Source organism: Deinococcus radiotolerans, assembly GCF_014647435.1.
Lineage (GTDB): Bacteria > Deinococcota > Deinococci > Deinococcales > Deinococcaceae > Deinococcus > Deinococcus radiotolerans.
Map to the genome: position 1 here is coordinate 1 of NZ_BMPE01000029.1, position 40,984 is coordinate 40,984.

The window sequence follows — 40,984 nt, forward strand, 5'->3', positions numbered from 1 at the left end:
TACCTCTGCAATTTGCCGCCGGAGACGTCATTTGACCATTTGGTTCGGGTGACCAAACAACGGTGTGCGTGTGAGCTGGGCCACCGGGAGCTCAAGCAGGAAGTGGGGCTGGATCATGTTGAGGGGCGGACTTGGCAGGGCCTGCACCACCATGCGGTGCTGTGTCTTGTGGCTTTGCTGTTCTTGCAATGGCTGCGACTGGCCCAATTGGACGGCTTTTTTGGTGACTCTGTGCCAGCCATCAGAAGGGAGATCGCCGGGGAGACTCCCCGGCGATTCCAACGTCCGCGTTTGTATTGCTCGTGCTGCACGGCCTTATTCAGTGGACCCTGAATTTCCCCGAAGTACAGCTAGCATGGCCTGGGTGACGCGGCGTTGAGGGCCACGGTTGACGTGGAATGAGAAATCCGGAGTGTCTCTCGGACACTGGCCGGACTGAAGACCCGCCGTTCCCAGGGAAGGGCTGCGGCCTTCCAGCTGTGGTTCAGGCGTGCTGCCGTGCGTCTGGTGGGACGGGAATGACGGGCCCCTCCGTTTTTTAGGGAAAGACATCCGGCTTGAGCGACCAGAGGCACCCGCGGCACGCCCCGGGGCCGTAAACCTATCCAGCGTATCGCCTGCAGACCCTGTCGGTGGAACTTGGTGCAGCTTGACCTTGAGCTCTGGAGTGGGGCGATACCGGCGCTACGCCCTGGGGTTCCCGCCTGGCCCTCGGGTCCGGAGGGTCAGGGGAGCCAGTGGCCGCAGCGTCTCAACGTGGCCGCGGTGCGGGGGAGCGTATCGTCAAGGGGCGCGGCCACCTGCTCCGCCTGGTCGCTGGTGATGTCGTCGAGTTGCCCGCCGAGGGCGGCGCTGATGGCCGCGTCGAGGTCCAGGCCGATGTCCAGGTTGCTGAGGATCTCGGTCAGGAGCGCGGTGCCGATCGGCTGATGGGCGCGCAGGCCGCCAGGCTGGCCGGGTCGCCCGATGACGCGGTAGATGGGGTCGAGCGCTGCGGCGTGTGCGGGGAAGCGCCGGGTGAGGAAGTCGGGCTCGTGCGTGGGCGCCGGGACGGGCAGGAGCGTGAAGCGGCGGCGCAGGGCGGCACTCAGGCGGTGCAGGCGGTCCTGATCAGCGTCGTTCATGGTGCCGATCAGGATGAAGTCGGCCGGGAGGTGGAGATCCGCGGGCGCGCCGTCCGCCTGGGACACGAGGGGCAGGTGGGCGCGGTACGCGGGGTCGAGCAGCGTGAGCAGCTGGCCGAACGCCTCGTCCTGTGGGGCGCGGTTGAATTCATCAATGATCAGCGCGTGGGGGCGTCCCGTGTCGGCCAGTGACTGGCGGTGCCGCTCAGCCGCGCGGGTGACCACGCCGGGCGTGAAGGCGTAGCGCAGGGTGTCGCCTGGCTGAACGCGCAGGCCACCCAGGACGTCACTGGCGGTCCAGCGGGCGTCCGCGGTGGTGAGGGTGTAGTTGCCCGGGCCGCAGAGGGCCTCGGCGAGGCTGGTGGCGAGGAGGGTCTTGCCGACGCCCGGGGGGCCGGTCAGCAGCAGGGGCCGGGCGCGTTCCAGGGTGCGCCGGGCGACCATCAGGACGTCGGGGTCCACGGCGACCTGCTCGGGGAGGGCCAGCCAGGGGTCCGGCTGCGCCGGGCGCTGCGGCGGGGCGCTGACGGCGGCCTCCGGCGCGGGTGGGTCCACCGCTGCCGTGGGGTCTGCGTGGGTCTGGGCCGCTGGTTCAGCAGCGGGCGGGGCGGGCTGGACGGGCGGGGCTGCCGGTGATGGGGGCGGCGTGGGCCCAGCCACCTGGGTGGACGCAGTGGGCCTGGCTGGGGGGGGCGGCTGCGTGATGCGCCGCAGGTCGTGGCTGCTGGCGGCGCTGGGCGCCGTGGGCGGGTGGCCGTCGAGGACGCCATACGGGCCGGGGGACGGCACGCTCAGGGCGTACTGCACGGCGCCCTGAAGGTCGGAGGCGGCCAGGGTCGGGGCGGGCGGGAGGCCTTCGGCGTAGGCGGCGCGCCGGGTGACCGTGATGTGTTCCGCGCCGGTGACCTCCAGCTCATGGACGGTCACGGTGCGGACCCGCTGCAGGCGGTGGTCCCGCAGGCGCGTGACGACCTCCGCGGTGATGGCGCGGACGGTTTCGCCCCCGGGAATGACCCGGTACGCGCGGATGTCCGTGAACTGCGGCGCGAATGCCAGGCGGAGTTCCTGCCGGCAGGCGGTGACGATGGGACGCGGGACGGCCGTGTAGAGGGGGAGGGGATCGCCGCTGAGGTCACTCAGCAGGCTGATCTGCCGGAGCTTCACGTCCCCGCGGGGCGCTTCGGCGGTCAGGTCGCAGGCGAGGAGGTTGAGTTGCGCGGCGCGCCGCGCGGCGTCGTGCGTGGCGGCGTCCGGCCACGCGAAGTCCGGCTGGACCGTGAGGGTGCGGTCCGCACGGCCGGGTGTGGGCAGGGGGATGGGCGCGGCGTGGAGGTTCCCGTGGGCGTCGCAGGTCCAGTCGCCCGGGCCGCCCTGAGCGGCGCGTTCAAGGTCGCGCCGGGTGGCCTCCGGGAGGTGATCGAGGGTGTCGGCGGGAATGCGGAACTGCGCGAACACATGGGTCAGGGTCATGGGGTTCCTTGGAGGTGCTGCAGCAGGGCGGCGGTGAACTCGGCGCGGGGCGTCAGTGGGTGGGCGTTGAGGCGCAGGAGGTGGGCGCGGCCGCCGGGGAGGGCGGTGCGCTGGTATGACGTGCCGCCTGGGTCCGGCCAGGCGACGATGCCGAGTGGGGCGTGCGTGGCGCCCATGTACGTGAGGAGTTGCGTGTTGAGTTCACGTTGCTGCGGCGTGCCGAGGCGGGACAGGTCGCGGTACTTGACGTCGAGGACCGCGGCGCGCCTGCCGGTTTCGATCAGCAGGTCCGGCGTGAACTGCTGGTGCGCGGCTCCGACGCCGCGGAAGCCGAGCTTGGGGTTGAGGGTCACCTGGACGTCAGGGCCGCGGAACACGCCGGTCCAGCGGCCCTGACTGTCGGGCGTGAAGGTGCCGTGGACGGCGCCGGTGGCGCGCAGGACCTGCACCTGCACCCACCGTTCGTAGAGGTCCGGCATCACGGCCGCGCCGGAGGGCCGTCCGGTGGCGCGCAGGACCGTCGTGTGGAGTCGCTGTGTGGCCGCCGCTGCGGCCGTGGACACGCCGTCGCGGCTGGCGCGGGCGGGACCGTCCGGCAGGGTCGCCAGGGCGCGCTGGGCGGCCGCCATGACCGGGGCGTGCCCGGCCTGCTGCGCCGCGCGGTGCAGGGTGGTCCACAGGGCCCGCAGGGCGGCGGCGCCGGGCGGCGGTTCGCCGGCGGTCAGGTCACGGGCGACGTGATCGCCGGGGGAGCCGCGCGCCCAGAGGTCGAACGTCGCGGGCCAGTCGACGCGGTCCGGGACGGCGCCGCCGCGCACGACGCGGGCGCGGGACGGTCCGGCAGTCCGGGGTTGCCGTGACCAGCGGCGCGTGAGCTGGGCGGCGTCCTGCGCGGCGCGCTCGAGGTCCGCGCGGCCGGGCAGGACGTGCAGGCCGTCGGTGGACACGTGGAGCGCCTGCGGGAACGTGAGGGTGTGATCCAGGTCGCGCAGGTCGTCGGCTATGCACGCCAGGGCCGCGAAGGCCCGGCCCGGGTCCGGGTGGAGTTTGCGGGGGTACGCGAACGTGACCGTGGTCTGCCCGGCGGCGTCCGTGAACGCCAGCCGGCCCACCCAGTCGTGCAGGTGCACGGCGAGGTGGCCGCCGACGCTGTCCACGATGTGCGGCGTGTGGTTGACGTTCGCGCTGTAGGGCACCCGGACGCCGTTGACGCGCAGCTCCGGGCCGGCGGGCACGTGGATGATGGTGCCTTCCGGCACGACGTGATCCGCAGGATCCGGAGCGTGCAGGGCAGCGGCGGTCATGAGCGGAGCCTACGGGTGGGGCGCGTCAGATGATGACGCGCTTGACAGGCGCGCCCCGGGCCCGGTACCGTTCGACTTCCCGCTTCATCACGGTCTCCCCCGCCCCGTCCCGAGTGCCCTCGTCCGACCCGGAGGTCTCTACCTGTGTCCCCTGAACGCATGACGATCACCCGCGCCCTGAGCGAACTCAAGCTCCTCGAGAAACGCGCCAATAAACTCATGGACGAGACGACCTTCGTGACGTTCACCGTGGGTGGCGCCCCGCCCCGTGAGGCCCGCAGCGCGGCTGAATTCAGCGACCGGGTGCTGGCCCGGCGGCAGAGTATCGCGGACCTGCTGCGCCGCCGCTCCGCGATCAAGGCGGCGGTCGTGGCCAGCAACGCCCACACCACCGTGGACGTCGCCGGGCAGGGGTACACGGTCGCGGCGGCCATCGAACGCAAGGCCAGCGTCGCCTTCGATCAGCGCCTGATCGCGCGGCTGCGCAGTGACCTCGCAGGCGCCCAGCGGCAGGTCGAGGTCACGAACGAACGTGCCGAGGACCGCCTCGACCAGCAGGCGCAGGCGCTACTGGGAAAGGAAGGCTCACGCGGCGCGGAGTACGAGGCGCTGCACCGCTCGTTCATGGACCGCAACGCCGTGCGGCTGCTTGATCCGCTGGACGCCCAGGCGGACATCGACCGGCTGTCGGATCAGGTGGACGCGTTCCTGGCGGAGGTCGATCAGGCGCTGAGTGTCAGCAACGCCGTGACGGTGATCGAGGTGCCCTGAGGCGCGCGGGGCTGGCCGTTCGAACGCGCGCGCCGTGACCGCCCCGGCCACAGGGTCATGTGGCCAGATTCTGACTTCCGCGCTGGATGTCGCCTGCGCGGCCCCCCGCATAACTCACCTGCGGGGGCGCCGCTGAAGACTCAAGTCTGACGTTTCAGGTCGCAGGATTCACGTTCCTCAAGCCTCTTTCCCTGAACGCTCAACGTTCACCGCTCAAGGCTCGATCAAATCCTGGACGCAGGGCACTTCCGGACCCGGTCACTCCGGCGCGCGGCCCCCAGGCTGAACGGTCAGCCCAGCAACGCACCTCCCCCACCGTGATGGCTGGGGGAGGTGTCTGCTGTGGGTTACTTGCTGCGGCGGGTGTTGTACGACTGGCTGCGGGCGCGTTTCTGGGCGAGCTGGGTGTTCTGCGCGAAGTCCTCATCGAGGGCGGTCAGGGCACTGATCTCGCCCTGAAGGCCGTGGAGGCCGAGGGTCTGCAGGCGGTGGGCCTCGCGGCTGAGGCGTTCGCGGGACATGATGGGCGAGCCGGCAACGGCGTCCGCGACGGCCTCCTCCCGGACGCGGGCGGCGCGCAGGCGTTCGGTCAGGAGGCGCACGCCGGGGTCCTCGGCGGGGGCGGGTGCACCGGCGGGCTGCACGGGCAGGTTCAGCTGGGCGCGCTGGACGTGCCGCTGCCCGGCCCGGTCGGTCCAGGCGAGCCGGATGCGGGTGACGCCCAGGTCGCCCACCTCGCGCTGCGCGGGGACGTGCACGGTGAAGATCAGGTCCGTGGGGCGGCCCTGGATCAGGTTGGGCAGTTTCGCGCGGCCAGTGTCGGTGCGGGGCAGGTCGTTCAGGAGTTCGTGGCGGCGGCTGCCGAGGGCCGGGTTGGGTTCGATGCCCAGCGAGACGGTGTGCCCACTGGTGCGGCTCAGGCCTTGGAGTTCCTGCTCGAAGTAGCGGGGCAGGTCGGCGGGGTTCTCGATGTGCTCGAAGTTGCCGTCCCCGGCGTCGGCGAGGGCCTGCATGAGGTGATCGTCGTAGTGTTCGCCGAGGCCGATGGTGCTGGTGCTGACGCCCAGCGCCGTGAGGCCGCGGACGTGGTTGGCGATGACGGCCGGGTCGGTCTCGCCGTGGTTCGCGCCGCCGTCGCTCAGGAGCAGCACGCGGTTGAGGGCGGCTGGGTCGAGGTGCTGGGCGCAGAGGGTGGCCCCTTCGAGCCAGCCGGCGTGCAGGGCGGTGGACCCGCCGCAGGTGATGGTGTCCACGAGGGCGCACAGCGCCTCAGGATTCGTGACGGCCTGCGGGGGGATCACGGTGGTGACGCGGTCGTCGAAGGTCACGAGGCTGACGTGGTCGTGGGGGCGCAGCTGGCGGATGGCGGAATGCGCGGCGAGGCGGGCCATGTGGAGGGGCTGGCCGCTCATGCTGCCGCTGCGGTCGAGGACCAGGGCGAGGTTGAGGCGGGGGGGCGCCTGGGTGTGGGCGGCCTGGGTGGGGGGCGTGATGCGGGCGTGGATGACGAGTTCGGTGTCCTGTCCGGCGGTGAGGGTGGGGATCAGCGGGCGCAGTTCGGTGTGCATGGGGAGCCTCCTGTGGGGCGTGCGGGGCGGCGGTGGGTGGACACCTCACTGTACATCAACAATTTTAATTGTCAACAATTGGGAGTGTTGATGTCGCGTGATGCTCTGTCCAGACCCCCAGCATCAGGGCACTCCGGGACATCCGCAGGCTGACACGGCGCCACGACACCCGCTGACGCAACCTCCACAGGCTACGCAGGGTCCCCGGGGGCCCACCAACCCAACGCGTCCCTCGTCATCCACGACGCGGATCGCCCGGGTCACCTGTCGGCGACCGAACGCACCTCTCGTGGGCCTGAGTTCACCCACACGCAAGGCGGCGTGCCTTGTCGGCCACCGGGCCTACCGCCTGGGCGCGTCTTCCAGCACCTCGCGCAGTCGCCGCAGCAGGTCGTCCCAGCGCGCCTCCCCGCGTGGCACGCGGAACTCACTGGACACCTGCACCTCCAGCCCCGGCTCCAGCGTCACGCGCCGCCACACCTCCCCCGCCGGCGCGGGGTCCTGCGGGCGCCTCGCCTGGCGGACCGGACCCGGAGCGGGCGCAGCGGCCGCCACCTCCGCTTTCCCCGTTCGGCGCAGCCCGTCCAGGTACGCCAGAGCTGGACTGCGCTGCGGCGCGCTCACCCGCATGTTCCCCATCAGGAGCGGCCCGGGCCCCGCGGCGAGCGATGCGGGCATCGGCGCCGGCGGCACCAGGGGCTCTTCCCCGGTGACGCCCATGCGAGCCAGGTCCGCGAGGTCCTGCTCGCTGCGGCCGGTCAACGCGCCGGCCAGCGCCTTGCCGCTCAGGCCGTCGGCCATCAGGCGCCGCAGGGCCAGCAGGCCCAGCAGATGCACGCGGCCGTAGCGGGCCTCGCGCCCCTCCCGGGTGGGCGCGGGCAGCAGGCCGACGGTCGTGTAATGCCGCACCAGACGCGGGTTCACCTCGTCTTTCAGGCGGGCGGCGCGGTCTTCGGGCAGCAGCTGCGCCAGCAGCCGGTTCGCTTCCGCCACCAGCGCGTCGATGCCTCCACTCCACCGCTCATCCAGTCCCAGCACCCCCCCAGCCTACCCTGACAAGCCCCGTTGACAGCAAAACCATCAGGAGACGACCCCGGCGCGCCAGCGCCTGACGCGAACGGGCCCCTCCAGCACGCGTCAGAACGTGGCACGCCCGCGCCGGACAGTGCGCCTACCCCGCCCGGCACCTGCCGACCCGCGAGGTTCCCGGCGTCACGCCGCCCCCTCTGTGTCCTTCAGAGCGACCCGCCTCACTGGCGGGCGGAAGGCGACGCATACCCCCGCGCCGGGACGTGGAGGGCCCATGCCCCTGACCCTGATCACCCTGCTCCTCACCACCCTCCTGTGCAGCGCCTCTGTGACGCGCCCCCCCGGCGCCCCGGACGCCGCGCGCGTCGCCCCAGCGGTCCTCTGCCCCGTCACCGGTCCCCTGCTGGCCGGAGATGAACCCGACCCGGGGGGCGGTGGCGGCTGACTGAGCTCGCGGACCGGCCCGCCTGGCTTCAGGCGGGCCGGTTCACCTGACCTGCAGGCCAGGTGGTCCCCCGCGCAGGGACGCCGGACTCACCAGGGAAGCGGGCGCGGTGGCCTAGCATGCGCGTGTGCCGACCCGCGCAGCGCAACGTGACGACGCCCTCGACGACTCCATCACCGCCCTGATCGAAACGGCGCAGTGGACCGCCGCCCGGCGCACCATCGGGGAGGCCCTGCGCACCGCCCGGACGGGTGACCGCTACACGCAGCTGCTGCGCTGGTTCGAGGCGCTGCCGCCCGCCGACCCGGACGATCTTGAAGCGGCGCGCCTGCACCTGCGGCTGCACGTGAACGTCCCGCTGCAACCGGAGCTGGAACGCGTCGCGCTGATATACACGCAGCGGCCGGCGACGGCGCCGAGTGGGCACGCCATGCTCGCCTGGCGCCTGGCGATCGGGGCCAAGCGGTACGAAGGCGCCCTGACCCACGCGGCACTCGCCCTGCGCGACGTGGCCCGCCTGACCGACTACGAGCAGGCGCTCACGCTGCGGGCGCGCGCTCACGCCCGGCACCGCCTGAACCAGCCCGGCTGGGAGGACGACTACCGCGCCGCGATCCGCCTCAGTGACGGGCGCGCCCGCACGCTGACCACCGTGGAGTACAGCGTGGGCCAGCTGTTCACCGAGCGGCACGCCCACGCCATCGAACTGCTGGCCACGGCGGCCCTCGAGGCGCGCGGGGACGACCTGGAAGGCTGGGTGCTCAGCACCAAGGGCTACGCGCACCTGCATCACGCGGAGCTCGACGAGGCGCAGGACAGTTTCGAGGCGTGCGTGCGCCTCGCGCCGGTGTTCCGGGGTTCGGGCCGCAACGGGCTGGCGGCCGTGCTGCGCGCGCGCGGCGACTGGAACCGCGCGGAGGCGCTGTACACGCAGGCCCTGACCCGCGCGCAGCGGGAAGGGAACCTCCACCACCTGCAGCAGGCCCGCCGGGGCCTGGGCCACACCGCCCGCCTGCGGGGCCAGAACCTGCGTGCCATCGAGTGGCTCACGCAGGCCGCCGTGACCATCCCCGCCGAGCAGGTCAGCGGGCAGAGCTGGGTGAACGTGGACCTGGCCGCCGCGCACGTCAGCCTGCCCCGGCTGGACGCGGCGCACGTTGAAGGCCTGCTGAGCCGTACGGGGCCGCTGGGCAGCGAGGACGGGGCCCGCGCCGAGATCGTCCGCGCCGAGCTCGCCCGGCGGCAGGGTGATCATGACCTCGCCGCGCGGCTGCTGCGGCCCCTGAACCCCCGCATGCTCTGGATGCGGGAGGAAGCGGCCGCGCTCCCGGAGTTGTTCACGCTGCTCGGCCCGGACGCCCCGCGCCCGCTCCCCCGCGAGGACACCCTGCAGGTGGTGGTCACCGCGGCCGGCTACCCGGACGTGCGGGTCAACGGGCGTCCGGTCACGCTGCCGGACCTGGCCCTGGTGGCGCTGGTCGCGCTGCTGGACGCGGGCGGCACCCTCGACGCTGAGTCCCTGGCGGACGCCGTCCGGGAGGACGCCCCCCGCACGGGCCGGCAGCGGGCGCAGCGGGCCTCCCGGGCGGTGCAGCAGCTGCGCGCCGGCCTGGGCTGGCCGGGCAGCGTGACGCACGTCCGCGGCCGCTACCGCCTCGATCCCGGCACGGCGTGGTCGTACGACGTGCTGAACCTCAGGCGGGCCGGTGCGCCCGTTCCGGCGTTCCTGCGGGGCGTGCACGCCTTTGCGTGGGTCACGGAGCGGGAACAGGAACTGCTGCTGGGTGAACCCGACTGACGCGTCCTCTCCGGGTCGACCTGCGGCGGCAGGCGCCCGGGCGGGCACCACGCCACACGGCTGGGGTCACGCCGCAGGGGGCGCCGGGCGGTCAAAGCGGGCCAGGGCGTCACGCATCTCGGCCAGCCAGGCGCCCCGCACCTCGGGTGGAGACAGCACTTCCGCCCGGGCGCCCCAGGAGAGCAGGAACGGCATGAGTTCGCGCGGCAGCCCGCTCTCGTCCACGCCAGCGCAGAATTCGATATCCACGAATCCGTCCCCGCGGATCAGGGTCGCCTGCGGGAACCCCCCCTCGAGCACCCGGTACGCGGCGTCCGGGTCGAACCGGACGGTGACGGTCACGCCCTGATCGGTGCCGATGACGCCCCACGCGTCGGACAGGTACGCCTGCGGGTCGAAGGTGGGGTCCGGTTCGTACTGCTCGGCGAGGAGGTGCAGGTTGGTCATCCGGGACAGCTTGTAGGGTTCCACGCGGCCACTGGCGCGGTTGAGGCCAATCACGAACGGCGCGAGGTTCGCCCGGCTCACCTCCACGAAGTACACGCACAGTTCCAGTCCGGTGCGCAGGATGCCGTTGCCCTCGCGGTGATCGAAACGCAGCACGCGTCCGTCCAGCCACGCCGCGCCGATGACTTCCATCTGCCGGTCCGTGAACATGGTGCCGCCCCCGCCGCGCAGGCTGGCGTTGAGGGTGTGCCGCACCCGTTCCGGTAACGCCAGGGACAGCGTGGTGAGCGCCTTCCGGTAGTGGCCGCCCAGCGCGGGGGAGTGGTGATGGGCCAGGCGCAGCGCCGTGTAGGCCGCGAGCACCTCAGTGGGGCGCAGCAGGGTGCCGTTGCGGGGAATGACGTAGTGCCCGGGGGGCTGTTCGTGCACGGGATGACCCATGCGGCGCAGGGCGTCGAGGTCGCGCTGCACGCTGCGCTGCCCGACGCCGAAGGTCGCGGCCAGTTGCGCGGTGGTCTGGGGCCGGGCCTGGAGTTCGGCCAGGAGGGCCGTCAGGCGGTGGGATTTGTGCCAGCTGCGCGGCGTGGTGTCACGGCGCCCAGGGCGGCTCTCTCTTGGGGTCGATCCGGCGTGATCGTGGGAGGACATGCGCGCACCGTACGAACCTGTTGACACCTCACTGAATTCAAAAAGTAAAAGAGTTCGCATGTTAAATGAAATGTGAGTCTGCATGACTCACACAGGTGCTGATCTCAGTTCGCCAGAGAGATGCGCTGTGGAGGGGCGCCGTCGGCTGGGTCGGCTCGGATGATCACCGGAATGGGGGGCTTGTGCTCCGGCCCTGGTCCTCGCGTCCAGGTGCCGGGTTCTGCGACCGGCCGGACCGCCCAGGCTGAACGTCAGGCCCGGCCTCGGGTGAGGGCGGCGGGCCGTCGGTTCCGCTGCCGTACAGCGCCACGGTGAACGCGTAGCCCGCCACCTGCCACGCCCAGACGCTCAGCCCGAAGAACAGCGCCACGAGCAGCAGGATCAGAAGCAGGTCCACGGGCGCTGCAGGCCACCCGGTCGGGGCCACGGGCCACGGCTGACGGCGCGCCAGCGCCCAGCACGCCCCGCCGAGCGCAGGAACACCCAGCGACAGCAGGACCGCGCTGCCGGTCACGCACCACGCCCACACCTAGGCGCGCAGTCGGCGCCGCACCACCGGCCACAGCCGCCACGGCGCCGTCAACACCGTGCGGTCACCCTCGCAGCCCAGGCGGGTCATGCCAGCCGGAACCAATAAAATTGCGGCGAGCAGGAGCGCCAGGGCGGTCCCCCAGCACCCGGAGGCCAGACCGCGCACGCCGGCATGCCAGGCCCCCCAGCCCAGCAGCGCCGCCGCTGCACCCGGACTCAGGCTGAGGGTGATCACGCCCCACACCGTCAACCCCAGGCGCCAGACCCGGCGGGACCACCGGAACGGCGCGAACATGGGCGTGTCGCCGCGGTACAGCCGCGTCGCGACCTCCCACCGGTACCCGAGGTTCATGACCCATCCCGGCAGGAGCGTCACGAGGGCCAGGGCGCCCAGGGCCACGCCCCTGCGGCCCTCCCGCGTCGCCACGGGGAACGACCACGCCCTCCACCAGTGCAGCGTGGCAGGCAGGCTCAGCGGCGGACGGTCAGGCGGCATCAGGTCAGCTTACCCACCGGCGCCTGGCCGTGTTCCCTCAGGTCAGCGCGCCGAGTGGCCGGGCACTTCCTGCTGAACGGCCTGCCAGGCCAGTGTGATGAGGGACCGGGCCGGCGCCGCAGCCGTGAACGGGCGGGGCTCACCGCATTCAGGCGTCAGGTGCTTCAGGCGCCTGAGCAGCTGACACCACCCGGACAGAGGCGTGTCGATGGCCTGTCACCTGCCTCTCTCCCCCAAGGGTGCCGCCACGGAGAAGCAGCACACGGTTGAGCGCGGCGGGGTTGAGCTGCTGCGCGCATGAGCCAGCCGGTGTGCGGAGGGCCGTCAGGCTGGCACAGGTGATGGTGCCAACGAGCACGCGGAGGCGCAAGAGCCTTGAGCATCGCTGACCGCCTGTGGGGATGGTGGGGACGCAACTGTCGACCGTGACCAGGCTGACGCGGACGTGGGGGCCTACAGGGCTGGCTCTTCTCGCAGGGGAGGCGGGCCGCACAGTTGACGGGTTGGCAGTTGGGGCTCGGGTGTGGACCGACGGGTCGGCGCGGGCCGCACGGGGCTCATTCGCTGCCCCTCCGTGGTCGGCCGCTCATTCGACGGCTGAATCCTCACTCACTGGAGGGGCGCACTTCATGTCGTGCTGCGCAGCGCCAAGGAAGAAAAGTGTAAGACCGTGGGATCACCATCCGCGTGGCACCACACGGTTCCCGTGAGGCCAGGTATGCAAATAACCGTGTCAGCGCGCTGAATCGCTGGTACCGCGCCTCTCGCGGGTCGGGTGGGCGGGAGGTGCGACGCGGGGGCGGTGGGCGGAGCGTCACTAGGTGTCGTGGTCCTGTGCGAGGGTGTCGGCAACATGAAAGGCACTTGAGGCTGTCCGGGACGCGCCGCCGCGGCGAGGTACAGACCACTTTCATGCCACTGTTCTTACATTGAGCGAAGTTAAATAATTCTCACTCCGGGATTGCGGCAACGACTGAATGTCGAATGGTCCATACTACCGCCATGGCAGGATCTTGCCCCAAATCTCATGTTCTACTGCGGTGTTTCTCATGATGTTGAACCGTACAGCTGTCCTGATCGCCGCCCTCCTGCTCAGCGCGTCCGCCGAAGATGTCGGCAAAGCCGAACTCGACCGCAGCAGTCTCAACGCCTCTGCACAACGCCTCGAGCAGGTGGTCACTGAAGCCGTCACCACCGCCGGAGGCGACCTCGACCGGATGCAGGCCCACTGGGTCATTGCCTATAGCACCGGGCACTACAAGTCCGACCCCCTCGGCGCCCAGGCCGCCCGTGAGCTCGCCACACAGTTCGTGGAGCGCGTCGCGGTCCGCGGCGACCGGGTCACGGCGCGCGCCTGGGAGATGGACCTCTGGGAGTACCGCAACCCCAGCGGCCTGACCCAGGTGATCGGCAACGACACCCAGGGCGACCTGGGCCGCATCACGAACCTGTGGCCCACCACGCCCGCGGTGGGCAGCGTGGGCGGGCACGACACCGAGCGGACCGCCACCACCCTCACCACCGAATTCGCCAAGCAGGCCGACACGGTCCTGATCCTGCTGACCAACACGGCCGCCAGCGTCGGCGCGCCGGGTGCGCGGCTGCTGGGCACCAACGCCCCCGAATACCAGCAGGTGCTCAGCAACTGGACCCGCGTCGGCGGCACGCAGGACGGCGCCACCCTGAACCTCCCGTACGTGGTGCGCGCGCCCTCAGGGGACATCCAGGGGCAGATGCAGGCTGTGGTGTTCCTGCCCAAGACGTTCACGGCGGCGGCCCTGACCGGCGGGACGCGCACCGAGCAGCACAGCGGCGCCCAGGCCAAGGCCACCCCGACCGGAGGGGGGGCCGGCGTCAATCCGGCGGCCGTGCTGGCCGGACTGCTGGTGCTGGGCGGCGCGGCGTTCGGCGCCTGGAAACTGCTGGGTTCAGGCGGAGGATCAGGCGGACGCGGCGGCGTCCGGGTCGGCGACACCACGTTCAGCGTGCGCGACATGCCCGCCGGGCGGCCCTTTTGCATCATCGCAGGCCCCGGGTACGCGGCCGAGGACGACACGCCCGTGGTACCCGTAGCGGGCTTACCGGCCGCGAGAATCGCGGAGATCACCCGCGCCGGCAAAGACTACCGGGTCCGCAGCGTCAATGACGACATCCGCCTCAGCAGCGCGGGTGGACGCGTCGTCGCGGCCGATACGGCGACCGTCACGCTGCGCCCGGAAACGCCAGACGCGACCCTGGAGTTCACGGGAGAGGTGCGCGGGCCTGGCGGCGTACCGAAAGACATTACGCGCAGCGTGAGCATGACGCTGGATGGAGACTTATGAATCTAGGTGGAGTATTTGGGAGCGTGTGGCCGCTGTACTCGCAGGTGAATTTCTGGGTCACGCTCCTGCTCACGATGCTGGTGTGGTACGGCGTGGCGGTGGGGCTGGCGCACGCGCTGTTCGGCGCGGGACGGCGCACCCCGGTGGACGCCGCCAAGCAGGGCATGAGCCTGTCGCTGCTGCTGCTGTTCGTCGCCCTGGCGTGCGGCGCGTACTTCCTGTTCCGCCCGGCGGACCTGGTGTACATGATCTCAATCTGCGTGACGTTCCTGCTGCTCACGCTGATCGTCTCGGCCGTGTTTTCCCGGATGGGAGTGGAGCGATAAATGGCGGACAACATGCGCGTGTTCAAGACACTGGTCGTCGGACTGGGCAGCACCGGCACGGAAATTCTCGAGGCGCTGGCCGACCGTATCGACTGGGAGGTGGGCGGGCTCAGCCGCGCGCCGTGGGTGGAATTTCTCGCGGTGGAGACGGACGTCGCCAAACCCAACCGGTTCAACGGCACGGACGACTTCAAGACGCTCGGCGTGCCCGCTACCTCCTGGCGGGACATGCTGCAGCGGCCTGAGCTGTACGACAGCAGCATCGCGCTGAACGCCTGGGCTGACCTGGAGACCCTGGCGCAACTGCCGGCGCAGAGCATCGATTCCGGCGCCGGGCACATCCGCATGGTGGGCCGCCTCGCGCTGCTGTACCCGCCGAACTACAACGAGATCAAGAATGCCATCTCACAGCGCGTGGCGCGCCTGCGCAACCTGACTGAGGCTCAGGCGAAGTCAGCGCTGAACGCCAACAACGCGGGCCTGGAAGCGAACGTGCAGTTCGCCGTGAACGCCGCCAGTGGCCAGACCGGCGTGCGCGTGATTGTGGTGGGCACGTTGTGTGGCGGCACCTGCAGCGGCACGGCGAGCGACGTGGGCATCCTGCTGCGCACCATCCTCGACGATGAGGAGAAGACGCTGGGCATGTTCACCCTGCCGCACCCGGACCTGGGCATCGCGCAGAAACCGGACGCGGAAATCTGGAAGACCAACGCGTATCACGCGCTGGCCGAACTCAACCAGTACCACCTGCACACGGACAAGGACCGCTACGCCAGCATCAAGTTCCCCGATAAGCCTGAAGGAACGCGGGTGCTGCCAAACGACGCGATGCCGTACGACCTGGTGTACCTGCTGCGTCCCAACAGCACCGAAGGCACTGACCTGGCGCGCCTGTCCAATGCCATTGCCGACCGCATGTTCCTGAACGTGTTCGTGCCCGAAACCGATCCCATGGCGTACATGGTCAATGCGGGTCCCGTGACCGTGCAGCAGGGCCGCGCCTTCGCGTTTTCCACGTTCGGGCTGTCCACCATTGAGTACCCGATGCGCCGCATTCTCGAGGCGCTCAAGTACCGCACGCTGGTGCACGCCGTGGACCGCTGGAAGGACCGCAAGTACGACGGCAACGTGGGTGAGGACCTGGACGCACTCGGCCTGACCGTGCCGGCCCTGACCGAAGCGCTGCTACTTGACGAGTCCGGCGCCAGCGTCCGCGCGAGCCTCGACGCGAAGAAAAACGAAATCATGCGGGCCGCCCGCACCGGCAAGCCTGAACTGGCCCGCCGCGCCCTCGATGAGCTGCGCTCGGCCTTCGGGAAGGAACGCGGCGAAGGCCTGCGCGGCCTGGTGCACGTCACCGTGAACGACAACCGCCGCCGCGCCGCCGAAAGCGTCATGGGGAACGTCCGCGGCGTGATCAGCACCCGCCTGCTCGATTACGACAGTGGACCCAACGTGCTGCTCGAAATCATGCAGGCCGCGCAACCCCGCGTGGGCGAACTCCGCGGGTGGGAACCCGGCGAAGGGAAGACCGGCGGCGCCAACGGCGTCCTCGATCAGATGGACGCCATCCGCACGAACACCCTGCTGGGCCTGTTCTTCCTGAAAGGCAAAGCCGGCAAGCAGGTGCTGCCGGCCCTCAGCCGGGCGCTGGACGACGAACTCAAGGCCCGCGTGAACCAGAAGGTCCGTGAGGCGCTGCAAGACCGCGGCAGCGGACAGCGCGCCGAGGCGGGTACCCTCACGCTGATCGAGGACGAAACGCAGAAGATCGCCCGGCGCCTGATGAGCCTGCGCAAGCGCCTCACGAACCAGGCCGACCGCTGGCGCGAGGCCCGCGCCCGGCTGGAGAACGACACGCCCACCGTGAACGGCCTGTCGCTGTTCGAGCCGTCCCCGAACGGCACGGTGGACAAAGAAGAGGAACTCGCTACCGACGACCGCCGGAAGGAAGCGCACGCCGCGCGCCTGATCCGCACCTGGGAAGCCCTCACCCGCGGCGTGATGCCGGGCGTGAACGACCCCGACTGGCTGCTGGGCCCCTGGTCGATCGGCCAGGAGAACTTCGAACGCACCCAGCTCAACACGCTCGAGCAGATGGCCCTGGAGCCGTTCGAGGCGTCCATGCGCAGCGGCGGCAAAGACGTCGTGCGCCGCCTGTACGACCAGCGCAGCCCCAGCTTCGATCCAAACAGCCAGGCGATGCACGCCGCGACGCAGGCGCAGCTGTTCTTGCAGCTGAACCAGCCGCTCGGCCAGGTGGACCCCATGAGCCCGCTGCCGCGGCGCAAGCTGCTCGTCGGCATGAACCTCACCGACGACTTCCGCCGCTCGGTGCAGCCCTGGGTGAACAAGGAACCGGCCGCCAAGGAGATCGCCGGGGTCGATCCGTACCGCGTGGTGATGCTCGAAGAGTGGTACCGCTTCGCCCTGCGCGGCGCGGATGACGTGCGCACGCTCTCGTTCAGCCAGCCCACCCGCTTCAACACCTACTTCACGCGCAAGCGCAGCGACATCGACTGGACGCCCATCAACGACCAGGAAATCAAGCGCCTCGAGGACGCCGAGCAGCTCGTCTTCCTGTCCTCGCTGCACGGCGTGACCCGCCTGGAAGGGGGCCACCTCGTGATGGACTGGCCGCAGCAGCCCGGCGAGCCCAGTGACGCCGCCCAGCGTGTCCGGAAGCTGCCCGGCCGCTTCGGCAAGGCCGCCCGCAAGCTGGCGTTCGAGAAGCACGACGCGTCCCGGCCCAGCCGCAGCCTCACGAACGCCTCCACGTACCTGAAAAGCGAGATCGACGCCCGGATGAAAACCGTCCTGGGCCGGCACGCCACGCCCAGCGAGGGCCGCAAGGCCTACGTCAACTGGCTGCACGAGGAACTCAAGGCCGGCCACGCCCGCGCCGTGGACGACTGGAACGACTCGGCCGCCAGCGCCGCGCTGATGCGCCACCTCACCGCCGATGACGGCCTGCGCCAGGCCCTGCTGGAGACCTTCCCGCCCGACCCCAATCTGATCGACAGCCTGTACCACGGCAAAGGCGAGCGCCTCCCGCGCGGCCGCTCAGCCCCGGAGGACGGGTACTACTGCAAGGTGTGCGGCGGCCCGGTGGGCGGCACGCCCGACGAAGTCATCAAGAACGGCCTGCTGTGCAGCTATCACCCTGAAGGCGAGAACCACCCCTTCGGCATGCCGTACAGCCCGCTGGGGATCTGAGTATGGACCTGCTGCATGCCCTGCTGAACCTGCGCCCGGAAGGCTGGCTGACCCTCATCGGCCTGATGGTGCCCCTCGTGATCTACTTCGCGGCGGCCCTGACCCGCGCCGCCGCGACCCGCCGCGCAGAACTCGTGCGCCTCGAACTCGTCCGGCAGAAGATCCGCGTGGCCCTCGACAACGAGGACCCACCCGAATCCGACGAGATCGCCGAAGACGCCCTGTCCGCCGTGAAGGACTTCCCCGCGGGCAGCGCGGTGAAGCAGGCGGTCGTGGCGGTCACCCGCGCCCGCGGGCTGGCCACCCCCGACGTGCAGGCGGCGTCGGCGGCGGTCGTGGCGGTCAGTCAGGCGGACCTCGCCAGCGCCCGCAACATCCCGAACCTGCTGATGCTCGCCGGTCTCCTCGGCACCGTCCTGGGGCTGGCCGGGTCGATCAGCACGCTCGTGGAACCGATCAAGACCGCGGCGAAAGCGACGGAGCCGGGCGCGCTGGCCAGCGCGCTGGGCAACACCATGAGCGTCATGCAGGGCGCGTTCGGCGCGAGCCTCTGGGGCATCCTGTTGAGTCTCGGCACCGGCGTGGTGTACACCCTCGCCTCACGCACCCAGGAAGCCTTCCAGGATCAACTGACGGGCTTCGTGCACGCCGAACTGGTGCCCGCCACCTTCCCCAAAGCCATCACCTCCCAGATGGAACGCATGGGCCGGTACCTGCGCGACGCCGGCAACAGCTTCCAGGAAATCCACAAGCGCCTGCAGGACGTCGCCGGGCAGCTCGAAACCGTCCTCGGGCAGGCCGGCGACACGCTCGGGCAGAGCCTCACGCAACTCGCGCAGACCAGCACACAGATCGAAACCGTCTTCGGCAGCATGGACGAATCCGTGCGGCAACTCACGGCCGGGCTGAATCAGGGCGTGAGCGACCTCGTGCAGGCCCAGGAAAGCGCCGCCACGTCCCTGCGCAGCAGCAGCCGCGAACTTCAGGGTCAGCTCAGCGAGCAGGCGACGAGCATCACCCGCCTCCAGGACGCCGTCACCACCCAGACGGCCACGCTGCTCGAACGGGTCACCACCGTCGGCGACGCCCTGAGCCGCGCCGGGGGTCGCTTCGAGCAGGCCGGCGAAGTCTTCCAGACTGAGCAGAGCAACTACGCCGCCCGCCTGGACCGGAACTTCGAGCAGCTGACCCGCACGCTGGCCCGCACGCCGAGCGCCGTCAGCGGAGACTGATCCGTGACGTCCCGCCTCCAGGCCGACACCAACCCCTACATCGCTTTCAGTGACCTGACGCTCAACCTGGTGTTCGTGCTGATCTTTTTCCTGGGTGGCATCCTCGCCGTCGGTCAGGCCGGCTGGGAGCAGGTCCGGTACCGCAACGCGCAGGAGCGCGTCGTGCAGGCCGTGCGCGCCGCGCCCCTCAAAGTGCGGCCCCTGCTGCTCTCGCCCGCTCAGCGCAACGACCCGCCCGGCGCGCAACGCTGGGTCTTCCGCTCCAAAGGCATGTTCCTGGGGGACACCGCTGCACTCAGCCCCGCCGGACAGACTGCGCTCGTGGCCTTCGCGCGGGTGCTGCGCGCCGAACAGGGGCAGTGGAAGCGCGTGCGCATTGAAGGGCATACCCAGACCTCCAAACCCAACATGCCCGAGCGCTGGGACCTTTCCGCCACGCGCGCCAGCGCGGTCGCGTCCGCCTTCTACCTCAAGGGCGGCATCAGCCCCAACCGCCTGGCCATCGCCGCGCGCGGCGGCCAGACCCCCTACGCCAGCGTCAAATTCGACCCCCGCAACGAACGCGTTGAAATCGTTGTCGAGTATGCCCAGAAGAGTGCACCCTGAATGACGTCCCTCACGCCCTTGCAGGAAGCCGCGTCTCCGGACACCACGCCGGAGCGACTGATCCTGCTCGCCACTGGCGCGGACGCGGCCGTCCGGGACGCTGCCCGGGCCAACGCCCGCTGCCCATCCTCCCTGCTGGAACTCGTCCGAATGGCCGAAACGAAGCCGCACAGTCTGCTGGGCGTGCACCTGGAGATGCTGGCGCAGCTCGGCTCTCACGCGCAGGCCATCGCCGCGGCCCACCCCAAACGAACGGCGCGCGTCCTGAGCGTGATCAACGGACACCGTCCGCCTGAGCCGCCCACGCCTGAGGGGGCGCCCCCGTTCGATAGGACAGTCGCCGGTCCTGCGGCGCCGGTCGCGGGAGCCGTCCATGCAGACGACCTGCGTCAGAAGCTCAAGGACCGGCGGGCGCCGCTTACCCTCGACCCAGACGAGCACGCGCTGATCCGAAGTGACCGCCGCCTGCAGCGCCTCGCGGCGCGTCACCCGCAGTTGCCGGTTGACCTTCTCGTGTGGATTGACGCGCGGCAGCCGTACGGTCAGGCGCGCGAGACCCTGCTCACCCGGCTGGCTGAACATCCCCTCGAACCTGAACTGCTCGCCCAGGTGGCGCTTAATGGCGACTGGGAAGAACGTGCCGCGGTGGCCCGCAATGCATTTCTTCCGGACGCAGCTCGGTCCGCTCTGTGTGGCGATGAGGACTGGTGGGTGCGGGCCGCGGCAGCGGAAAATCCCGCCGCTACCCCGGCGGACCTCACGCACCTCGCTCAGGACACTGAGCATGTCACCATCCGTGAGCACGTTGCCGCGCACCCGCACGCACCGGGGGACGTCCTGCTCCGCCTCGCGCAGGACGGTGACCCGGCCGTGCGCCTTCAGGCAGCCCGAAACCCGAGTACGCCTCCCGAAGCGCTCGACGCACTCGCGCAGGACCCCCGGTTCACGGTGCGCGAGGCGGTCGCGGCGCACGCGCTGTGCCCGGGTGACGTGCTGCGCGCACTGGCAGCCGATCCCAACGAGCGCGTGCAATACGTCGCCCAGCTCCGCCTGCGGCCCCTGAACGACGCCGCGGTGGGCGAGGCCCTCGCCACCCGTCGGCGGCACGTGAAACTCGCCCTGAGTGTGTCCGGGACGACCCCAGCCACAGCGATCGGACAACTCGCCCGCGACCGGAACCCCCAGGTCCGCGCGCAAGTGGCCCTGCACCCGCACCTGAGTGACAGCGCACTCAGCGCCCTCGCGCAGGATCCGGCCATGACCGTGCGTCTTGTGGCGCGCGCCGCGGACGGCAACACGGCCGCCGATCAGCTCGCCTTCCTGCCGCGCTTCGACGCGCGGGTCCGGCAGGCCCTGAGCCGTAATCACAGCGCCCCCGCACCTGTGCTGGATGACCTGTCGGAAGACCCCTTGCTGGACGTGCGCCTGAACGTCGTCCTGAACCCCGCGGCGCCGGGCGAAGCGCTGAAACGCCGCCTGGCGGAACAGCCGCTCCGGCCTGACCTGCGCCGGCATCCGCGCTACGAGCATGAGTTGCGCGACACGCTTCAGGCGATGGAGCTCCGGGAAGCGGAGCGGCCTGACGCGACGCCCGAAGCGCTGCATGAGCTCAGTCACAGTGACGGTCCGCGCGTCCGTACGCGCGTGGCGGGTCACTCCCACACGGGTCAGGAGACCCTCCTCACGCTGGCCCGCGACCCGGAACTCACCGTGCGTGAAGCGGTCGTGCAGCGCCGCGAGGAGTTGCCGCTGCCGGTGCAGCGGGCCCTCGCTACAGATTTACAGTGGGACATCCGGGTTCTCCTGGTGAAGCGCAAGGACCTGGACCCGGCCGCCATGCTCGATCTGCTGCTCCGGCCCGACGAAGATGAAGCCCTGCTGGAAGACGTGGCCAGACACCCGCGCGTGAACGAGGAGGTCTTGACCGCGCTCGCGCGTCACGCGAATAGCGGCGCGCGGCGCGCCGCCGCCCAGCACCAACTCACGCCGCCGGCCCTGCTTTACCAATTGGCCTATGATCCCCAGGCTCACGTGCAGCGCAGCCTTCTGAAGAACCGGGCGTGCCCTCCGCAAGTTCTGATCCTTCTGAGCCGCCAGGCTACCATGCGTCTCGACATCGTCCATCACGTCAATACGAACGAAGTGGTCTTGGAACACCTGGCGTACGACGCGGCCTACGACCGCTATTTGCGCGCGGAACGCTGGCTGAAACTCACGCCGTTCAAAGAAGCGGCGCTCGTCCAACGCTGGCGCGCCTGGATGCTTGCCCGGGCATCTGCAGGCGCCCTTGAGCACTCGAACGTTCTGCCTGCCGTTATCGAGCACCCCAGAGCAACGGAGCGCGCTGTGGCGTTCGCCCGGCGCCTGAGGGGCAGATCCATCGACGAGGCCCTGAGACGCCGCCGGGAGCGGCTGCGCGCAGAACACACCCAGGAGAACCCCACATGACCGCACCACTCGCCGCGGGCGACCGGGTGGCCGAGCGCTACTCGGTGCAGGCCGCCCTCTCCGCCGCCCCGCACGACCACCTCTACCGGGCCGTGACCGACTGGGGCGACACGGTCCTCGCCAACGTGATCGAGCCGCCCCACGCGGACACCCCGGCGGGCGCGCGCGTGCGGCAGGCCGTGATGCGCAATGCCCGGCTGCTCGCGCAGGTGCAGCACCCGCACGTGCAGCGCGTCGTGGACCTCCACGACACCCCCGAGCGGCAGGTCGTGGTGCTGGACGACCGCCTGCATCAGTCCCTCCGGGCCGCTGGTCAGGGCCGCCCCCTGAAGACCGGCAGCGCGCTGGAGATCGCCCGGACGCTGTTCGGGGCGCTGGCCGCCGCGCACGGCCAGGCGCTGCTCCACACCCGGCTGTCACCTGACCACGTGTGGTTCGACGCGCAGGGCCAACTCCTGCTCGGCCATTTCGGCCTGGCCACGCGGGCGCTGCAGGAACTGCGGGCCGGTCCGGCGCCCGACGTGCGGTACGCCGCCCCGGAACTGCTGGCAGGCGGAACCTTCAGTCCGCAGTCGGACGTGTACGCCCTAGGCGCCACGCTGCACGAAGCGTTGAGCGGCGCGGCCTGTCCCCCTGCGTCAGCCCGCGCCCAGGGCGTACCGCTGCCGCCTCTCCCGCAGGGCACGCCCAGCGCTCTGCGGCGCGCACTGGAAGACGCCCTGCAGCTCGATCCGGCCCAGCGGGCCGTGAGCGCAAGTGAAGTCCTCGAACGCCTAAACCGTGCGGACGCCGTCCCTGAACCGGAGCCCGAAGCCGTGCCGGTCACGCCCCCAGTGTCGGAGCAGGCTCTGGCCGCGCCGCTGGGAGACGCCCCAGCGGCTGCCCCGGTGCGTGTCACACGTCCACAGGCGGCCCGGCCACCCGCCATACTGATCGGCGCCCTGATCGGCGGCGCGCTGCTTCTGGGAGCCGGGTTGCGGCTCCTGCAGCAGGGCGCCGCTTCCACCCCAGGGAACGCGACTGCGCTGGCTGCTGTGCCGAAGGACAGCGGCACCACGGCGGCGCCCCCCGGCGTGGCCGCACTTGAGTCCGCCGCACCTGAGCCGGACCGACCGGTGTCGCCGCCGAGCCTCGTCAACACGACGACCCTGAACCTCCGCGCGGAGCCGAGCAGCGCCGCAGCGGTGCTCGGCACGTTCACCCGAGGCGATCGGCTCACGGTGTTTGAGTCGCAGGGCGAGTGGCTGCGCGTTCAGGGGACCAATGGCAAGGGAGGCTGGGTGAAGGCGGACCTCACGCTGCCCCTGCGGCCGCCCGAGGACGTGCAGGCACTCCTGGCCGCGCTCGAAGCTGGAGAGGAGCTTCAACTCGAGCGGGGCGTGTACGTCCTCGACCGGCCGGTCACGGTCCGGGGCACCCTCACGCTGCGCGGCGCGGGCATGAAGGACACCGTGATCCTCAGCGCCGCAGCGGAAGACACCTTGATCTTCCAGCAGGCTGACGCCACCCTGTCGGACCTGACCGTCGCGCACACCGGTACCCTCCCCGCCCGGAGTCTGCAACTCGACGGCGGGCACCTCACCTTGAACCGTGTGCAGCTTGCGGGGGCCGTTCGGGACGACGACCTCAGTGAGTACGGCAGTGGTCTGTGGGTCAAGGGGGACAGTGAAGCCGTCATCCGCACGGCGACCTTCACGGCCAATGCCTTCGGGTTGTACGTCAGTGACACCAGCCGCGTGGACGTGAGCGCCAGCACGTTCAGCGGGAACCGAGACGGTGGCCTGTACTTCCGAGACGCGAGTGGCGGGACGGTCGAAGGCAACACCATCCAGGCGACCGCTGCACACGGCATCCACGTCACCGGTCACGCCGACCCGACCATCAGCGCCAACCACATCCACGACAACCGCGGGCGGGGCGTGACCGTCTACGGTCAGGCCAGCCCGACCCTGCAGGAGAACACCATCGAGAACAACGTCCTGCAGGGCGTGGGCGTCCAGGACGACGCCTCACCCACCTTGACCGGCAACGTCATTCAGAACAACCGCCAGAGTGGCGTCACCTACTTCGATACTGCCGGCGGCACGGCGCAGGGCAACACGGTCCAGAACAACCGAACGGCGGGCTTCCGCATGATGAATGCCGCCCAGCCTGTCTTGGACGGCAACACCGTGACCCGCAACCGGGAGAACGGGCTGGCCTACAGCGACAATGCCGCTGGGACGGCCCGGAATAACACCATTACCGGCAGCGGGAACCCGGGGATCGCCACCTGGGGCGACGCGCAGCCTCAACTGCTCAGCAACACCGTCACCGGCGGCAAGCAGAGCGGCGTTGTGATTGCCGAACGCAGCGGAGGCGCCGTGAACGGCAACGAGATCAGTGGCAACGCCCTCTACGGCCTGATCGTCACCGGACAGGCCGACCCGGCAGTCGACATGAATACCGTTCACGCCAATGGCAGTGGCGGCATCTACTACAAGCAGGACGCCATGGGGAGCGGATACGGCAACACCTGTTATGACAATCGGGGCCCGGATCTCAGCGCCGACCTCAATCCTGGCAATCCCGGCCCGGACTTCGCCCAGGACGCCTGCAACTCGTATTAAGGACGCTTAACACAAACGGCGGTGCTGCTTGAAGGTGATCATGCAGTAGGCCAGCTGCGTGAATGCCATGTGGATGTCCGCCCGCACCTCATCCCTCACCCGCAGCCAACGGAACCGGCTGAACCACGCTCACGTCCGCTCCACCACCCAGCGGTATCGGCCCAGCCGTTCACTGGAATACCGTCTCCGGCGTGCGATCCGCACCTTGATGCCGCGGTGATGGCACGCCCGCTGGCACAGAGGAATGTCATACGCCTTGTCCGCATGCAGCCGCTCAGGACGGCGGCGAGGCCGGCCCCGCCGCCCGTTCTGAATGGGCGGCACCGCGTCCAGCAGGGGTTCGAACAGCATGCTGTCATGCCGATTGGCGGGCGAGATACAGACTGCCAATGGCGTCCCGCGGCCATCGACGATCACATGACGCTTGCTGCCAGGCCGGCCACGATCCGTGGGGTTCGGGCCCGTTTGGGCCCCCCGGGCCGCGGGGACGCTCGTACTGTCCACACATGCGCGGGTCCAGTCGAGTTGATGTGCCTGGGCCATCCGGTCAAGACGCACGTGGTGTAGGCGGGTGAAGACACCCGCCGCGTGCCAGTCACGGAGACGTCGCCAGCAGGTCATGCCGCTGCCGTACCCGAGCTGGTGTGGGAGGTGTTCCCAGCCGATGCCGGCCTTGAGGACGTACAAGATGCCTTCCAGTGCGGCTCGATCGGGCACCCGGGGTCGACCTCCTTTGGGCTTTGGGGGTTCAGGTGGGAGTAGCGGATGGATCAACTGCCACAGCTCGTCGCTGACCATAGACGCGGCCATGCTTCACCTTGCCCTCCCAACCTGAGGTTTTGATAGGCGCTCTAAGTCCAGAAACCATCGCGGCCCCAATGGACGAGTCGATTTTCCACACGACACCAGTGAACTCTTCCCATATATTGAGTGAATTGTGCTCCCCGCTTATGTCAACACCGAAAAACCCGGCTTTTCAGGCCATGAAACATTTCCGTTTCGCTACGGCTGGCTCCGGAAGGCCATCATTGGCACCGAAGTCAGCAGCCAGTTCTTCGGTCGTCCTTTAGCGCTCGTGACGCTTGGTGTAGGGAAGAATATGGTCCAAAGCATTCGCCACTGGGGCTTGGCCACAAGGGTGCTGGAGGACGTGAGTCGCACGGAAGTCGCGCCAACGTACCTTGGGCAGCGACTCCTTCAGGCGTGGGACCCTTATCTCGAAGACATCGGTTCACTTTGGTTGATTCATTGGTGGCTCGTGGGGAACCCCGCGCGGGCGGCCGCGTGGCATTACGCATTCTTTCGGTGGTCACGTCAGGAGTTCAGCAAGAGTGAGCTGACCGATCATCTGCTCGAGTGGGCGGAGCGGACGGCGGTGCGGGCCACGCGGTCATCGATTGCGCGGGATGTGGACTGCCTGCTACGCACCTACCTGCCTAGCAAAAGTAGCAAGAAGGGTGTTTCAGAGGAGTCGTTCGACTGTCCACTCGTAGAGTTGGGCCTGTTGCGTCCCCTGCAGGACGGGGATCGGTTCACGTTCGTGATGGGGCCCAAGCGGACCCTGCCGGCGGCCGTCTTTGGTTACGCCTTAGTGGAGTATATGAATGCGGTCCGGGGGGAGCGGCGCACGGTGGCGCTGCATGACGCGCTCTACGGTATGGGCAGTCCGGGTCTAGCTTTCAAATTGTCAGAGAATGCTCTGGTAGAGCTTGTGGAGGCTGTGCAGGCACTGACGGCTGGCGCCATTGAGTTGGATGACACGGCCGGTCTGAAACAGTTATACCTGCGAGAAGACCTGGACGGCGCTGAACTGCTCGCACGGTTTTACGAGGAGAACGTATGAGCCTGCTTGCGCCCCCAATTACGGCCGGTCGGTTCTTACGGTCTGTGCGGTTAGAACGCGACGCTGGGCACGCGGAGGCACTGGAGGGGTACGTATTGACCCCGCAGGCACGGACCGTGCTTCGCCGTGTCTTGAGCGCACTCAGCGCGGGAGGCACTGAACGCGCTCTTACCTTAACCGGGCCGTATGGAACGGGGAAGTCGGCATTTGCGCTGTTCTTGACGGAACTCTTGCGTGATCCGGCTGGACCAGCTTTCGCGTTGATTCAGCGGGTGGATGGGGCACTGGCGCTTGAGGTTGAGCGAGTATTGCCGGCCCCGCTCCTGCCGGTGCCCCTCACGCTGCGGCGCGCGCGCCTGGGTCTGACCCTGCATCAGGGTCTTATCGCCGCCGCTGAAGGCTTGCCGGACTCCGCAGCGCTCGTGGCGTCGCTGCATGCAGTGACGCCTGCGGCAGACGGGGAGACTCTGGATACCCGCGCCCTGCTGCAGGCAGTACAAGCAGTGCAGGCGCGCGCTGAAGCGTCTGGGTACGCCGGGATCGCAATTGTGTTCGATGAGCTCGGGAAAGCCTTAGAGCACGAGGCGCGGTTTGAAGGGGCTGACATCTACCTCTTGCAGGAACTCGCAGAGAGCGCCGCCCGCAGCGGACCGCGCCCCATGCTGTTCGTGGGCGTGTTACACCAGGCGTTCGAGCAGTACGGTGAGGCGCTGCTGGCCAGTGCCCGCAAAGAGTGGGCGAAAGTGCAGGGGCGCTTTGCGGACATCGCATTTATTGAGCCCCCCGAGCAGCAAATGCGCCTCGCGGCGCAGGCCACCGCCACGCTCGACCCCGCACCTGACGCAGACGTGCGGGCCTCAGCTCGGCGCGCGGCGCAGGCGCTGGTTGCCCTCAAGCAGGCGCCTCTGGGATTTGAAGCGGCCGAGTTTGAATCTCTGGCGGTCGCGGCGACTCCCGTGCATCCGGCCGCGCTGATGGCTCTACCGTACCTCTTCCGGCGGTTTGCGCAGAACGAACGCTCGCTATTTGCGTATCTGCTCAGTGGGGAGCCGCACGCCGTGCCAGCCCAGTGGGCAGCGGGGCATACCCTCGTCCGGCTGCATGACCTGTTTGACTACTTCAGCGTCAACCTGCTGGGGAGCCTGTCGCGGCAGGCCTTCGCACGGCGATGGCTTGAAGTGGTGGACGCGGTGGAGCGCTACCCCGATCTGAGCACGCTGGAGGTGCAGACCTTAAAGACGGTGGGGCTGCTCGGCGTGCTCGGGGATATGACAGGCTTGCACGCGAGTGCAGAACTTGTGTCGGTGGCCCTGACCGACGCCTTAGACGACGCGGAAGTGCTGCTCACCCTGCAACACCTGGAACACCGCTCCTTGATTGTCTATCGCCGCTACAACCGCACCTTCCGAGTGTGGGAAGGAAGCGACATCGACATTGAGGAGCGCCTAGAAGAGGGGCGCCGGACAGTGGGGGCGCAGCTGGCCCTGTCAGAGGTGCTCGAGAACTACTTGCCGCGCCGCCCACTCGTGGCGCGCCGGCACTCCTTCCACACCGGGACGCTGCGGTTTGTGGAAGTGCGGTATGTAGACGCCCCCGTCTCGGCGGACCGGCTCCACGCGGCAGAGGGTGCGGACGGCGTCCTAGTGTGCGCCCTACCGAGCACGCCGGAGCAGGCTGAGGCGTTTGCGCGGTGGGCCGAGGAGGACAGCGTAGCGCAAAGGACGGACCTGCTGGTGGCGGTGCCGCTGGGACTTCAGACCTTACGTGAAGCGGCCACGGAACTCAGGGCACTGTACTGGCTGCGGGAGTCCACTCCGGACCTGCGCGACGACCGGGTGGCGCGCCGGGAAGTCGCCGAACGCCTCGCTTACTTGGAAGGCGTGTTGATTGGGGCTACGGAACACCTGCTTGATCCTCGCCCAGTGCCGGTGGGGAGCGGCACGCGCTACTGGCACGCCGGCGAGGCGCAGGTCGTGCGGACGCCGCGACAGGCAACGCAGCTGCTGTCAGATGTGCTTGACGAGGTGTACCCCGCTTCGCCGCAAGTGATTAATGAATTGATCAATCGGCGCACGCTATCTTCCGCGGCGGCCGCCGCGAGGCGCTCCTTGCTTGAATTGATGTTGACCCGCGGGGACGAGGCATTGCTGGGCCTCGATCCCGAGCTGTTCCCGCCGGAGCGCAGCATGTACGAAAGTGTGCTGCGCGCCGCGGAGCTACACGGCCCTGTCGATCCAGATGATGAGTCGGGGCCATGGGAATTCCGAGCTCCGGTTGAGAATGACAGCTCAAACCTCGCTCCGGCGTGGGCAGAACTGGGCCGTCTTGTGTTTGAAACGGACGAGCCCGTGGTGGTCAACACCCTGTTCAGCGCGCTGGCCGCCGCACCGTATGGCGTAACGGCTGGGCTGGCCCCAGTGCTGCTCGTGGCGTTCATGCAGGTGCACCTACACGAGATCAGCCTGTATCGCGAAGGCGTGTTCGTTGCGGAGCCGAGCATCGCCGACTTCGAAGTGCTGTTGCGCCGGCCGGAACTCTTTGCCGTGGCCGGAAGTGCGGTGCAGGGCGAACGTGCGGCGGTGCTGACCCGCCTGTCCAGCAGCCTGAAAACACCCGATGCGCTCGTGCCAGTTGTCCGGGCCCTGATCCGCATGGTGAAGGGATTGCCGGACACCTCGTGGCGTACGCAGAATTTACCGGACGCCGTCTTGCGCCTACGTGAGGCCTTTGAGCGGGCCCGGAGTCCGGAGCGCCTCCTATTCCAGGACGTGCCCGAAGCGCTCGGGTTGCCAGCGATTGGCAGCGGCCACACTGACGAAACGCGAATCACTGCGTTCTTCGATGTGCTAAACGGAACGCTACAAACCTGGGCAGCGCATGGACCGGCGCAGGTCAAGCAGGCCCGGCGGGTCCTGCTTGAAGCGCTCGACTTCCCGGCGACGGATCTAGGCTGGGCGCAGCTGACTGAGCAGGCACAGGCGCTGCAAGGCCGCCCACTGCCGACAGCTTTGGTGCCCTTCGTTAACCGCTTGTGCACGGACGGGGAACCGAACGCGGTGCTCGACGGGGTTTTGTCCCTTGTTGCCGGCCGGTCCCCGCGCTCCTGGACGGACGCCGACGCCGCGCGTTACCCCTCGCAGGCGGCAGATCTGGCGCGCACGTACCGTTTGGCAGCTCGGCAGCTGGGGTACAGCACACCCGAAACGGAGGAGGCAAGCCGGGAAGTAGCCACGCAGCTGCGCGCAATTCTGGCTGAGCAAGGACGGGCTGGGCAGAAGGACGCCATGAAGTTAGCGCTGCTGCAACTGCTTCAGGAGTTGGACGAAGAATGACCAATTGTGGGCTATGCATGAAAGGGACGTGGTACCCCGTTTACAGTTGGGCCAAGCATGACTGAGCTGACATCCCGTCCCCTGCGCCACATCCTTTCGTTGTCCGGAGGGAAAGACAGCACGGCGCTCGCCATTTACATGCGCGACAAAGTGCCCGAAATGGAGTACATCTTCTGCGACACCGGTGAAGAGCTCCCTGAGACATATGAATACCTCGACCGACTAGAAGCCTACCTGGGCAAGCCAATCGTCCGGCTCAACCCCGACCGGCCGTTTTCGCACTACCTGGAACTGTACCGGGGAGTGCTGCCCGACAGCCGCACCCGCTGGTGCACGCGCATGCTCAAGATTAAGCCGTTTGAGAAGTACGTCGGCGACGCGCAGGCCATCAGCTACATCGCCATTCGCTCGGACGAAACGCACCGCAAAGGCTACATCTCCACCAAACCCAACCTGCACGCCGTGTACCCGTTTATCGAGGGGGGCCTAATCAAACGCGATGTATTTAAACTCCTCGAAGACAGCGGCCTGGGCATTCCCGAGTACTACGAGTGGCGGTCACGGTCCGGCTGCTACTTCTGCTTCTATCAACAGCGCCGCGAATGGGTAGGCCTGCTTGAACGTCACCCGGACCTCTACGAGAAAGCCAAGACCTTCGAGAAATTTGACGAGGCCACCGGCCGGCGCTTTACCTGGTCAGTGAAAGAAAGCCTGAGCGAACTCGCTGACCCGGACCGCGTTGAGCAAATCAAGACGTCACAGCTGAGGTCCAAGGAACAGGGGAGCGCGGCGCTACTCGACCTCCTCGATGAGCAGGAAGATGACGCGTCCTGCATGGTCTGCCACCTATAATTCCAGCGGACAGCAGCCCGGGCGAGGAATGGCGCCGTCCTCGCCCGAGCTGCCAGTGAAACCCTGTCAACATGAGGACGGCCACGCATGACCGTATACTTTGACGATCACGCAACCACCCCCTGTGATCCCAGGGTGGTGGCGGCGATGATGCCGTACTTCACGGCGCAGTTTGCCAACCCTGCGAGCACCTCGCACGGACCCGGCCGGGACGCTGCGGACGCGATAGAAAACGCCCGCTCGCAGGTTGCGGCGCTGCTGAACGCCCCGGCGGGCGACGTGGTGTTCACGGGTGGCGCCACGGAAAGCAACAACCTGGCCTTGTACGGCGTCGCGCGCGCCGCGGCCATGTATGGGGGCCGGCGGCGCATCATCACGCTTCCCACCGAGCACAAAGCCGTTCTTGAACCCTGCAGAGACCTTCAGGAGCAGGGTTTCGACGTTGTGTATGCGCCGGTGGACCGGTACGGGACCGTGGATCTTGCGGCGCTCGAGGGGCTGCTGACGCCTGAGACACTGCTCGTATCGATTCAGGCGGCCAACAGCGAAATTGGCACCCTCCAGCCCATGGCCCAAATCGGCGCCTTCGCACGCGCGGCCGGCGCGCTCTATCACTGTGACGCTACGCAGCTCGTTGGCCGCGCACCGGTCGACTGGCAGGCATTGCCTGTGGATCTGCTCTCCCTAAGTGCCCACAAGCTCTACGGCCCAAAGGGGACGGGAGCGCTGCTGTTGCGGCCGTCTCTGCGGCGAGGCGGGCTGCAGCCTCTGATGCGCGGGGGCGGCCAGGAAGGTGGCCTTCGGCCAGGCACCCACAACGTGCCGGCGGTGGTCGGTTTCGGTGTGGCCGCGGATCTCGCAGCGCAGGAAGGGCCCGCTGACACAGAAAGGGTCGCGCGGCTGCGTGACCGGTTCGAAGCGTCCCTGCGCGCCGCCCTTCCAGAAGTTCGGTTCAACGGTCATCCTGAACGGCGGCTCCCCGGCAACAGCAGCGTCACCCTGCCAGGGTTGGAGGCGGATGCCCTGCTGATGCACCTGCCGGGATTCGCGCTGAGCTTGGGCTCCGCCTGCAACAGCGGAGCCCTAGAGCCGTCGTATGTGCTGACGGCCATCGGGTTGAGCCGCGATGACGCGGACAGCACCTTCCGGGTGGGGCTCGGCCGGTTTACCACCGCAGCGGCTGTTGGTGAGTTGACCAACGCCATCGTGGCTGGCGCTGGCCGTCTGGCTGAGCTCGGGGCTGCGTTTACTAGATGAAGTGTGCGGCCAGTGCCCAGCACAGGTGGGGCGACGGCCAACCGAAGAGCGCACAGATCAAAGGGGGGGGTACACCCCCATCTTGTCTGCCCGGACTGCTCAATCTAAGCAGTTCAACGCTAGGTCAGTCTCTAGACTGCACCGGATCTTCTTCTGGGCTAGTCCCGGCAGTCTGCCGTTGCCGAATCCTTCTGGCTCATCTGTACTCCGCTTTCGTCCAGCCCAGTTGCGTCGGCTGTGCTCAACTCCCCGATCAAAGGATCTGTCCCCGTGAATGACAATGCTTTCGTGGCTTACCTGAACCGTTACACGACCGCGTCCTCAGAACACGAAGCGGCGTTCGACGAGTTCACGTCCGCGACCCCAACAGGCATCCCCTCCTTGAGCATCCCAACACGCCTGGAAGCGAAGCTGCTAGCAGCGTTTCACAGTCCGTCACCGCCCACGGTCATCCTGACCGGCAACGCAGGTGACGGTAAGACGTACCTGTGCCGTAAGATCGTGGGGGCGTTCCGGCACTCACCGCTGACTGTATGGCCAAGTCACGACACAATCCATCACTTCGAGTCCGGCGACGTCGTCCTGACCGTCGTAAAAGATCTATCCGAGTTGTCCATCGCTACGGCCGGCACGGTGCTAGCCGAACTCAGCTCCGCCCTGACGGGCCAGACGGGCGCGCCGTACCTAATTGCCGCCAACGAGGGTCGCCTCCGCGCAGTGCTTGAAGAGCGTGGTCTGAGCGTCCTGGCGCAGCAGATTGATCACCAGCTGCGGCACGGCCCCGATCTCACGCCGAACGCGAAGCTGCTGGTGATCGACCTCAACCGTGTCGCCACATCGCAGTACATCGGACCAGTGCTCGACTGGATGACGGCGGACGTTGCGTGGAGTGGCTGCGGCAGCTGCCCGGTCCGGAACACCTGCCCCATGGCGGACAACGCCGCGCAACTGCGGCAGCCGGGCATCAAAGACCGCCTGGCCTTCCTGTACGGCGTTCTTGAGCAGCTTGACATTCACGTGACCTTCCGGGACATGTTGATTCACCTCGCCTACACCATCACCGGCGGGCTCTCCTGCACCGAGGTCAAGCGGCGAGCGCAGGTGGACGAGACCGCCTGGCAGTACGAAGCCCCCTCCTACGCGTATTACAGCAACGCCTTTGGCGAAAGCGCGCCGGTGGGCTTCCGGCGAAAAACCGCGGCCATCCGCCACCTGCGCAAACTGAATGTCGGGCAAGAATCGGTGTTCGACCTCGATCATTTTATCGTCGGGGACGACGAAATGCAGCCGGACCTGCATGCCAAACTATTCGGCAACAGCATTGACCTCGGTGGACGACTCTTTGAGCAAGACCGCCAGGCGTACTTGCGGGGGCTGAGCGCCACAAGTGAGGCCGCGCAGGAGTTCGTGACGCGCTGGCTCGGTCATTGCCGCCGAAAAGCCTTCTTCACTCATCCCGACGGCGACCTCGTTCTAAAGCTCCTACCGTTCCAATTCCTGAAGGACTACCTTCAGCTGATTGATCAGGCCGTGTCGTTAAAGCGGGAGCACATCAAAAACCTGTTGATTCTCGGCTTGAACCGCGCGTTTTCCGGGTTGTACCTGACCGACCGGCACATCCTGTACGTCACGGCGCACCCATCGAGCAGCTTAGAGAACGCCGTCCCCGCGGTCTTGATGCGCATTGCCGAAACCAACATCGACCTCGTCCCAAGTCACCCGGATGCCAACGAAATGATTGAGCGGTGGAGCAGTTTGACCCTGCGGCTCCAGGTGCCCGGCGTGCCCCCCCAGACGGTGCCGTGGAACATGAATCTGCTGCGGTTTGAGTATGTGATGCGCCGAGCCTACGGCAGCACACCAGACATCCTGGCCCAGGAATGCGAGCTCGCGGTGCGGCATCTCAAAGATAGTCTCGTGGCGCGGCTCGGCACCCAGCGCAGCGCCAACGAACTGGAATTTTTCGAGTACAACGGACGGGCGTACCAGCACCGCCGGTTGTTCTTCCTGGGCAGCTCGTCTGTGGAGCAGGCATGACGCACGAATATGGCAACAAAACCCACCACATTCCCGAGACAGTCCCAGTATCCTCCTGGATCTGGGGGCACCGACTCCGTCAAGGTCAAGACTGGGTGGAATACACCCTGGAATTCTTAAACGTCCTCGTCGGCTACGACTATGCGCTGGGGCGAGGCATTTGCGGCCCGGACGACGCCACGCCCCCGCAACCCTACCGGAAGTACAGCCGGCTTGGCCTACGAAGGTTCGTGTTCTTCGACGGCGTCAGTGGAAAAATTGACGAAAGGGACGTCAAGGCGACCGCGCAACTGAAAGAGCAGCTGCAGCGGACCCCGTTAATGACCGACAAAGAGGGATCTACAGACGTCCTGGCCTCCGTGCAGTCGCTCCTACGCTCCTACACCGCCGTGGAAAAACAGCGGTCATGGTTCGCCAAGTCGCTGTTTCCTGTGCACGAGCACCTCCTGTTCTGGGAAGCGCTGCGTAAAGAGGACAAGACCCCTGGTAAAGGTGGCATTCTGCCGCTGTTCGGTGACCCCACCTTGGACGCAGATACCGCTGAGCTCGATAAGGGCATCAGCCTGTCCGCCCGGAACTTTTTTGCGCGGGGGGGGGAGCTGTATTACCTCATGCTGTCCGCAGGAACGCACAGCGACCCAGCCCTGGCCGCCGCCATCGGTGGTCAGCTTCAGCTGCTCCTCCGGGAATCGAGCCCTGCCATTGGGCGCTTGGCGGCCCTGATCGATGCCACTTGGGCCCGTCAGGAACCGAGCGCTGAGCTCTCTTTGGCACGGGAAACCAGCGAAGAAAAAGGTGGGCATCTGGGCTGGCTGCCCCGGAAGGATGATCCGCTGTTTCACGTCTTCGCTCAGGACGTAGCGCAGCTGCTCCGGGCGCCCCTGGGCGTCACCGACGCCCTGACGTCGCTCGCCCACCTGATGGCGTTTCACTTGACGCTCTACATCTACCGGCGGGCCCACGCCGTACTGGCCCCTAGCGCCCCTAGTCCCGCTCTGCTGCTAGACCTGCTGGACCAGGACGGCGACAGTACGCTGCGGCGCGCGTCCAGTGCCCACTTCCGTGAGCAAGAGGCCGTCCAAGCTCAGGCGGTGCGGGCTTTTGTCACGGCCACGGTCGAGGCTGCCTGGGCCGATGTGACGCCAGACAAGTCGTTTGGCTTGGCGCTGCGCGAACACACCAAACGCTGGTCTCTTGGGAAAGCCAAAGTCACCAAGGGCTCGGGCGAGGGCCCCAAAGGTAAGAAGAGCGCCGCAGACCACGACTTTTACCTGTGGGTCGACCGACTCGCCGCGAGTTCCGGTGGGCTGAACCGGGCCCTCGTGGCCGAGCAGCTCGCGGACTTGGTCATGCCCGACTTCACGAAGCACTTCCTGGGCGTGCACCGCAAACTCGCCAAGTCATGCGGCTTTGTCGCTCCTCCTCAGGGTCAGAGCGCGCGGTATGTGATGGGCAACGAGCTGCTCAAGGCCCTTGTTCTGGCCTTAACCGGACAGGAGCGCGACATGGAATACGCAGAGTTCCTGCAGGCACTGTATGACCGGTACGGCCTAGTGATTGGCCTGGATCAGGCGCGGCTGTCAGGCGTCTTTGACCGGCATGGCATCAACGCCGACTACTATCAGCGTAACCAGCAAGCCCTCTTGGACAAACTCACGAGCGCCGGATTGGCCAAGGAGTACTCCGATGCCACCGCTCTCGTCAGCGGGAGACTGTCTTGACCACACCGACGCTGACCCGCGCTCTATTGCTTGTGCTGCGAGACCTCCTGACCACAACAGCGTCCAGACAGCGAAGCTTTGTGCGTTTGAACGGCTTTGACGAGGCGACCTACCGCACCCTACTCGGCGAGTTACGCCTGCTGGGCGATAAGTTAAACGACCGCGAACTCCTGATCCGGACGACGGGACGCATTGCTGGGTTTGACGGCTACGCTATGGAGCCGGAAAAGTCACCCACCTGGTACCGCAACAACGTGCCGGCTACGCACGCCCTAGTGCTAATCAGCAATACCGTCACGTCCGATGCGCAGAGCCTCAAAGACCTCTTCACGGTCGACGAAGCGACGCTGGCGCAACCCAACCTGGGCTTGCCTCACCTGCTCAATGCCGCGTTCCGGACCTTTACCTTAACCCCTGACGCCCGGAAAGAACTGATGGCCTTTGTAGCCCGGCTCAACCGAATTCGCAAACCCCAAGTGCGGAGCCTCGCAGCTTTCTTTGACGCGCTCAATCGGGAGCTCACAGCTCAACCCGGTCTTGCCATCAGAGGCGCCATTGGCCTGAACCTTCCGGAACTGGGCCTGTTCCGCTGTGCTGATCTGGCGACGGCCGACGCCCAGCGCAGTGACCGGCTGCTGCAAGCCAATATCACGGCGGCTGCCCTCGGCGGTGAATTGCTCGAGCCAGCGCGGCTTGACACCTACCGCAACAGCGTCAAGAAGCACGAACCCCTCTTTGAAGACGAAGGAACGCGTGGCCTCACCCCTCAGGTGAAGGCGGCGCTGCTGCGCCGGTTCTTGACGGATGTGCTCAGTGGGGACGACCTGCGCAGCGTGCTACAACTCGACTGGCGCGACGTCGAGCCAGTGCTGTACAAACCCACACAGACCACCGCCAAAGCCAAACGTCAGGCGCTTGGCCTTGAAGTCAGAGCGCACACCCAAGCGGCCCTGCCGGGTGATCCAACCCTCAGTGGGGACGCCCAGGAGGCGCTCGATGATTTGCTCAAGGGAACAGAGCCAGCGCCGGAGCACGTGCAAGCGCTGATCAATGAACTTGGCAGCCTTCTGCCCAAACGCGTTGGGGCCGCGCTCGCCCGCTTGGCCCGCCCCACGCTCATTGAAGGCCACGACTTCGTCCTCGATGTGCTGCGCGCCCTAATCAGCATGCTGCACCCCCGGCCGGAGAGCGCCCAGGGCAAAGCGGCGCAAGTCACGGTAACAGCCGACGAACCTACGGGAGAGCACAGCAAGCAAGCGGCGGAAGCGTTCCTTGCCCTCTACGGCGGCCTGGCCAGCTTCCTGCCGCACGTCACCTGGACATTTGACGTCCTCCGTCAGGCGCCTAACGACTTTGAGACCACCGGTCCCAGTAGCCTGCGGTTCAAAATTGAAGTGACGTCTGAACTCTTCCAAGACAGCACAGAGCTCCTGTGGCACTTCGACCCCAAGGGCCCCCTGGGCGCCGCCGTTGAGCACCTGCAGGCCACAGTGCGCGATGGCCCCGCCGTCATTCCCGTGTTTACCGCTGACCACGCCGTCTCACCGACGCACATTGACCTGCAGCGTCCCCACGAGAGTCTTGGCGCGTACCACACGCGCCCGCAGGACCTTCGCGCCCTGCTGAGCGGGCCTTTGCCCGGTTGGGTGGGTGCGGCCGCCAGCGAGCGGCTGCTCACCGAACATGCCAACCTCGAGACGGCCTGGGACACTTACGTCCGCTCTGCGCTGGCTGGAGGCCTGCTCTCTACGTCCACGAATGCCCTACTCGACGCGTACGATTCGTGGATGCAGTCGTTCCTGGATAGCGTGCGCCAGCCGACCGGGCTCCGCCACGTTATGCCGCTCGTCGCACGCGCCTGGACCGTCACCGGCCACGAAGATGACACTTGGGCGGTCGTGCCGTCCGTTCATCCGTTCAAGCTGCACTGGTGGCAGGAACGGCACCACGCCCTGAGCACGGTCATTGGGCGCATCCTGACCGAGCACGACACGCCCGACATTATTGATGAGTCCCGCTTTCTGCAGGGCCTTGACGGGACGTTCGGGTCGAGCGGCGCACCCGGCGTCCTGGGTCTGAAACTGCCCTCCCAGCATGCCCGCTACCTGGCGCCAGCTCATGCCGAAGGAGGCTATGAGCTGTTTGTTCCCATCAAGCACGAAGAGGAGCACGCCGGTACCTCCGACGCGAAAACGCACGCCGCCTACGCCGCCAAAGAAATGGCCCGCGTCATTGAGGACTACATCGAGACCTACCCGTTTGTGCTCGACGGCCTCGAGGTATACCTCGTGGAATGCCGGAACGTGGCCCTGCCAGGCCTACTTGCCGATCACCTCGTGCGCGTTGCGGAGCGGCGTAAATGGAAGTTGAAGTGCACGCTCGTTGTTCAATCCCCAAATGAAGGCGCGGCGCTGTATCGCGATGTGCAGCGGTGGGTTCGAGACCATGAGGAGGCCCTGACGCGCCGAGCCGACGCGTATTTCCCCGACCTCACCCTGCGAGTGGTGGAGGTGCCCTTCCATGAACTGATGCAAAGTGTGTCAGACACGGACATCGCCATTCTCGCCGACGTCATCGGCACCCGGGGTCAGGAAGTGCAGGACGCTGTGGTGGACAGCCTCACCACGCCGCTCGAGGGCCTGCTCACCCACGCCGCTCAGACTCATGAGCCGCACCAGGCGGGGCATCAGGACCGCTCCATTCCCCTCACGGCCACAGCCCTGCCGCGAGTTGCCCACCGCTACCTACTCGTCCAGTACGCCGCGTACAAAGGGCAAGACGTTACCCGCCGCATGGCCGAAGACGAGACGGTGCAGTTCAGCCTGAACGTGTCCCTTGACCGGTGGCGCACCGAGCTCACCGCCCTCCACGAGACATTCAACTGGATTATCTGCTACGACACCGTGGTGGACCGGTACCTTCTGGAAAGCAATTTCCCTGACGCGGTTCAGGTGATCCGCTACTCCATGGGCATCGGGCCCGACCGGGCGCACAAGCTGACGGTCTCCTCCTCACGTAAGGTGCAGCGCAGCGTTACCCGCCGCCTCAGTGCCAACCTCACCAACCTGATCCCGACTCTGCCGCCCACCGTCGCCCAGGACGTGGCCCAGGCCCTTGTGGACGCCGCCAAACAGGTGTCTGGGGACATTGTGCTGCGCGCCGCAGGACCTGGGGCCTACCTCAACGAGATTTTAGGCATGGTCACGGCCAAAGCTACCGTGGAGGCGACCGAGGCGGACAGACCGGGGGTCCTGCGCACCTGGCTGTACCTGGACGACTTCCCGCACTGGTTCAAAGGGAAGATCCCAGATCTGCTGCGCCTCTCACTCAGCACTGACGACGCTGGACAACTGCAGGTGGACGCCCTCGTGGTGGAAACCAAATGCATCGAGAACGCCTCGTTCGACCGCGAAGCGCGGGACGCGCAGGTGCAGGTGCGGGCCGGCGCAACACGCCTGGCGCGCGTGTGGGCTCCCGGTGCCCTCCACCTCGACGCTCCTTACTGGTACGACCAACTGGCCCAGGCTCTGGCCGGCACAATGCACATTGAGTATGACGACCTGGCCGTCTGGAACGACGCGGTGGACGCCTTGACCCGCGGTGCGTTCACACTCCACGTCCGCGGTGAAACTCATATTTATTGCCACAACGGCATGGGAACCCTGACCGGCCGCACTCACGCTACGCAAGAGTTCACCGCTGTGGGCAACACGGATGGCACCATCCCGATGATTGCTCATCATTACGCCCGCCCAGGCTTCCTGAATCGCCTGCGCTACCTAGCCGAGCAGCACCACGCGGGCGTGACCGAAGCCACCTGGCGTCTGGCCGATGAGCACGTGAATTTTCAAGACGCCGGCGACTCCGAGACGAGTAATCCCGACATGCCCCACGGAACGGGTGTCCTCATTCCTCAGAACGGCGTGCCTCAGCCAACCGACGAGACCGGATCAACGCCAGATCCCGGCCCAGACGACCAATCCGGCGAGGCTTCCCCGGACGATCCCGATCATGCCCTGCACAGTTGGCTGACTCTCAAAGCCCAACAAATGGACCGGCTGCTGCGCCAGTACGGCTTCGGCCTCTTTCCGATTCGCGTGGAAGACGCCGACGTCGGGGCTACCATCGTCCGCTTTAAAGTCCGGTTACACCCTGGTCAGGAACTTAGCAGATTGCAGCGCCAGGCGGAGAATCTCGCCCGGGACCTCGCGTCCCCCAGCATCCCTTTTATTGACAACGTGCTGGGCAGTTCGTTTGTCGGAATTGATATTGCCCGGGAGACCCCGACGGCCATTCCTCTGATGCCCTGGCTGCAGGCCCTTCCAGCGGGCCAACCTGGGGCTCTACCGGTGATCCTCGGCCAGACCCCCGACGGCCGGAACATCGAAGAAGACCTCAGTGAATTTCCGCATCTGCTCGTGGCTGGCGCCACCAACTCGGGTAAATCCGTCTTCTTGCGTAACCTCGTTCTGTGCCTCATCAGCACCTACGGCCCGAATGACCTCAAGCTGCTGATTGTTGACCCCAAACAAACGGACTTCAGTTTCTTCGAGACCTTGCCGCACTTGATAGGTGGAAAGGTCATCACCAGTCCAGATGAGGCTCGGGACCGTCTGCTGGCCCTCGTGAAAGAAGAAATGCCTCGCCGCCAACAGGTCATGCGTGGACGTAGCTTAAAAATTAAAGACTTCAACACCCGCTACCCGGCAGAAGCCTTGCCGCCAGTAGTAGCCATCATCGATGAGTACGCGCAGCTGCTCAGCATAATGGGGAAAAAGGACCGGGAGGCCTTTGAACGGGACCTGATGAGTCTCGCGGCAGTGGCCCGCGCCACAGGCATTCACTTGATCCTGGCCACCCAACGCCCTAGCGCCGACGTGGTCACCGGCACCTTAAAAGCCAACCTGCCGGCGCGCATTGCTTTCAAAGTAGCCTCAGGCGTAGATTCCCGCATCGTTCTTGACACCGTTGGCGCGGAGAATCTGCTAGGCCGCGGAGACATGCTCTACCGGAAATCAAGTGGGGAGGTGATTCGCCTGCAGGCTCCCTATCTCTCCGAAGAAGACCTTCTAACTTATATTCAGTCCTCTATTGGCGAGAAGCGGGAACCCCAGCCATCATAAAACTGGTCCGTCAGAGTAATTGATGCCAACTGACATGGGATAATATTTATCGGCTTCTTGGCCAGCATCGTAGATGCTGGCCTCCTTATTGAAGTGTTTCCGATCTCCGAGACAGACCTTTCACGCGCCGACCTGATTCGCCCGTTCCAAACGTACTTCCGCCATTAAGAATAATACTGCAGGGCACCGATTTACGTGTATCCGGCAAACCGAAAAAGTATGCAACCACTGACCACTAGCTCACGCCTAGGAAACAGGATCAACTGCAGCACTTCATCACCGATTGCCCCTGGGAGGCCCAAGGCGTCACTGATCGTGTTCAACCACTTTTGAGTAGGTGGGAGGCCATGTTGTGTAGCGATGCTGACTACCCTTCAAAACGGGACATGAGTGTGCTCAAGTTGCGCCAGGATGCGCCGGACGGATG

General features: G+C 67.3%; 24 protein-coding genes and 2 pseudogenes. 18 read left to right on the forward strand and 8 right to left on the reverse strand.

Annotated elements, in window-relative coordinates; genetic code table 11:
• Positions 1 to 333, forward strand: a pseudogene (locus IEY63_RS22540) (IS701 family transposase); the annotation flags it as partial.
• Between the two features lie 392 nt (positions 334 to 725).
• Here the strand turns inward: IEY63_RS22540 and IEY63_RS20960 are convergent.
• Both IEY63_RS20960 and IEY63_RS20965 read right to left on the reverse strand, forming a co-directional pair.
• The gene (locus IEY63_RS20960; RefSeq protein WP_189070950.1) at positions 726 to 2,594 is read right to left on the reverse strand and encodes an ATP-binding protein; all 1,869 of its coding nucleotides are present in this window, start codon (positions 2,592 to 2,594) and stop codon (positions 726 to 728) included.
• Positions 2,591 to 3,898: a serine/threonine-protein kinase gene (locus IEY63_RS20965; protein WP_189070951.1), complete on the reverse strand. Its 1,308-nt coding sequence runs from the start codon at positions 3,896 to 3,898 to the stop codon at positions 2,591 to 2,593. Before IEY63_RS20965 ends, IEY63_RS20960 begins: the two co-directional genes overlap by 4 nt.
• A gap of 159 nt (positions 3,899 to 4,057) precedes the next feature.
• Between IEY63_RS20965 and IEY63_RS20970 the strand changes: the two genes are divergently transcribed.
• Positions 4,058 to 4,669, forward strand: a complete 612-nt coding sequence (locus IEY63_RS20970) for an MCP four helix bundle domain-containing protein (RefSeq protein ID WP_189070952.1) — start codon at positions 4,058 to 4,060, stop codon at positions 4,667 to 4,669.
• A 347-nt stretch (positions 4,670 to 5,016) separates the two neighbouring features.
• Here IEY63_RS20970 and IEY63_RS20975 read toward each other — a convergent pair whose 3' ends face one another.
• Positions 5,017 to 6,237 (reverse strand): vWA domain-containing protein, encoded by a 1,221-nt coding sequence (locus tag IEY63_RS20975; RefSeq protein WP_189070953.1) that lies wholly within the window; start codon positions 6,235 to 6,237, stop codon positions 5,017 to 5,019.
• Between the two features lie 342 nt (positions 6,238 to 6,579).
• Positions 6,580 to 7,275 (reverse strand): MerR family transcriptional regulator, encoded by a 696-nt coding sequence (locus IEY63_RS20980; protein ID WP_189070954.1) that lies wholly within the window; start codon positions 7,273 to 7,275, stop codon positions 6,580 to 6,582.
• 265 nt (positions 7,276 to 7,540) lie between these two features.
• On the opposite strand from IEY63_RS20980, the gene IEY63_RS20985 reads away from it, so the two are divergent.
• Together IEY63_RS20985 and IEY63_RS20990 are read left to right on the forward strand one after the other, a co-directional pair.
• A complete protein-coding gene (locus tag IEY63_RS20985; protein WP_189070955.1) occupies positions 7,541 to 7,711 on the forward strand; it encodes a hypothetical protein in 171 nt (56 codons plus the stop codon).
• 127 nt (positions 7,712 to 7,838) lie between these two features.
• Complete coding sequence (locus IEY63_RS20990) at positions 7,839 to 9,509, forward strand: tetratricopeptide repeat protein (RefSeq protein ID WP_189070956.1); 1,671 nt, start codon at positions 7,839 to 7,841, stop codon at positions 9,507 to 9,509.
• A 66-nt stretch (positions 9,510 to 9,575) separates the two neighbouring features.
• Here IEY63_RS20990 and IEY63_RS20995 read toward each other — a convergent pair whose 3' ends face one another.
• From IEY63_RS20995 to IEY63_RS21005, 3 genes are all read right to left on the reverse strand, one after another.
• Positions 9,576 to 10,604: a helix-turn-helix transcriptional regulator gene (locus IEY63_RS20995; RefSeq protein WP_189070957.1), complete on the reverse strand. Its 1,029-nt coding sequence runs from the start codon at positions 10,602 to 10,604 to the stop codon at positions 9,576 to 9,578.
• 163 nt (positions 10,605 to 10,767) lie between these two features.
• Positions 10,768 to 11,118 (reverse strand): hypothetical protein, encoded by a 351-nt coding sequence (locus IEY63_RS21000; protein WP_189070958.1) that lies wholly within the window; start codon positions 11,116 to 11,118, stop codon positions 10,768 to 10,770.
• A gap of 15 nt (positions 11,119 to 11,133) precedes the next feature.
• Complete coding sequence (locus IEY63_RS21005; protein WP_189070959.1) at positions 11,134 to 11,631, reverse strand: hypothetical protein; 498 nt, start codon at positions 11,629 to 11,631, stop codon at positions 11,134 to 11,136.
• Positions 11,632 to 12,680: 1,049 nt separating this feature from the next.
• On the opposite strand from IEY63_RS21005, the gene IEY63_RS21010 reads away from it, so the two are divergent.
• Genes IEY63_RS21010 through IEY63_RS21040 form a run of 7 tightly spaced genes read left to right on the forward strand, consistent with a single transcriptional unit; the run spans position 12,681 to position 24,392 of the window.
• Entirely contained in the window at positions 12,681 to 13,955 is a 1,275-nt protein-coding gene (locus IEY63_RS21010) for a hypothetical protein (protein ID WP_189070960.1), read from the forward strand.
• Entirely contained in the window at positions 13,952 to 14,281 is a 330-nt protein-coding gene (locus IEY63_RS21015) for a hypothetical protein (protein WP_189070961.1), read from the forward strand. The genes IEY63_RS21010 and IEY63_RS21015 overlap by 4 nt, the downstream gene beginning before the upstream one ends.
• Positions 14,282 to 17,497, forward strand: coding sequence for a tubulin-like doman-containing protein (locus IEY63_RS21020; protein WP_189070962.1), 3,216 nt, complete (start codon positions 14,282 to 14,284; stop codon positions 17,495 to 17,497).
• A gap of 2 nt (positions 17,498 to 17,499) precedes the next feature.
• Positions 17,500 to 18,729 carry a hypothetical protein gene (locus tag IEY63_RS21025; protein WP_189070963.1) on the forward strand — a complete coding sequence of 410 codons (1,230 nt, stop codon included), beginning with the start codon at positions 17,500 to 17,502 and terminating at the stop codon, positions 18,727 to 18,729.
• 3 nt (positions 18,730 to 18,732) lie between these two features.
• Complete coding sequence (locus tag IEY63_RS21030; protein ID WP_189070964.1) at positions 18,733 to 19,335, forward strand: OmpA/MotB family protein; 603 nt, start codon at positions 18,733 to 18,735, stop codon at positions 19,333 to 19,335.
• Positions 19,336 to 21,783 carry a hypothetical protein gene (locus IEY63_RS21035; RefSeq protein ID WP_189070965.1) on the forward strand — a complete coding sequence of 816 codons (2,448 nt, stop codon included), beginning with the start codon at positions 19,336 to 19,338 and terminating at the stop codon, positions 21,781 to 21,783. It begins immediately after the preceding gene.
• Positions 21,780 to 24,392 (forward strand): right-handed parallel beta-helix repeat-containing protein, encoded by a 2,613-nt coding sequence (locus tag IEY63_RS21040; RefSeq protein ID WP_189070966.1) that lies wholly within the window; start codon positions 21,780 to 21,782, stop codon positions 24,390 to 24,392. Before IEY63_RS21035 ends, IEY63_RS21040 begins: the two co-directional genes overlap by 4 nt.
• 6 nt (positions 24,393 to 24,398) lie before the next feature.
• Here the strand turns inward: IEY63_RS21040 and IEY63_RS21045 are convergent.
• A pseudogene (locus IEY63_RS21045) lies at positions 24,399 to 25,202 on the reverse strand (IS5 family transposase).
• A 127-nt stretch (positions 25,203 to 25,329) separates the two neighbouring features.
• On the opposite strand from IEY63_RS21045, the gene IEY63_RS21050 reads away from it, so the two are divergent.
• From IEY63_RS21050 to IEY63_RS21080, 7 genes are all read left to right on the forward strand, one after another.
• Positions 25,330 to 26,235 carry a DUF4007 family protein gene (locus IEY63_RS21050; RefSeq protein ID WP_189070967.1) on the forward strand — a complete coding sequence of 302 codons (906 nt, stop codon included), beginning with the start codon at positions 25,330 to 25,332 and terminating at the stop codon, positions 26,233 to 26,235.
• The gene (locus IEY63_RS21055) at positions 26,232 to 29,567 is read left to right on the forward strand and encodes a hypothetical protein (RefSeq protein ID WP_189070968.1); all 3,336 of its coding nucleotides are present in this window, start codon (positions 26,232 to 26,234) and stop codon (positions 29,565 to 29,567) included. Before IEY63_RS21050 ends, IEY63_RS21055 begins: the two co-directional genes overlap by 4 nt.
• 57 nt (positions 29,568 to 29,624) lie before the next feature.
• A complete protein-coding gene (locus IEY63_RS21060) occupies positions 29,625 to 30,419 on the forward strand; it encodes a phosphoadenosine phosphosulfate reductase family protein (RefSeq protein ID WP_189070969.1) in 795 nt (264 codons plus the stop codon).
• Positions 30,420 to 30,506: 87 nt separating this feature from the next.
• A complete protein-coding gene (locus tag IEY63_RS21065) occupies positions 30,507 to 31,676 on the forward strand; it encodes a cysteine desulfurase family protein (RefSeq protein WP_189070970.1) in 1,170 nt (389 codons plus the stop codon).
• Between the two features lie 270 nt (positions 31,677 to 31,946).
• Positions 31,947 to 33,713 carry a hypothetical protein gene (locus IEY63_RS21070; protein ID WP_189070971.1) on the forward strand — a complete coding sequence of 589 codons (1,767 nt, stop codon included), beginning with the start codon at positions 31,947 to 31,949 and terminating at the stop codon, positions 33,711 to 33,713.
• Positions 33,710 to 35,434, forward strand: a complete 1,725-nt coding sequence (locus tag IEY63_RS21075) for a methylation-associated defense system protein MAD7 family protein (RefSeq protein WP_189070972.1) — start codon at positions 33,710 to 33,712, stop codon at positions 35,432 to 35,434. Before IEY63_RS21070 ends, IEY63_RS21075 begins: the two co-directional genes overlap by 4 nt.
• Positions 35,431 to 40,557 carry a DNA translocase FtsK gene (locus tag IEY63_RS21080; RefSeq protein ID WP_189070973.1) on the forward strand — a complete coding sequence of 1,709 codons (5,127 nt, stop codon included), beginning with the start codon at positions 35,431 to 35,433 and terminating at the stop codon, positions 40,555 to 40,557. Before IEY63_RS21075 ends, IEY63_RS21080 begins: the two co-directional genes overlap by 4 nt.
• The last annotated feature ends 427 nt before the right edge of the window (positions 40,558 to 40,984 follow it).

Bases quoted from the DNA above. Each gene is read 5' to 3' on its own strand.
- IEY63_RS20960 (WP_189070950.1), bottom strand. From the start codon at position 2,594: ATGACCCTGACCCATGTGTTCGCGCAGTTCCGCATTCCCGCCGACACC.
- IEY63_RS20965 (WP_189070951.1), bottom strand. From the start codon at position 3,898: ATGACCGCCGCTGCCCTGCACGCTCCGGATCCTGCGGATCACGTCGTG.
- IEY63_RS20970 (WP_189070952.1), top strand. From the start codon at position 4,058: ATGACGATCACCCGCGCCCTGAGCGAACTCAAGCTCCTCGAGAAACGC.
- IEY63_RS20975 (WP_189070953.1), bottom strand. From the start codon at position 6,237: ATGCACACCGAACTGCGCCCGCTGATCCCCACCCTCACCGCCGGACAG.
- IEY63_RS20985 (WP_189070955.1), top strand. From the start codon at position 7,541: ATGCCCCTGACCCTGATCACCCTGCTCCTCACCACCCTCCTGTGCAGC.
- IEY63_RS20995 (WP_189070957.1), bottom strand. From the start codon at position 10,604: ATGTCCTCCCACGATCACGCCGGATCGACCCCAAGAGAGAGCCGCCCT.
- IEY63_RS21005 (WP_189070959.1), bottom strand. From the start codon at position 11,631: ATGCCGCCTGACCGTCCGCCGCTGAGCCTGCCTGCCACGCTGCACTGG.
- IEY63_RS21010 (WP_189070960.1), top strand. From the start codon at position 12,681: ATGATGTTGAACCGTACAGCTGTCCTGATCGCCGCCCTCCTGCTCAGC.
- IEY63_RS21015 (WP_189070961.1), top strand. From the start codon at position 13,952: ATGAATCTAGGTGGAGTATTTGGGAGCGTGTGGCCGCTGTACTCGCAG.
- IEY63_RS21020 (WP_189070962.1), top strand. From the start codon at position 14,282: ATGGCGGACAACATGCGCGTGTTCAAGACACTGGTCGTCGGACTGGGC.
- IEY63_RS21025 (WP_189070963.1), top strand. From the start codon at position 17,500: ATGGACCTGCTGCATGCCCTGCTGAACCTGCGCCCGGAAGGCTGGCTG.
- IEY63_RS21035 (WP_189070965.1), top strand. From the start codon at position 19,336: ATGACGTCCCTCACGCCCTTGCAGGAAGCCGCGTCTCCGGACACCACG.
- IEY63_RS21040 (WP_189070966.1), top strand. From the start codon at position 21,780: ATGACCGCACCACTCGCCGCGGGCGACCGGGTGGCCGAGCGCTACTCG.
- IEY63_RS21055 (WP_189070968.1), top strand. From the start codon at position 26,232: ATGAGCCTGCTTGCGCCCCCAATTACGGCCGGTCGGTTCTTACGGTCT.
- IEY63_RS21060 (WP_189070969.1), top strand. From the start codon at position 29,625: ATGACTGAGCTGACATCCCGTCCCCTGCGCCACATCCTTTCGTTGTCC.
- IEY63_RS21065 (WP_189070970.1), top strand. From the start codon at position 30,507: ATGACCGTATACTTTGACGATCACGCAACCACCCCCTGTGATCCCAGG.
- IEY63_RS21075 (WP_189070972.1), top strand. From the start codon at position 33,710: ATGACGCACGAATATGGCAACAAAACCCACCACATTCCCGAGACAGTC.